This is a genomic window from Georhizobium profundi (genome assembly GCF_003952725.1).
Taxonomy (GTDB): Bacteria; Pseudomonadota; Alphaproteobacteria; order Rhizobiales; family Rhizobiaceae; genus Georhizobium; species Georhizobium profundi.
The window spans coordinates 2,359,130-2,416,286 of the sequence record NZ_CP032509.1; the positions used below are offsets into that span (position 1 = coordinate 2,359,130).

The 57,157-nt window shown below is 62.6% G+C and carries 53 protein-coding genes (2 of these 53 cut by a window edge); 37 read left to right on the forward strand and 16 right to left on the reverse strand.

The genetic code is table 11. The features are described from left to right. Positions 1-707: the 5' portion of an ABC transporter substrate-binding protein gene (locus tag D5400_RS11165; RefSeq protein ID WP_164527863.1), read on the reverse strand. The gene continues 433 nt to the left of window position 1, outside the view; only the first 707 of its 1,140 coding nucleotides appear in the window; its start codon is at positions 705-707; its stop codon lies beyond the left edge, outside the window. A gap of 236 nt (positions 708-943) precedes the next feature. Between D5400_RS11165 and D5400_RS11170 the strand changes: the two genes are divergently transcribed. From D5400_RS11170 to D5400_RS11195, 6 genes are read left to right on the forward strand one after another with little or no spacing between them, the layout of a single operon-like run. Continuing rightward, entirely contained in the window at positions 944-1,438 is a 495-nt protein-coding gene (locus D5400_RS11170) for a flavin reductase (RefSeq protein WP_126010091.1), read from the forward strand. A 17-nt stretch (positions 1,439-1,455) separates the two neighbouring features. Further along, positions 1,456-2,379, forward strand: coding sequence for an AAA family ATPase (locus D5400_RS11175; protein ID WP_126010092.1), 924 nt, complete (start codon positions 1,456-1,458; stop codon positions 2,377-2,379). Between the two features lie 5 nt (positions 2,380-2,384). After that, entirely contained in the window at positions 2,385-3,644 is a 1,260-nt protein-coding gene (locus tag D5400_RS11180; protein WP_245451266.1) for a vWA domain-containing protein, read from the forward strand. A 16-nt stretch (positions 3,645-3,660) separates the two neighbouring features. Beyond that, a complete protein-coding gene (locus D5400_RS11185; protein ID WP_245451267.1) occupies positions 3,661-4,008 on the forward strand; it encodes an XdhC family protein in 348 nt (115 codons plus the stop codon). A 6-nt stretch (positions 4,009-4,014) separates the two neighbouring features. Continuing rightward, positions 4,015-4,725, forward strand: coding sequence for an XdhC family protein (locus D5400_RS11190; RefSeq protein WP_126010093.1), 711 nt, complete (start codon positions 4,015-4,017; stop codon positions 4,723-4,725). A gap of 3 nt (positions 4,726-4,728) precedes the next feature. Beyond that, entirely contained in the window at positions 4,729-6,345 is a 1,617-nt protein-coding gene (locus D5400_RS11195; RefSeq protein ID WP_126010094.1) for an NTP transferase domain-containing protein, read from the forward strand. Here D5400_RS11195 and D5400_RS11200 read toward each other — a convergent pair. Continuing rightward, entirely contained in the window at positions 6,335-6,505 is a 171-nt protein-coding gene (locus tag D5400_RS11200) for a DUF2256 domain-containing protein (RefSeq protein WP_126010095.1), read from the reverse strand. The genes D5400_RS11195 and D5400_RS11200 overlap by 11 nt on opposite strands. Before the next feature lie 47 nt (positions 6,506-6,552). Here D5400_RS11200 and D5400_RS11205 point away from each other — a divergent pair, with 47 nt between their 5' ends. Then, complete coding sequence (locus D5400_RS11205; protein ID WP_126010096.1) at positions 6,553-6,903, forward strand: TfoX/Sxy family protein; 351 nt, start codon at positions 6,553-6,555, stop codon at positions 6,901-6,903. Positions 6,904-7,324: 421 nt separating this feature from the next. Then, a complete protein-coding gene (gene dnaE / locus D5400_RS11210; protein ID WP_126010097.1) occupies positions 7,325-10,798 on the forward strand; it encodes a DNA polymerase III subunit alpha in 3,474 nt (1,157 codons plus the stop codon). 112 nt (positions 10,799-10,910) lie between these two features. Here the strand turns inward: dnaE and D5400_RS11215 are convergent, their stop codons facing one another. Then, a complete protein-coding gene (locus D5400_RS11215; protein ID WP_126010098.1) occupies positions 10,911-11,351 on the reverse strand; it encodes a hypothetical protein in 441 nt (146 codons plus the stop codon). A 448-nt stretch (positions 11,352-11,799) separates the two neighbouring features. Between D5400_RS11215 and D5400_RS11220 the strand changes: the two genes are divergently transcribed. The 7 genes from D5400_RS11220 (at position 11,800) to D5400_RS11250 (ending at position 20,119) form a co-directional block, all read left to right on the forward strand. After that, positions 11,800-13,086, forward strand: a complete 1,287-nt coding sequence (locus D5400_RS11220; protein WP_245451549.1) for a DegQ family serine endoprotease — start codon at positions 11,800-11,802, stop codon at positions 13,084-13,086. Between the two features lie 11 nt (positions 13,087-13,097). Beyond that, on the forward strand, positions 13,098-14,411 hold the full coding sequence (locus D5400_RS11225; RefSeq protein WP_126010099.1) for a replication-associated recombination protein A: 1,314 nt from the start codon (positions 13,098-13,100) through the stop codon (positions 14,409-14,411). 180 nt (positions 14,412-14,591) lie between these two features. Further along, positions 14,592-15,665 (forward strand): 2OG-Fe(II) oxygenase, encoded by a 1,074-nt coding sequence (locus tag D5400_RS11230; RefSeq protein WP_245451268.1) that lies wholly within the window; start codon positions 14,592-14,594, stop codon positions 15,663-15,665. A 156-nt stretch (positions 15,666-15,821) separates the two neighbouring features. After that, the gene (locus tag D5400_RS11235) at positions 15,822-16,424 is read left to right on the forward strand and encodes a biliverdin-producing heme oxygenase (RefSeq protein ID WP_126010101.1); all 603 of its coding nucleotides are present in this window, start codon (positions 15,822-15,824) and stop codon (positions 16,422-16,424) included. Beyond that, positions 16,421-18,631 (forward strand): ATP-binding protein, encoded by a 2,211-nt coding sequence (locus D5400_RS11240; RefSeq protein ID WP_126010102.1) that lies wholly within the window; start codon positions 16,421-16,423, stop codon positions 18,629-18,631. The genes D5400_RS11235 and D5400_RS11240 overlap by 4 nt, the downstream gene beginning before the upstream one ends. Beyond that, a complete protein-coding gene (locus D5400_RS11245) occupies positions 18,624-19,079 on the forward strand; it encodes a response regulator (protein ID WP_126010103.1) in 456 nt (151 codons plus the stop codon). The genes D5400_RS11240 and D5400_RS11245 overlap by 8 nt, the downstream gene beginning before the upstream one ends. Then, positions 19,076-20,119: a sensor histidine kinase gene (locus tag D5400_RS11250; RefSeq protein ID WP_126010104.1), complete on the forward strand. Its 1,044-nt coding sequence runs from the start codon at positions 19,076-19,078 to the stop codon at positions 20,117-20,119. Before D5400_RS11245 ends, D5400_RS11250 begins: the two co-directional genes overlap by 4 nt. 25 nt (positions 20,120-20,144) lie before the next feature. Here D5400_RS11250 and D5400_RS11255 read toward each other — a convergent pair whose 3' ends face one another. Continuing rightward, positions 20,145-20,549: a hypothetical protein gene (locus D5400_RS11255; protein ID WP_245451269.1), complete on the reverse strand. Its 405-nt coding sequence runs from the start codon at positions 20,547-20,549 to the stop codon at positions 20,145-20,147. Between the two features lie 198 nt (positions 20,550-20,747). On the opposite strand from D5400_RS11255, the gene crcB reads away from it, so the two are divergent. The 7 genes from crcB (at position 20,748) to D5400_RS11290 (ending at position 28,721) form a co-directional block, all read left to right on the forward strand. Further along, a complete protein-coding gene (crcB, locus tag D5400_RS11260; protein WP_126010105.1) occupies positions 20,748-21,125 on the forward strand; it encodes a fluoride efflux transporter CrcB in 378 nt (125 codons plus the stop codon). A gap of 17 nt (positions 21,126-21,142) precedes the next feature. Further along, complete coding sequence (locus D5400_RS11265; protein ID WP_126010106.1) at positions 21,143-22,126, forward strand: RluA family pseudouridine synthase; 984 nt, start codon at positions 21,143-21,145, stop codon at positions 22,124-22,126. 53 nt (positions 22,127-22,179) lie between these two features. Then, a complete protein-coding gene (locus D5400_RS11270) occupies positions 22,180-22,974 on the forward strand; it encodes an ATP12 family chaperone protein (RefSeq protein WP_126013137.1) in 795 nt (264 codons plus the stop codon). A 72-nt stretch (positions 22,975-23,046) separates the two neighbouring features. Then, positions 23,047-24,579 (forward strand): acyl-CoA carboxylase subunit beta, encoded by a 1,533-nt coding sequence (locus D5400_RS11275; protein WP_126010107.1) that lies wholly within the window; start codon positions 23,047-23,049, stop codon positions 24,577-24,579. A 108-nt stretch (positions 24,580-24,687) separates the two neighbouring features. Further along, on the forward strand, positions 24,688-25,338 hold the full coding sequence (locus D5400_RS11280; protein ID WP_126010108.1) for a hypothetical protein: 651 nt from the start codon (positions 24,688-24,690) through the stop codon (positions 25,336-25,338). Further along, a complete protein-coding gene (locus D5400_RS11285) occupies positions 25,338-26,420 on the forward strand; it encodes an ImmA/IrrE family metallo-endopeptidase (RefSeq protein ID WP_245451270.1) in 1,083 nt (360 codons plus the stop codon). The genes D5400_RS11280 and D5400_RS11285 overlap by 1 nt, the downstream gene beginning before the upstream one ends. A gap of 123 nt (positions 26,421-26,543) precedes the next feature. Further along, a complete protein-coding gene (locus tag D5400_RS11290; RefSeq protein WP_126010109.1) occupies positions 26,544-28,721 on the forward strand; it encodes a DUF1217 domain-containing protein in 2,178 nt (725 codons plus the stop codon). Positions 28,722-28,758: 37 nt separating this feature from the next. On the opposite strand, the gene D5400_RS11295 is transcribed toward D5400_RS11290, so the two are convergent. The 3 genes from D5400_RS11295 to D5400_RS11305 all read right to left on the reverse strand — a co-directional run bounded on the left by D5400_RS11295 (position 28,759) and on the right by D5400_RS11305 (position 31,212). Continuing rightward, positions 28,759-29,490 carry a cobalamin B12-binding domain-containing protein gene (locus D5400_RS11295; RefSeq protein ID WP_164527864.1) on the reverse strand — a complete coding sequence of 244 codons (732 nt, stop codon included), beginning with the start codon at positions 29,488-29,490 and terminating at the stop codon, positions 28,759-28,761. Between the two features lie 375 nt (positions 29,491-29,865). After that, positions 29,866-30,699 carry an S-formylglutathione hydrolase gene (gene fghA / locus D5400_RS11300; protein WP_126010111.1) on the reverse strand — a complete coding sequence of 278 codons (834 nt, stop codon included), beginning with the start codon at positions 30,697-30,699 and terminating at the stop codon, positions 29,866-29,868. Positions 30,700-30,741: 42 nt separating this feature from the next. Then, positions 30,742-31,212: a YaiI/YqxD family protein gene (locus D5400_RS11305; RefSeq protein WP_126010112.1), complete on the reverse strand. Its 471-nt coding sequence runs from the start codon at positions 31,210-31,212 to the stop codon at positions 30,742-30,744. Positions 31,213-31,424: 212 nt separating this feature from the next. Here D5400_RS11305 and rpiA point away from each other — a divergent pair, with 212 nt between their 5' ends. The 6 genes from rpiA (at position 31,425) to D5400_RS11335 (ending at position 37,612) form a co-directional block, all read left to right on the forward strand. After that, positions 31,425-32,135, forward strand: a complete 711-nt coding sequence (gene rpiA / locus D5400_RS11310) for a ribose-5-phosphate isomerase RpiA (RefSeq protein WP_126010113.1) — start codon at positions 31,425-31,427, stop codon at positions 32,133-32,135. Between the two features lie 7 nt (positions 32,136-32,142). Further along, positions 32,143-32,730, forward strand: coding sequence for a DUF2059 domain-containing protein (locus D5400_RS11315; RefSeq protein WP_126010114.1), 588 nt, complete (start codon positions 32,143-32,145; stop codon positions 32,728-32,730). A gap of 113 nt (positions 32,731-32,843) precedes the next feature. Beyond that, a complete protein-coding gene (gene gor, locus D5400_RS11320; protein ID WP_126010115.1) occupies positions 32,844-34,232 on the forward strand; it encodes a glutathione-disulfide reductase in 1,389 nt (462 codons plus the stop codon). A 98-nt stretch (positions 34,233-34,330) separates the two neighbouring features. Further along, complete coding sequence (locus D5400_RS11325) at positions 34,331-35,383, forward strand: TadE/TadG family type IV pilus assembly protein (protein WP_126010116.1); 1,053 nt, start codon at positions 34,331-34,333, stop codon at positions 35,381-35,383. Between the two features lie 86 nt (positions 35,384-35,469). Next, positions 35,470-36,120, forward strand: a complete 651-nt coding sequence (locus D5400_RS11330) for a gamma-glutamylcyclotransferase family protein (protein WP_126010117.1) — start codon at positions 35,470-35,472, stop codon at positions 36,118-36,120. Between the two features lie 112 nt (positions 36,121-36,232). Continuing rightward, positions 36,233-37,612 (forward strand): class II 3-deoxy-7-phosphoheptulonate synthase, encoded by a 1,380-nt coding sequence (locus D5400_RS11335; protein ID WP_126010118.1) that lies wholly within the window; start codon positions 36,233-36,235, stop codon positions 37,610-37,612. Positions 37,613-37,628: 16 nt separating this feature from the next. Here the strand turns inward: D5400_RS11335 and D5400_RS11340 are convergent, their stop codons facing one another. The 4 genes from D5400_RS11340 to D5400_RS11355 all read right to left on the reverse strand — a co-directional run bounded on the left by D5400_RS11340 (position 37,629) and on the right by D5400_RS11355 (position 41,027). After that, a complete protein-coding gene (locus D5400_RS11340; RefSeq protein ID WP_126010119.1) occupies positions 37,629-37,898 on the reverse strand; it encodes a hypothetical protein in 270 nt (89 codons plus the stop codon). Positions 37,899-38,205: 307 nt separating this feature from the next. After that, positions 38,206-38,442, reverse strand: a complete 237-nt coding sequence (locus D5400_RS11345; protein WP_126010120.1) for a hypothetical protein — start codon at positions 38,440-38,442, stop codon at positions 38,206-38,208. A 59-nt stretch (positions 38,443-38,501) separates the two neighbouring features. Beyond that, positions 38,502-39,158 (reverse strand): DsbA family oxidoreductase, encoded by a 657-nt coding sequence (locus tag D5400_RS11350; protein WP_126010121.1) that lies wholly within the window; start codon positions 39,156-39,158, stop codon positions 38,502-38,504. A gap of 39 nt (positions 39,159-39,197) precedes the next feature. Beyond that, positions 39,198-41,027, reverse strand: a complete 1,830-nt coding sequence (locus D5400_RS11355) for an extracellular solute-binding protein (protein WP_126010122.1) — start codon at positions 41,025-41,027, stop codon at positions 39,198-39,200. A 403-nt stretch (positions 41,028-41,430) separates the two neighbouring features. On the opposite strand from D5400_RS11355, the gene D5400_RS11360 reads away from it, so the two are divergent. Next, a complete protein-coding gene (locus D5400_RS11360; protein ID WP_404864509.1) occupies positions 41,431-42,012 on the forward strand; it encodes an invasion associated locus B family protein in 582 nt (193 codons plus the stop codon). Positions 42,013-42,090: 78 nt separating this feature from the next. Here the strand turns inward: D5400_RS11360 and hspQ are convergent, their stop codons facing one another. Next, complete coding sequence (gene hspQ / locus D5400_RS11365) at positions 42,091-42,420, reverse strand: heat shock protein HspQ (RefSeq protein WP_245451271.1); 330 nt, start codon at positions 42,418-42,420, stop codon at positions 42,091-42,093. Between the two features lie 126 nt (positions 42,421-42,546). On the opposite strand from hspQ, the gene D5400_RS11370 reads away from it, so the two are divergent. Next, positions 42,547-43,509, forward strand: a complete 963-nt coding sequence (locus D5400_RS11370) for an AEC family transporter (protein ID WP_126010125.1) — start codon at positions 42,547-42,549, stop codon at positions 43,507-43,509. Here the strand turns inward: D5400_RS11370 and D5400_RS11375 are convergent. Then, positions 43,453-44,691, reverse strand: coding sequence for a UbiH/UbiF family hydroxylase (locus D5400_RS11375; RefSeq protein WP_126010126.1), 1,239 nt, complete (start codon positions 44,689-44,691; stop codon positions 43,453-43,455). The genes D5400_RS11370 and D5400_RS11375 overlap by 57 nt on opposite strands. A gap of 217 nt (positions 44,692-44,908) precedes the next feature. Here D5400_RS11375 and pcsA point away from each other — a divergent pair, with 217 nt between their 5' ends. The 6 genes from pcsA (at position 44,909) to D5400_RS11405 (ending at position 51,519) form a co-directional block, all read left to right on the forward strand. Beyond that, a complete protein-coding gene (gene pcsA, locus D5400_RS11380; RefSeq protein ID WP_126010127.1) occupies positions 44,909-45,664 on the forward strand; it encodes a phosphatidylcholine synthase in 756 nt (251 codons plus the stop codon). Between the two features lie 30 nt (positions 45,665-45,694). Further along, complete coding sequence (locus D5400_RS11385) at positions 45,695-46,672, forward strand: quinone oxidoreductase family protein (protein ID WP_126010128.1); 978 nt, start codon at positions 45,695-45,697, stop codon at positions 46,670-46,672. Positions 46,673-46,767: 95 nt separating this feature from the next. Further along, positions 46,768-48,342 carry an ABC transporter ATP-binding protein gene (locus D5400_RS11390; protein WP_126010129.1) on the forward strand — a complete coding sequence of 525 codons (1,575 nt, stop codon included), beginning with the start codon at positions 46,768-46,770 and terminating at the stop codon, positions 48,340-48,342. Beyond that, positions 48,332-49,453, forward strand: a complete 1,122-nt coding sequence (locus D5400_RS11395) for an ABC transporter permease (RefSeq protein WP_126010130.1) — start codon at positions 48,332-48,334, stop codon at positions 49,451-49,453. The genes D5400_RS11390 and D5400_RS11395 overlap by 11 nt, the downstream gene beginning before the upstream one ends. Continuing rightward, positions 49,453-50,373 (forward strand): ABC transporter permease, encoded by a 921-nt coding sequence (locus tag D5400_RS11400; protein WP_126010131.1) that lies wholly within the window; start codon positions 49,453-49,455, stop codon positions 50,371-50,373. The genes D5400_RS11395 and D5400_RS11400 overlap by 1 nt, the downstream gene beginning before the upstream one ends. Positions 50,374-50,442: 69 nt before the next feature. After that, entirely contained in the window at positions 50,443-51,519 is a 1,077-nt protein-coding gene (locus D5400_RS11405) for a BMP family ABC transporter substrate-binding protein (protein WP_126010132.1), read from the forward strand. Between the two features lie 108 nt (positions 51,520-51,627). Here D5400_RS11405 and D5400_RS11410 read toward each other — a convergent pair whose 3' ends face one another. Continuing rightward, positions 51,628-54,720, reverse strand: a complete 3,093-nt coding sequence (locus D5400_RS11410) for an efflux RND transporter permease subunit (RefSeq protein WP_126010133.1) — start codon at positions 54,718-54,720, stop codon at positions 51,628-51,630. Further along, positions 54,717-55,931: an efflux RND transporter periplasmic adaptor subunit gene (locus D5400_RS11415; protein WP_126010134.1), complete on the reverse strand. Its 1,215-nt coding sequence runs from the start codon at positions 55,929-55,931 to the stop codon at positions 54,717-54,719. The genes D5400_RS11410 and D5400_RS11415 overlap by 4 nt, the downstream gene beginning before the upstream one ends. Positions 55,932-56,126: 195 nt before the next feature. On the opposite strand from D5400_RS11415, the gene D5400_RS11420 reads away from it, so the two are divergent. After that, entirely contained in the window at positions 56,127-56,690 is a 564-nt protein-coding gene (locus D5400_RS11420; protein ID WP_245451272.1) for a TetR/AcrR family transcriptional regulator, read from the forward strand. A 7-nt stretch (positions 56,691-56,697) separates the two neighbouring features. Here the strand turns inward: D5400_RS11420 and D5400_RS11425 are convergent, their stop codons facing one another. Beyond that, a protein-coding gene (locus tag D5400_RS11425; protein WP_126010135.1) for a patatin-like phospholipase family protein crosses the window boundary here: on the reverse strand, positions 56,698-57,157 show its end. It continues 560 nt past the right edge of the window; only the last 460 of its 1,020 coding nucleotides appear in the window; the start codon falls outside the window, past its right edge — the gene reads right to left on this strand; it ends in the stop codon at positions 56,698-56,700.

Consider the following 57,157-nt stretch of genomic DNA (forward strand, 5'->3'; position numbering starts at 1 on the left):
CGCGCCATGATTGCGACATCGGCCCGGTCGCCACCGACGAAGACGTGGCTGACGCCGGCGGCGGCGAGCCGTCGGACGAGGCCGAATTGCAGCTCCTCGGCGGGACGGTAATTGTCGATGAAGCTTGGCGTGATGCCGCCTTGCTCCAGTTCAAGCCGCACGGTTTCGGCGAGATCTCGGCCATAGATCGTGCCGTCTTCGATCAGCGCGAAGGGCTGGTCGGACCAGCGCGCGGCAATGGCTTGCGCGATCGCCGTCGCTTCCGCTTCGGCGGAAGGTGCAATGCGGAAGAGCGGCCAACCGCCCGCCAGCGCATCTTCCATGACGATGCCGGCTCGCAGGCTGACGCTGATTGCCGGAATGTCGGCATCGGCCAGGATCGGCATCACCTGGTTGACCGTCTCGGCACAGAAGAGACCGATGACGGCATCGACATCGGAATCAACCATGAGTTCGGCCGCACCTGCCGCGTTCGCATCGCTGCAGGGCTCGACCGCGTCAATGATGGTGACCGACAGATCGGTGTGGGAGGTTGCAAAGGCATCGAGCGCGATGCCTGCCTGTTCGCCGATGATCGCGAGCGTGCCATCCGTCGGCGCGATGAGGCCGAGACGCAGTTCCTCAGCGCTTGCGGCCGCAGGCAGCATCGCGACCGCCGCGGCAAGCGCGACTGCCTGACCAGAGCTTTTGGCAACGGCTTTCACCACGAGGTTCGTCCCTTCGAAATTCCAGCCTGATGTGTAGACGCAAGGCGCCGCCGTTCCAACATCAAATAGCGTCCTGACATGCTTAGCTTGAGCCCGCATGTGCGATGCGCGGATTGACGACGGCGCCGTCAAAGGCGCAAGAGCGCTCCTGTAATTGCGTCATTCACCGCCTATGTAAAAGGAGCGGGCGCGCGCGGCTCGTGCCTGCCTGCCACAAACGTTTCTCGAGGTTCCTGGTGCTTCACAAGCAGTCGATCACGCCCGAAGACTATCGCGAAGCCATGAGCCGGTTCGCCGGGCATGTGCATGTGGTGACGGCGGAATTCGACGGCGTCAAACGCGGCATGACGGCGACGGCGTGCTGCTCGGTGTCCGATGCGCCGCCAACGGTGCTGGTCTGCATCAACCGCACGAACCCGCGCAACGAAACGTTCTTCAACGCGGGTTCCTTCGCGATCAACACGCTGGCGATCGATCACGTGCCGGTCGCCAATGCCTTTTCCGGCTTCGCGGATATGACGGATGAGGAACGGTTTTCGGTTGGCGCGTGGGACACGATCACGACCGGCGCGCCCACGCTTGCCGATGCGCGCGCGGTTTTCGACTGTCGCGTGCTCGAACTAAAGCCCATGTCGACGCATATGGTGGTGTTCGGGCAGGTTGTCGGACTGAGGCTGGGCGAACACCGACCGGCTCTCATCTATCTCGACCGGAAGTACCGGGACCTCTGAGGAGCCTTGGAGACGCCATGTCCGACGCACACGCCATTCCCGCCTCGATCGACGAGACGCTGACGCTGCTCAATGCCAATGACTACGTTGCCGGGCGCGATCTGGCGACGGTGGTGTTTCTGGCGCTGAAGATGAAGCGGCCGCTGTTCCTGGAAGGCGAGGCGGGCGTCGGCAAGACCGAAATCGCCAAGGTGCTGGCCAAGGGCCTCGACCGGCCACTGATCCGGCTCCAATGCTACGAAGGCCTCGATGTCGCCTCGGCCGTCTACGAGTGGAACTATCCGGCGCAGATGCTCGAAATCCGCATGGCGGAAGCGACGGGCGGCACAGATCGGAATGCGATCGAGAAGGGCATCTTTTCCGACAAGTATCTGATCCGTCGCCCTGTTTTGCAGGCACTGGAGGCCAAGGACGGCCGTGCGCCGGTGTTCCTCATCGACGAGCTCGACCGGACCGACGAGGCCTTCGAGGCGTTTCTGCTCGAAGTGCTGTCCGACTATCAGGTGACGATCCCGGAGATCGGAACGATCAAGGCGGATGAGCCGCCGATCGTGATCATCACGACGAACCGGACACGCGAGATCCACGACGCACTGAAGCGCCGCTGTCTCTATCATTGGGTGGATTATCCCAATGCCGAGCGCGAGCTCGAGATCGTGCGGCGCAAGGTGCCGAACTGCAATGCGGATCTATCGCGCCAGGTGGTGGCCTATGTGCAGAAGCTGCGCACCATCGATCTTTTCAAGAACCCGGGTGTGGCCGAGACGATCGATTGGGCGAGCGCGCTGACCGAGCTCGACCGCATGGCGCTCGATCCGCAGACTGTGTCGGATACGCTGGGCACGCTGTTGAAGTACCAGGAAGACATTGCGCGGATCGGCACCGGCGAAGGCCGCAAGATCCTCGACGAGGTGAAGGCGGGCCTGGCCGCGGCGGAGTGAGCGCGATGGTCACCGATCTTGAGATCATGAAGCCGGCCACGACGGACGCCTTTGACGGGCGGCTTGCCGACAACATCGTCTATTTCGCGCGCACGCTGCGCAAGGCCGGCATGCGTGTCGGCCCAGCCGCGGTGACCGATGCGATCGAGGCGGTGAAGACGGCCGGCGTCGGCGATCGCGACGATTTCTACTGGGTTCTGCATTCGGTGCTGGTCAACCGGCACGAGGACCATGTGATCTTCGACGAGGCCTTCCGGCTCTATTGGCGGTCGCGCGACCTCGTCGAGAAGATGATCGCGATGTTCTCGCCGGTCGCGCCCGACATGCGCGAACGCCAGAAGCTGAAGGCCGGTGAAACCCGCGTTTCGCAGGCGCTGTTCGAGGGGCACGAGAAGGCCCGCCCGCCGGAAGAAAAGCCTGAGATCGAGGTGGATGCGCGCTTTTCGTCATCCGGCAACGAGGTTTTGCGCAAGACGGATTTCGCGCAGATGACGGCGCCGGAGATCGCGCGCGCCAAGAAGGCGCTTGCCGATCTGGTGCTGCCGGACGACCGGGTGGTGACGCGGCGGTTTCGACAGACGCACCGGCCGGGGCGGATCGATCCGCGTGCCACGATGCGCGGCGCGCTGCGCAGTGGCGGCGAACTGATCCTGCCGGCCTTTCGCACGCAGCGCGAGGTGCATCCGCCGCTGGTGGTGCTGGCCGATATTTCCGGATCGATGAGCCAGTACACGCGGATATTCCTGCATTTTCTTCATGTGCTGACGGAGCGGCGCCGACGGGTCCACACCTTTCTCTTCGGCACGCGGCTGACGAATGTGACGCGGCAGATGCGGCACAAGGACCCCGACGAGGCGCTGGCGGAATGCGCGGACGCCGTGAAGGACTGGCAGGGCGGGACGCGGATCGCGACGACGCTCGCAGAATTCAACCGGCTCTGGGGCCGGCGCGTGCTCGGCCAGGGTGCGGTGGTGCTGATCATCACCGACGGGCTGGAGCGCGACGGCACCGACGATCTGTCCCGCGAGATGGACCGGCTTCACCGATCCTGCCGGCGGCTGATCTGGCTGAACCCGCTCTTGCGCTTCGACGGGTTCGAACCGCGCGCCCGCGGCGTGCAGGCGATGCTGCCGCATGTGGACGAATTCCGCGCGGTGCATAATCTGGACGCGATCAGCGGGCTGGTGGCAGCGCTTGGCGCCGGCAAGAGCCGCGATGCGGACCCGAGGCGCTTCATGACCGCAAGGCGTCTTGCTGCGGCCTGAACAAGGAGATGTGACGATGATGACGCAATCCACCATGCTATCTGCCGTGCTCGCCGACGATCCGCTGGTGATCGCCGAGGGCTGGGCGAAAGAGGGGCGTTCGGTCGCCGTTGCGACGGTTGTCGAGACCTGGGGCTCGGCGCCACGCCCCGTCGGCAGCCATCTGGTGATCGATGGCGAAGGCAACTTCGAAGGGTCGGTGTCCGGCGGCTGCGTCGAGGGTGCGGTCGTCTCCGAAGCGATGGATGTGATTGCTGCGGGAGCGCCGCGGATGCTGGAATTCGGGGTCGCCGACGAGACCGCTTGGCGGGTCGGGCTTTCCTGCGGCGGGCGCATTCGCGTCTATGTCGAGAAACTGGGCTGAACGGCCGTGGAACAGACACTTCTGCAGGCGTTGAACGCGGAACGGCAGGCGCGGCGCGCCGTAATCCGCCTGACGGCACTCGATGGTACCGACGACCGGCTCGTGCGCGAAGGCGAGACGATCGACGGGCCGCTGGCACCGATCGTGGAGGCGGCGTTTCGGCGCGGAACGTCCCGCATGGAGGAGGTGGAGGGAGGAAGCTACTTCCTCAACGTGCATGTGCCGCCGCCGCGGATTGTGGTGATCGGCGCGGTCCATATCAGCCAGGCCCTGGCGCCGATGGCTGCGCTTGCCGGTTACGATCTGACGATCATCGACCCGCGCACGGCCTTTGCGACGCAGGAGCGCTTTGCCGGCACGCAGCTTTTCGCCGACTGGCCGGAAGACGTGCTGAAGGATATGCCGCTCGATCGCTACACGGCGCTCGTCGCCGTCACGCACGATCCGAAGATCGACGATGATCCGATCAAGGCGGCGCTTGAGGCGGGCTGCTTTTATGTGGGTGCGCTGGGGAGCCGGAAAACGCATGGCAAGCGGCTGGAACGGCTGGGTGAGGCGGGTGTGAGCGAGGACGCGGCTTCCCGCATCAAGGCGCCGATCGGGCTCGACATCGGCGCGGCGAGCCCCGGCGAGATTGCCGTCGCGATCCTTGCCGAGATCATCGAGAGCCTGCGTCGGCGGCCGCTTGTCGCGCCCTCCGGATCAGCGGGCGGATGAGCCATGCGGTTTGCTGAACTGCCCATTGGCGAGGCCGAAGATGCGCTTCTTGCCCATTCGGTGAAAGCGGCTGCGGTGCGGTTGCGCAAGGGCCACCGGCTGACGGCGCAGGATATTGCAGACCTCGATGCGGCCGGCGTTGCGACGGTCTTTGCGGTGGCGCTCGATGCTGGCGACGAGCCGGAGGACCCGGCTGCCGCCCGGCTTGCAGCCGCGCTTCATTCCGACCACGTGACGATCGGCGAGGCGGCGACGGGACGCGTCAACATCTTCGCTGCGGCTTCCGGGCTCTTCCGGGTCGATGCAGCGGGCGTCGACGCGCTGAACCGGGTGGATCCTGCCATCACCTTCGCCTGCTTGAAAGATCGAAGCCCCGTGAATGCCGGGGACATAGTCTCGACGATCAAGATCATTCCACTTGCCGTCGCCGGCCCGGCGCTTGCAGAAGCCACGATGGCGATCGCCCAAACGGGATTGATCGGTGTCACGCCGTTTCGCTCTGCCAAGGTCGCGCTCATCGCGACCACGCTGCCAAGCCTGAAACCGAGCGTGATGGACAAGACCAGGGCGCTGCTGGAAGTGCGGCTTGCGCCTTCCGGCAGCACGCTTTTGAGTGAAACACGCGTGGCGCATGAAACCGGTGTGCTTGCTGAGGCGCTGCGCAACACGGTGAATGGTGCCGATATTCTCATCGTGTTCGGTGCTTCGGCCGTCGCGGACCCTTACGATGTGATCCCCGAGGCGATCCGGCAGGCGGGCGGTCAGGTCGAGGCTGTCGGCATGCCGGTCGATCCCGGCAATCTGCTGGTCCTGGGTGCGATCGACGGCAAGCCGGTGATCGGTGCGCCGGGCTGCGCGCGCAGCCCCAAGGAAAATGGGTTTGACTGGGTGCTGGCGCGCATTCTTGCCGGTGAAACCGTGACGCGCGCGGACATTGCCGGGATGGGCGTCGGCGGGCTCCTGACGGAGATCGCGAGCCGGCCGCAGCCGCGCATCGTCCGGCAGTATGTGTCGCAGCCAACGGTTGGTGGCGTGCTGCTTGCAGCCGGCAAGGCAAGCCGCATGGGCATCGATGGTGCGCACAAACTTCTGGCGGAGTTCGATGGCGAAGCGCTGGTGTGGCGAACGGCCCGGGCGGGACTGGACGCCGGCCTGACGCCGCTGATCGCCGTGACCGGCCACCGCACAGATGAGGTGACGGCGGCGCTTGCCGGGCTCGATCTGGTGACGCTCACCAACCCGGCTTATGCCAGCGGCATGGCATCCTCGCTGAAGGCCGGGATCGCCGCGCTCGACGCCGATATCGACGGGGCGATCATCCTCCTCGCCGACATGCCGGGTATAGGCCCGGGCGAGATCGGTAAGCTCATTAATGCTTTCCAGCGCGCCGGCGGCGAGGCGATCGTGCGGGCGGCGAGCGGCGAGAAGCGGGGAAACCCGGTTATCCTTCCGCGGTCGACCTTCGATGCGGTGCTGGCACTGGAGGGAGACGTCGGCGCGCGCCAGATCGTGGAGACGAGCGGGCTTCGGATCATCGATGTCGATATCGGGCAGGCGGCGCAGCTCGACGTGGACACGCCAGAAGCGGTGGCCGCCGCCGGCGGCGTGCTCAGGGCCTGAGGGTCGGCTTGACGTCCGTTGGGCGGTTGCGTCGGCAGCGCTCGGAACAGTAGCGCACCTCGTCCCAGGTCTTTGCCCAGCTCTTGCGCCAGACCATGGGCCGTCCGCAGGCCTGGCAGGGCTTTTCCGGCAGGTCGGATTTCTTGCGCATCTTCGCCATCGCGTGGAAGATAAACGCCGCATGACGCACTTCAAGCGAGGCACGAGATGGACCAGGTCGATATCGAGGAATTCTTCGCGCCGATCGGCCCGGTGCGGGTTAGATCGATGTTCGGCGGCAAGGGCATCTATGCCGATGGCCGTATCATCGCGCTCGAAGTGAGTGGCGACCTGTTGCTGAAAGCCGATGCCGACAGCGCACCCCGGTTCGCGGAGGCGGGCGCCACGCAATGGGTCTATGCAGGCCGCCCGGGTCGTAAGGCCATCGCCATGCCCTACTGGTCGGTGCCCGAAGATGCGCTCGACGACATCGATGCCCGGGCCGAATGGCTGAGCCTTGCGATCGAGGCGGCTGAGCGATCGGAGCGGGCAAAGCGGCGTCGCCCACCGCGGCGCTAGTTTCCACGAGAGCGGTATTCACTTTTTGTTCACTATCGCCGGGATCGGCCGCGCGGTTCGTTGAAATGCGATTTACAACAGAACAAAAACAGAACATAGTGAGATCAGATAAGGAAAAGGAGATATCCAGATGATCATGCTTCGTGATGTTGCCGCGCTAGCCTCCATGTCTGTCTTCATTGCCGGTTTCTCCGTCGTCCTCATGGCGATGTGATCAGCGAACCCCACTGCCGACCCTCTCTAGGCCGCTGATGCCTGTGGATGGTGGGGACAAGTTTCTCGGAAGGCGGTTTCCGCCCTCCGTGGGTGGACAGGCCCCGACCGCATGCCGACTATCGCACAGGCGATTCTGTTCAGACGCATGGCTAACCCATGGGTACGAACGCGCCTCGAAATTTTCTGATCGAGCGGGTGTGGCGGTATGGCGGAGCACGGGCCTTCGGGCGAACTGAAGTTCATCCATCTCAGGGTGCATTCGTCCTACTCGCTGCTTGAGGGCGCGTTGCCGCTCAAGAAGATCATCGGCCAGGCCGTATCCGACAACCAGCCCGCCATCGCGGTCACCGACACGAACAATCTTTTCGGCGCGCTTGAATTCTCGGTGAAGGCGCAGGAATCGGGCGTTCAGCCGATCATCGGTTGCCAGATGGACCTCGAAATGGAGGACGAGGCGACCGTCGAGCGGCGGAACCCGCGCGAGCAGCTCGCCCGGCGTCCGGCCATCGTGCTTCTGGCATCGAGCGAGGGCGGCTATGCGCGGCTCGTCGATCTCGTCAGCCGCGCCTATTTGGACGGGACGGGTTCGGAGCGGCCGCATCTGAAGCTTTCCTGGCTGCAGGACGATGCCGACGGGCTGATTGCGCTGACCGGCGGGCCCGGCGGGCCGGTGGAACGGGCGCTCGGTGAAGGCGATGGCCCGAGGGCGGTCGCGCGGCTCGTTTCACTAAAGGCGATCTTCGGCGACCGGCTCTACGTGGAACTACAGCGGCCGCGCAATTACGATCGCGCCCGCGAGGCCCGGATGATTGGGCTTGCCTATGAATATGACCTGCCGCTCGTCGCCACCAACGAGGCGTTCTTCCTGAAGCCTGCGGATTTCGAGGCGCATGACGCGCTGATGGCGGTGGCGCACAACGCCATGGTTTCCGACGACAACCGGTTCCGTCTGACGGAGGACCACTGCCTCAAGAGTCAGAAGGAGATGGCGGCGCTGTTTTCCGATCTGCCGGAAGCGCTGGACAACACGATCGAGATTTCGATGCGCTGCTCGTTCCTGCTTGGAACGGTCAAGCCCATCCTACCGCGTTTCACCGGAGCGACGGACGATCCGGACGCAGACAATCTGGCCGAAAGTGCCGAGTTGCGGCGCCAGGCGGAGCTTGGGCTTGCCGAGCGGATCGCCAAGCTCGGGATCAGCGCTGGCTACAGCGAGACCGATTATCATGACCGATTGAAGGTCGAGCTCGACATCATCGAGAACATGAAGTTCCCGGGCTACTTCCTGATCGTTGCCGACTTCATCAAATGGGCGAAAGCGCACGGCATTCCGGTAGGGCCCGGCCGTGGTTCTGGTGCCGGCTCGCTCGTCGCCTATGCGCTGACGATCACCGACGTCGATCCGTTGCGCTTCTCGCTGCTTTTCGAGCGCTTTCTCAATCCCGCCCGCGTTTCGATGCCCGACTTCGACATCGACTTCTGCCAGGACCGGCGCGAGGAGGTGATCCGCTACGTTCAGGAGAAATACGGCCGCGAGCAAGTGGGACAGATCATCACCTTCGGCTCGCTGCAGGCGCGTGCTGCGCTGCGCGACGTCGGTCGCGTGCTCGAAATGCCCTATGGCCAGGTCGACAAGATCTGCAAGCTCGTGCCGAACAATCCCGCCAACCCGACGCCGCTCGGCAAGGCGATCGAGGAGGAGCCGCGCCTGCAGGAAGCGGCCGATGCCGAACCTGTGGTCGCCAAGCTGCTCGCCATCGCGCAGAAGCTCGAAGGGCTCTACCGCCACGCCTCGACGCATGCCGCCGGCATCGTGATCGGGGACCGGCCGCTCTCGAAGCTCGTCCCGATGTACCGCGATCCGCGCTCGGACATGGGCGTGACGCAGTTCAACATGAAATGGGTGGAGCAGGCCGGGCTCGTGAAGTTCGACTTTCTGGGCCTGAAGACCCTGACGGTTTTGAAGACCGCGGTCGATTTCGTCGCCAAGCGCGGCATTCAGCTCGATCTCGCGGCATTGCCGCTCGATGACCAGCCGACCTACGAGATGATGTCGCGCGGCGAGACGGTCGGCGTGTTCCAGGTGGAATCGGCCGGCATGCGCAAGGCGCTGATCGGCATGCGGCCGGACCGAATCGAGGATATCATTGCGCTCGTGGCGCTCTATCGGCCGGGCCCGATGGAGAACATCCCGGTCTATAACGCGCGCAAGCATGGCGAGGAGGAACTCGCGTCGATCCACCCGAAGATCGACTACATCCTGGAAGAGACGCAGGGCGTCATCGTCTACCAGGAGCAGGTGATGCAGATCGCCCAGGTTCTGGCCGGATACTCGCTCGGTGAAGCCGATCTTCTGCGCCGCGCCATGGGCAAGAAGATCAAGGAGGAGATGGACCAGCAGCGCGAGCGCTTCGTCTCCGGTGCGGTCGAGCGCGGCGTATCGAAGCCGCAGGCCGACATGATCTTCGACCTTTTGGCGAAGTTCGCGAATTACGGCTTCAACAAATCCCACGCCGCCGCCTATGGCATCGTGTCGTATCAGACGGCCTATCTGAAGGCGCATTACCCAGTCGAGTTCCTGGCCGCGTCGATGACCTACGATATGGCCAACACGGACAAGATCAACGACTTCAGGCAGGATGCGCGCCGGCTCGGCATTGAGATCGTGCCGCCATCGGTGCAGACCTCGTTCCGGCTGTTCGAGACGGGCGAAAACCGCATTTATTATTCGCTGGCGGCCATCAAGGGCGTGGGCGAGGGGGCGGTGGAGCATATCGTGTCCGTGCGCGGCGACCGGCCCTTTGCTTCGATCGAGGATTTCTGCCTGCGGATCGATCCGAAGGTGGTCAACCGCCGCACGCTGGAGCAGCTGATCGCGGCAGGCGCGCTCGATTGTTTCGGCATCGACCGGGCGCGGCTGGTCGCGGGTATCGACCGGATGGTCGGCTTTGCGCAGCGCGCGGCGGAAGAGCGGACATCGGGCCAGCACGACATGTTCGGCGCGGGGGCCGCGACCGGTCCGGAGCGCATCCATTTTCCGGAGGTCGATGCCTGGCTCGCATCGGACAAGCTGCACCGGGAATATGTGGCACTCGGCTTCTATCTCTCGGCGCATCCGCTCGACAATTATAACGACATCCTCAAGCGCCTGCGCGTTCAGACCTACCAGGATTTCGCGGTCGCGGTGAAAAGCGGAGCGACGGCGGGCCGGCTGGCCGGCACGGTGACGGGCAGGCAGGAGCGCAAGACGCGTACCGGCAATCGCATGGGGATCGTGACGTTTTCGGATTCCTCCGGCCAGTTTGAGGCGGTGCTCTTCTCCGAAGCGCTCGCGCAATATCGCGACCTTCTGGAGCCGGGCCAGTCGCTGGTGATCACAGTGGGTGCCGACGAGCGGCCCGAGGGGATCGGGCTTCGCATCCAGACGGTCCAGTCGCTCGAGGAGCGTTCGGTGCAGATGCAAAAGGCGCTGCGCGTCTATGTGCGCGACAGCGGGCCGCTTAAATCCATCGCGACGCATCTGAACGCCAAGGGCGAAGGCCTCGTGTCCTTCGTGGTGCTGAAGGACAACGGAAAGCGCCAGATCGAGGTCGAGCTTCCGGATCGCTACCGTCTGTCACCGCAGATCGCCTCGGCGATGAAGGCGGCGCCGGGGGTCATCGACGTCGAACTGGTCTGAGCGCTGCGCGGCGAACCAGCATCCGCTTCACCTGGAGACGCTTCAGGCGCGGAGGCAGCTTTCGCGCTGCCGCCGCATTCTTTCCGCCGTCACAAGTCAATGACGCTGCGCGTCAGGCGCGACCGGAGAGCACGTTTTGCGCGCGTTGCCAGAGCGTGCCGGCTTCGCGTCTGCCGGCGAACTGGCGCAGCCGGCCGGCGAGGCCGGGGCCCGTCATGGTGCCGTGGTAGTGGCAGTCGCAAAGCAGGCGGTGCGTGTCCTCGTGCGTCATGTCGAAGAAGTCCATGACGTCGCCGAGCGTATCGCCGGCCAATCCTTCCTGCCGCAGCACCGGATCGTTGAAGGCGACGGTGAGCGGCGAGGCCGGGTCGCGATAGGCCCGGCGCAGCTCCGGTGCCATGAATTCGATCCGCCGCAGTGCCGCGAGCGGACCTTCATGCGCTTCGAGGCAGGCCGCCCAGCGGGCAATGCGCGCACGCCGATCCATCGGCGGCGCTTCGGGGGCAAGCGGCCTGGCTTCCAGTTCCATGATGTCGGGGTTTTCATGCTTCATAGGATCCTCCATCGAAGAAGACGCTACTTCACGGCCGAAATCCTACCACCGAACCCGCTTCGGGGCACGCGCAAGTGCGGCTTTCGCGATCACATTTTGAAGCGCCCGCCGAACGGTGCGTGGGCTTGAAATCGGGATACGTGGAGAGACCGCTTTCCTTGTTTCAGCCATCCATGCCACCTATCACTCGAACGATTCCTCCATGAGAGTTGCGACGATGCAGAAGCTGGCCCGATTGTTCTCCATTCTGAGCATGGCCGTGATCGTGGGGCTGAGCCCGGTCATGGCCCAGGAGGCCCAGGACGATGCGGGTACCCGGCGTCCGCTGGAGGGACTTTTGGACAATCTGCTCGGGGGTGCGCCGCGGGGCGACGCGGCCCAAAGCAACGCGGACCAAGGCAATTCTTCCGCGCAGGAGACCACGCGCTTGCCGGAAAGCCGCGAGGAGATGCAGCTTTCCTTCGCGCCGCTCGTGCGTCAGACGGCACCTGCGGTCGTGAACGTTTATGCCGAGCGGGAAGTGCGGCAGCGCTCGCCGTTCCAGGGCGATCCGTTCTTCGAACGCTTCTTCGGCCAGCAGATGCCCCATCGTTCGCAGCGCCAATCGTCGCTTGGCTCTGGCGTGGTCATAGATGCGTCCGGCGTCGTGATCACCAACAACCATGTGATCGATGGCGCGGACCAGGTGCGCGTGGCGTTTTCCGACGGACGCGAATATGCGAGCGAGATCATCCTGAGGGACGAGACGATCGACCTGGCGATCCTGAAAATCGATGCGAATGTGGCGTTCGAGACGTTGCCGCTCGGCGATTCCGATGCGGTGGAGGTCGGCGATCTGGTGCTCGCGATCGGCAATCCGTTCGGCGTGGGGCAGACGGTGACGAGCGGGATCGTCTCGGCGTTGGCACGCAACCAGGTCGGCATCTCCGATTTCGGTTTCTTCATCCAGACCGATGCGGCGATCAACCCGGGCAATTCCGGTGGCGCGCTGATCGACATGAACGGCAACCTCATCGGCATCAACACGGCGATCTATTCGCGCTCGGGCGGTTCGAACGGCATCGGTTTCGCCATCCCGGCCAATATGGTGCGTGCCGTGGCTGCTGCGGCCGAGACCGGCAGCGATACCTTCGTGCGGCCTTTCATCGGGGCGACCTTCGAGCCGGTGACGGCCGACATTGCCGAAGCGCTGGGCGCGCCGCGCATCTCCGGTGCGCTCGTCAACGACGTTCAGGACGACGGACCCGCGGCTGCGGCCGGGCTTTTGCCTGGCGACATCGTGACGGCCGTCAATGGCCGGGCGGTGGAGCACCCGGACGCGGTCGGTTACCGGTTGGCGACGGCCGGTATCGGCGGCACGGCTCAGCTGGAGGTGCTGTCGCGCGGAGAAACGAAGACGATCGAGGTTGCGCTGGAGGCGCCGCCGGAGACGATCGAATTGCTGCTGACCGGCAGCAACCCGCTCGCCGGCGCCGTCGTGGCAGACATCACCCCCGATGTGGTCCAGCGCCTGCGGTTGCGCTCCAGACCAGAAAGCGGCGTCGTCGTGCTGGAGGTGGACGGACGCTCGCCGGCTGCGCGCTATGGGCTTCGACCCGGCGATATCGTGATGGCCGTCAACGGCACGGACATCACCGGCCCCGATCAGTTGGCGGAGATCCTGGCGGCAGGTGCGGGGCTCTGGCGCTTCGATATCGACCGCGGTGGGAATCTGATGCGCCAGTTCATTCGCTAGGCAATTTCGCGATGGCCGATCTCTTCACCCATGGCCTCGATCCGACAGGCGGCACGCCGAGGCCGCTGGCGGATCGGCTGCGGCCGAAATCGCTGAGCGAGGTGACCGGCCAGGCGCATCTCACCGGACCCGATGGCGCGCTGACCCGCATGATCCGCTCGGGCTCGCTGGGTTCCATGATCTTCTGGGGGCCGCCAGGGACCGGCAAGACGACCGTCGCGCGGTTGCTCGCGGGTGAAACGGAACTCGCTTTCGAGCAGATATCGGCGATTTTCTCGGGCGTGGCGGACCTCAAGAAGGTGTTCGAAACGGCGCGCGCACGGCGCATGTCCGGCCGGCAGACGCTGCTTTTCGTCGACGAGATCCACCGCTTCAACCGGGCGCAGCAGGACAGCTTCCTTCCAGTCATGGAAGACGGAACGGTGGTTCTGATCGGCGCGACGACGGAAAACCCGTCCTTCGAGCTCAACGCGGCTCTCCTGTCGCGTGCCCGGGTTCTTTCCTTCCGCTCCCATGACGCCGACAGCCTTTCCCAGCTTCTGACGCGTGCTGAGGAAGCGGAAGGCCGTCCGTTGCCGGTGACGGCCGAGGCGCGCGCGATCATGCTGCGGATGGCGGATGGCGACGGGCGCGCGATCCTGACGCTTGCCGAAGAGGTGTGGCGTGCTGCCAGCCCCAGCGAGGAAGTGGATGCGGAGACGCTGCAGCGGATCGTCCAGCGGCGCGCGCCGGTTTATGACAAAGGCCAGGACGGGCACTACAATCTGATCTCCGCTTTGCACAAATCCGTGCGGGGATCGGATCCGGATGCGGCGCTCTACTATCTGGCCCGCATGTTCGATGCGGGGGAAGACCCGCTCTATATTGGCCGCCGGCTCGTGCGCATGGCGGCAGAGGATGTAGGGCTTGCCGATCCGCAGGCGCTTGTCGTCGCCAATGCGGCCAAGGACGCCTACGATTATCTCGGCTCGCCGGAAGGCGAGCTGGCGCTGGCGGAGGCCTGCGTCTACATCGCGACCGCGCCGAAATCGAACGGTGTCTATGTGGCTTTCAAGGCGGCGATGCGGGCTGCGAAAGAACACGGGTCGCTGCTGCCGCCGAAGCACATCCTGAATGCGCCAACGAAGCTGATGAAGGAGGAGGGCTATGGCAGCGGTTACGAATACGACCACGACGCGCCTGACGCCTTCTCGGGACAGACCTATTTGCCGGATGCGCTGAGCGGCACGCGCTTTTACGACCCGCCGGAGCGCGGGTTCGAACGCGAAATCCGCAAACGGCTCGATTTCTGGGCTTCGAAGCGCCGCGAGCGGCAGGTTCGCTAGTTGGAGTAGAACCGAGCCGTCCGATAAGTCCCGGAGGTTGATCGGACTTCGGTCCGATGCACCGTCTGTTCTGCCGCGGTTACACTACTGCCTCGATCATGTTCGGCAGGCCGGGGGGCGCGAACCATGAATGGCAGGCACTTCACATCGACAGGTGTTCGGTTCGAGCCAGGCGACCGCATGCCACCATTCAAGGCCCGGACACGGAGCAACCCGCAGTTCAGCTTCGACACGATGGGCGGCTGCTGGCTGGTCCTGGGGCTCGTTGCCAGCAGCACGGACGACGATTGCCGGCGCGCGGTCGCGACCATGATGGCAGCAGACGATGTTTTCGACGATCGGCACGCCCGGCTGTTCATCGCCACGCGTGACCCCGATGACGAAACGCAAGAAACGCTTGTCGACCAGCTGCCTGGACGGCGGATTTTTCGGGATCATGACGGGGCCGTGGCGCGGCTTGCGGGCGCTACGACGGGTGCATCGGGTGTGCGCCGTCTGCCTCGATCGGTGTGGCTCTTCATCGATCCTGCATTCACCATCCGGCGTGTCGTGCCGATGCGGGAAGACGGGCGGTGCGCGGAAGAACTGCTGGAAGCGGTCGCGGCGGCCCCGCCGGTAGACCGTTTCGCCGGATTTGCCGTGCCGCCGCCGATCCTTGTCCTGCCGGACATCTTCGAACCTGATTTCTGCGAGCGGCTGATCGGCATGCATCGTCAATTGGGCGGCGCGTCTTCCGGCTTCATGCGCGAGCGCGACGGCAAGACCGTGATGATCAAGGATGCAAGCTTCAAGGTCCGGCGCGATCTCATCATCGATGACCCGGCCGTGATCTCGGAGGTCCAGAGCCGGATCATCCGCAAGGTGGTGCCGCAGATCGAGCGGGTCCATTTCTTCAGGTGCACGCGGATGGAGCGCTATCTGGTCGGTTGCTACCCGGCTGAAGAGGGCGGGCATTTTCAGCCTCACCGGGACAATACGACGCCTGCCACGATGCACCGGCGCTTCGCCGTATCGATCAATTTGAACGAGGATTTCGAAGGCGGGGAGGTGTCGTTTCCGGAATATGCTCCGCGCGGCTTCAAGGCGCCACGCGGGGCGGCGATCGTTTTTTCCTGTTCGTTGCTTCATGCCGTTTCGCGCGTCACCGTCGGCGCGCGCTATGCATTCCTGCCGTTTCTCTATGACGATGCAGCCGCCGAGATCCGGCGCCGGAATTCCGCGTCGCTCGAGACGCAGGACGCCGCTGCTTTATAAGCGACTTTGAATGTAAAGCGGTCCGGGTTGCGTCTCCCGGATGAAAACCTGTATCGATTGTCGACGGGTGATCCATGACATCACCTGGAATGTTCCGCCGTGCATTGATGCCGGTCCGGTCGCAATGCTCTCGAAACACGGCGGTGACTGCCTACAATGACGCTGCTGGCAATTCTTTCAGCCAATGCCACGCCCTCTAGTGCAGACGTGGCGCCGGAAAGTCTTTCGCGTAAGCTTCGGCACCATACGGCGCGCGCCCACAAGCAGACTGAGCGCGCCGCCGGCCTGGATCCCCGATCGATCGACCGCCGAAGCCTCACAGCTTTCCTTACGGACATGCACGGGTTTCAGCAGGCGCATGAGTGCTGGCTGCGCGGCTGCGGGATCGACCGATCGTTTCTCGCGGCGCGGGAACGGGCGGATCTGATGGAGGCCGATCTGATCCGCCTCGGTGGCAAGCGGGGCGGCGCCTATGACAGGACGATGCCGGCACCGTCGCCGGAGGAGGCCTATGGCGTGCTCTACGTGCTGGAAGGTTCGCGGGCCGGTGGGCGCTACATCGATCAGTGGGCCCGCGATAAAGACTGGTATCCAACTGAAGGGTTGAGTTCCTTGCGAAGCGACGACGGCGAAGCCATCTGGCGGGAAACTCAGGCCGCGCTGGATGCGCTGCCGGCGTCAATGACGCCTCAAGTGCTGGATGCGGCAGAGCGGACGTTTCAGCGGCTCCAGGACTGGTTCTCGAGGAGCCGCCCATGAGCGACGCGCGCGATCTCGAGATCTGCGCCAGCGAACCGATCCGCATCCCGGGCAGCATTCAGCCGCATGGGTCAATGATCGTCCTGGACGCTGGCACACTCATCGTCACGCAGGCGAGCGCAAATGTCGGCACTTTCGTCGGCCTCGATCTGCGGGTTGGGGAAGGCTTGCCTGAAGAGCTTCGTTCGCTGCGGGATGCGATCGAGAGGAAAGCAGCGGATGCCGACGAAGAGCGCTTCCAGGAAGCGCTGGAAATCGGTGGCAGGACGTTGACCGTGCTGATGCATGCCAATGCGCAGGGTCGCCTGATCATCGAATTCGAACAACGTGGCGAGCGGGAAGAGCAGGCGATTGAAGCGCTTTTCGTGCGCCTGCAGGCCTTTTCCCAGTCATTGCTCGACCATTCGATGGACGACCTGACGGCGGCGGCCCGGCAGACGGCTGTTTTCGTGCAGGCCATTACCGGGTTCGACCGGGCACTGGTCTACCGGTTCGATCCGGAGTGGAACGGCCACGTCATCGCCCAGGCCAACAATGGCGAGCTGCCGAATTATCTTGGCCTTCGCTTTCCGAGCAAGGATATTCCCCCGCAGGCGCGCGAGCTTTACCGGACCAACCGGCTGCGGCTCATACCCTCCGCATCCTACGAGCCCGTGCCACTCGTGCCTGCGGTGGATTCCGAGCTGAACGCGCCGCTGGATCTCAGTCTGGCGGCGCTCAGAAGCGTATCGCCCATCCATCTCGAGTATATGCGCAACATGGGGACCGGCTCGTCCATGTCGGTCTCGATCCTCGTCGACGGAGCGCTGTGGGGTCTCGTGGCCTGCCACAGCCGCAACGCCCATAGCGTTTCCGCCAATGTGCGCGCGGCAGCCGATTTCGCAGTTCAAGCTTTTTCCGCGCGGGTTTCGGCGCATGCCCGACTGGAAGATGCCAGCCTGCGCGTTGCCCTGAGTGCGCTTCAAGGGCGATTGCTGGCAGTGATGGCCGAGGAAAACGAACTGAGTGCTGCGCTCGCGCGAGGGGAAAGCGAGCTGCTCTCCTATGCGGACGCCACCGGCGCGGCGCTGGCCATGGACGACGAGGTCATTGTTTTCGGCGCTGCGCCCCACGCCGCTGAAGTCGAGACGATGGTCGAATTTCTGGAATCGACCGGCCGGCAGGAATTCTACACGGACCATCTCGGAGCGCAGATGCCGGGTGCGGAGCGTTTTGCCGAGCAGGCGAGCGGTTTGCTGGCCGTGCGCATTTCGGAACTCTATCCTCACTGGCTGATCTGGTTTCGACCGGAGGTGATACGGACCGTGACCTGGGGCGGAGATCCGCACATGGTGGTGCGCGAATCCGGCCGTATTCATCCGCGCCAGTCGTTTCAGTCCTGGCAGGATCAGGAGCGGGGCAAATCGACACCCTGGCGAGAAGCCGAGCTCGATGCCGCGCGCAATCTGCGCAACGCCATCGTTGGCATCGTGCTTCGCAAGGCCGAGGTGCTTGCCAATCTCTCCGAAAGCTTGCAACGCTCCAACAAGGAACTCGAGGCGTTTTCCTATTCCGTTTCGCACGATCTACGCGCGCCGTTCCGTCACATCGTCGGATATTCGGAACTGTTGAAGGGGCGGTCGAACAATCTCGACGCGAAATCGCGCCACTACCTCGACAGTATTTCGGAGTCGGCGCTCGCGGCCGGGCGCCTCGTGGACGATCTGTTGAACTTTTCCCATCTCGGACGCACGCAGCTCGCGCTGAAGAACGTAGATATGGACAAAATCGTCTCGGAGGTGCGTCATTCGACGACGCGGCTGATCGAGCAGCGGCAGATCGAATGGGACGTGGCGGCGCTGCCCATTGCGAGAGGCGATCCGACACTGATCCGGCAGGTCTGGCAAAACCTCATCGACAATGCTGTCAAGTATACTGCTCGCGAAGAAGTGTCACGGATTGCAATTCGAGGGTGGCGCGATGGCGACGAGATTTGCTATCAGATTTCCGACAATGGTGTCGGCTTTGACATGGCTTACCTTGGCAAGCTGTTCGGCGTGTTTCAGCGCCTGCAGCGAACCGAGGACTTCCAGGGGACGGGAATTGGCCTTGCACTGGTTCGGCGCATCATAGACCGGCACAAGGGCCGAGTCTGGGCAGAAGGGAGCGTGGGCGAGGGTGCCACGTTCGGTTTCAGCCTCCCTCTAAAGGTTAGGATTGATGACTGATTACCGTCCCATTCTGCTTGTCGAAGACAACCCCAAAGACCTCGAACTGACGCTAGAGGCACTGCGCCGCTGCAACATCGTCAACGAAATCGCCGTTGCCCGCGATGGTGAAGAAGCGCTCGATTATCTGTTCCGGCGCGGCAAGTTCGAAGGCCGCAACGAGGGCGAGCCGACCGTCGTTCTGCTGGACCTGAAGCTGCCCAAGATCGATGGGCTGGAAGTGCTTGAAAAGATCAAGTCCCACGCCTTCCTGCAGCGCGTTCCGGTGGTGATGCTGACATCGTCGCGCGAAGAGCAGGATCTGATTGCCAGCTACGAGCTTGGCGTGAACGCCTTCGTGGTCAAGCCAGTGGAATTCGGCCAGTTCATGGAAGCCATCAGCAATCTCGGCGTGTTCTGGGCGCTCCTCAACGAACCTGCTCCGCTGCGGGATCTCGAATGGAAATGAGCGTTCAACCCGTACGCGCCGATCAGCGCGTCACCCGGATCGTTCTCCTTGAAGACAGTGATTTCGACGCGGATCTGATCCAGGAGCATCTGGGCGATCTGGGGGATTCCGTCGAGATCCTGCGCGCAGTCGGGCGCAGCGACTACGAGCAAGCGCTGAGGACCCATTCGGTCGATGTGATCCTATGCGACTACTCGCTGCCCGGTTTCGATGGCCTGGCCGCACTCGAAATGGCGATTGAACTGGCGCCGGCAGCCCCGTTCATCTTCGTGTCCGGTGTGCTCGGGGAAGAGATCGCGATCGAATCCTTCCGCAAGGGCGCGACCGACTACGTGCTGAAGCAGCGCCTGATCCGGCTGGCCCCGGCGGTGAAGCGCGCGCTCGCCGAAGCGCGCCTGCGCGAAGAGCAGCGCCGCGCCCGCCAGCAGCAGGATTTGCTGGTTCACGAACTCAGCCACCGCGTGAAGAACACGCTGGCCGTGGTTGCCTCGATCATTCGCAACACGGCGCGCCACAGCGTGTCCAAGCAGGATCTGGAAGAGCGGCTGCTCGGCCGGATCCACGCGATGTCGGATGCCCATGCGCTCTTGTTCGAGGCGAACTGGACGAGCACCGGGCTGCGCGACGTCCTCGAGCGCATTCTGGCGCCTTACCAGCGCAAGCATGCCCGCCAGATCGTCATGGACGGAGGCCGGGTGGATTTGCAGCCGAATTCGGCATTGGTGCTCGGCCTGATCATCCACGAACTCGGAACGAACGCTGCGAAATACGGCGCGCTGTCCACGCCGACGGGCCGTGTCGACGTGACCTGGACTGCACCGCTCGATCGCCATGGCGAGCGCCGGGTCGAAATGACCTGGAAGGAAAGCGGCGGTCCGCCGGTCGTCGAGCCGGAAGCGGCGGGCTTCGGCACGACGCTCATTCGCCGCAGCGCCGGGCCGGAACTTGGCGGGCAGGCAGCTCTCACTTTTCCGCCGGACGGCGTTCAGTTCAAGCTGAGCTTCGTGGTGGACGAAAACGGCCACAGCCGCAGCCTCTGAGAGGCTGCGTCCATAGCGCCGCAGACTATTCGTAGGTGAAAGACGCGCACATCTCCTCATCGGAGCCCGGCACGTCCTGCGTGTCGAACATCGCGACGATCGTCAGGTCGTCCATGCCCGCCCATGTCGCGACATAGGTGACGAACCCGTCGCCGCAGAGCGTGTTGCCGTTCAGAAGCTCCAGCACCTGCGGTTCGCTAACGCTGTAGACCGAGGCTGCCACCTTCTCACCATCGACGACGAAGACATCCTGGACCAGTTCGTCGAACACCAGCGACTGTCCATCCGAGAAGACGATCTCGCTGTCATCGAGGCTGACGTCGCCGGTGATCGACATGGCGGTCGTGCTGATGGCGGTGAGATCTTCGGCTAAGGCGGGACTGAAGGCGAGGGCGCCGGCAATGAGTGCGGTCGGGAAGAAGAGACGCATGAAAGGCCTTTCGAAAGCGGGACGGGCAAGACGGTGACGCTGCAGCCGAATTTCACAACGACATATCGCAGGATCGGCGCGGTCAAACAGCAAAATATGTACGGGCGTCGCGGGCGGTTTCCAACGGTCGACAAATCGCTTTAGTGTCGACTGAAGGCGCGTCTTGCGCCCAGACAGTGTCGAAAGCTGGACGGCTTGATGGTTCACACGCTTCTCGTTGCGCTCGGTGGCGGGCTTGGCGCCGCGCTTCGCCACCTCACCAATCTCGCCGCGTTCAGGCTGCTCGGGCCGAACTTTCCCTTCGGCACGCTTGCGGTCAACGTCATCGGCTCGTTTCTGATGGGCGTGCTGGTGGAAGTGGTGGCGCGGCGCTTCGGCGCATCGGTCGAATTGCGGCTCTTCCTTGCCACGGGCGTGCTCGGCGGCTACACGACCTTTTCCGCCTTCTCGCTGGACACGATCGTTCTCTGGGAGCGCGGCGCCCCGGGCCTCGCCGTCGCCTATGTGGGATTGAGTGTCTTGCTCTCGCTTGCCGCGATCATCGGCGGGCTGTGGCTGGCGCGGACGGTTTTCTGAACGGGATTGTGAACGATATGGCAAGCGTCGAGCAACGCAAGGTGGACGGCGACGAAGCGGGCATGCGGCTCGACCGCTGGTTCAAGCAGCATTATCCGGGGCTCGGCTTCGGGCAGTTGCAGAAGCTTTTGCGCTCCGGGCAGATCCGGGTCGATGGCGGGCGGGTGAAATCCGACACGCGGGTGCAGCCGGGCCAGATGGTGCGCGTGCCGCCGCTTGGCGTGGACGAGAAGAAGACCGGGCCGATCTCGCCGCGCGCGGTGCGTTCAGCACCCGACCACGAACTGCTCAGCCAGATGCTGATCTACGAGGACCCCAAGGTCTACGTTTTCAACAAGCCGGCCGGCCTTGCGGTGCAGGGCGGATCGGGCCTGTCGCGCCATGTGGATGGCATGCTGGAAGTGTGGCGCAACAAGAAGGGCGAGAAGCCGCGGCTCGTCCACCGGCTCGACCGCGAGACCTCCGGCGTGCTGGTCGTTGCCCGCACGCGCGGCGCGGCGCAGGCGCTGACGGCAGCGTTTCGCGAGCGGACGACCAAGAAGACCTATTGGGCGCTGGTGCGCGGCGTGCCGAAGAAGCGCGAAGACAAGATCTCGACCTGGCTGGTGAAGGAAGCGACGCCGGATGGCGACCGGATGCGCGTTGCCAAGCATGGCGAGCCCGATGCCGACCACGCCGTTTCCTATTACCGGATCATCGAGCAGGCGGCGCAGAACCTCGCCTGGCTGGAGATGGAACCCTATACGGGCCGCACGCACCAGCTGCGCGTCCACGCCGCCCACATCGGCCATCCGATTCTCGGCGATCCGAAATATTTCGACGCGGACGAGAACTGGACGCTGCCGGGCGGCATGCAGAACCGGCTGCATCTGCACGCGCGGCGGATCATCATTCCAAATCCCGCGGGTGGATCGATCGACGTGACGGCGGAGCTGCCGCCGCACATGGTACAGAGCTTCAACCTCATCGGTTTCGACGAGGCGGAAGGTGCGACGGACTGACGGACATGGCTGAAAACGACGACAAGCACTCCGGCAGCCGCGACGACGGGTCGATGCGCGATATCTTTGCGGAGCTTTCCGAAGCGGCGATGAGCGATCCGGACCCGGTGCGGCGCGCGCAGAAGCAGATGCAGAAGCCGCTGCCGAAGCGCTTCTACAAGCAGGCCGGGTTCGCCGAGCACGACGAGGGCGGCTTCCTGGTGACCCTCGACGGGCGGCCGGTTCGCACGCCGGCGCGGCTTTTGCTGACGCTGCCGAGCGCCGTGACGGCGGAAAAGACGGCCGCCGAATGGGACGCGCAGGCCGAAACGATCGATCCGGCGACGATGCCGCTGACACGGCTCGCCAATACGGCGATCGACGGCATTGCGCAGGACACGCAGGCCGTGGCCGAGGACGTGCTGCGCTTTGCCGGCACGGACCTCATCTGCTACCGCGCGGGCGGGCCCGAGCGGCTGGTGGAGCGCCAGAGCGAGGAATGGGACCCGGTGCTCGACTGGGCGCAGGCGGAGCTTGCGGCACGCTTCGTGCTGGCCGAAGGCGTGATGCATGTGGCGCAGCCGCGCGAGACGCTGGCCGCCTTCGGTGCGGCGCTCAAGGCTTTTACCCAGCCGCTCGATCTTGCGGCGTTGCATCTGGCGACGAGCCTGACGGGCTCGGCGCTGATCGCCATGGCGCTGGCCAAAGGCGCTCTTGCGCCCGACGAGGCGTGGGAGAAGGCGCATCTCGACGAGAACTGGAACGCCGAGCTGTGGGGCGAGGATTACGAAGCGGCCAAGCGCCGGGAAAGCCGTCGGCGTGATTTCGATGCCGCTGCTTTCGTCCTGCTTGCCAGACGGAACGGTTGAGGCATTCTGCCGCCCGGCCATCAACGATCACGACCATAAAGACCGACACTGAGATCTGCGGGAGGAACGCGCTTGAAACACGTGCTGGTGGAGCTTGAGGAGCGGCGGGCGAAAGCCAGGCTCGGCGGCGGCGAGGCGCGGATCGCGGCCCAGCACGCCAAGGGCAAGCTGACGGCGCGCGAGCGCATCGAGTGCTTCCTCGACGAGGGCAGTTTCGAAGAGTTCGACATGTTCGTCGAGCACCGCTCCACCGATTTCGGCATGCAGGACACCAAGATCTCCGGCGACGGCGTCGTGACCGGCTGGGGCACGGTGAACGGCCGAACGGTCTTCATTTTCGCCAAGGATTTCACGGTGTTCGGCGGGTCTCTTTCTGAGGCGCATGCGGAAAAGGTGATCAAGCTTCAGGACATGGCACTGAAGAACCGGGCGCCGATCATCGGGCTCTACGACGCGGGCGGCGCGCGGATCCAGGAAGGCGTGGCGGCGCTTGGCGGCTATGCGGAGATTTTCCAGCGCAACGTGCTCGCCTCCGGCGTCATCCCGCAGATTTCGGTGATCATGGGACCGTGCGCGGGCGGCGACGTCTATTCGCCGGCGATGACCGACTTCATCTTCATGGTACGCGACACGTCCTACATGTTCGTGACCGGGCCGGATGTGGTGAAGACCGTGACGAACGAGACGGTGAGCGCCGAGGAACTCGGCGGCGCCTCGATCCACACGACGAAATCCTCGATCGCCGACGGGGCCTATGACAACGATGTCGAGGCGCTGTTGCAAATGCGCCGGCTGATCGACCTTCTGCCGCAATCCAACACATCCGACGTGCCGGAGATCGACAATTACCAGAGCGTCGACGAGATGGACGCGTCGCTCGACACGCTGGTGCCCGACAACGCCAACAAGCCCTATGATGTGAAAGAATTGATCGTCAAAGTGATCGACGAGGGCGATTTCTTCGAGATCCAGGCGGCGTTCGCCAAGAACATCGTCTGCGGCTTCGGCCGCGTGGAGGGCCGCACGGTGGGCCTCGTCGCCAACCAGCCGATGGTGCTGGCCGGCGTGCTCGACAGCGACGCCTCGCGGAAGGCCGCGCGGTTCGTGCGCTTCTGCGACTGCTTCAACATCCCGATCGTCACCTTTGTCGATGTGCCGGGCTTCCTGCCGGGCACGGCGCAGGAATATGGCGGGCTGATCAAGCATGGCGCCAAGCTGCTCTTCGCCTATGGCGAGGCGACGGTGCCGAAGGTGACCGTGATCACCCGCAAGGCCTATGGCGGCGCCTATGACGTGATGGCATCGAAGCACCTGCGCGGCGACATCAACTATGCCTGGCCATCCGCCCAGATCGCCGTGATGGGCGCCAAAGGCGCCGTCGAGATCATCTTCCGCAAGGACATCGCCGACCCGGAAAAGATCGCCGCGCACACGAAGATGTACGAAGACCGCTTCCTCTCTCCCTTCGTCGCCGCCGAGCGCGGCTATATCGACGAGGTGATCATGCCGCACTCGACCCGCAAGCGGATCGCGCGGGGGCTAAGGATGCTCAGGAACAAGAGTTTGAGCAATCCGTGGAAGAAGCACGATAATATTCCGTTGTGAGAGCTTTTCTCCTGCACGCCAAAATAGCTGTGGTAGTGCGCCGAATGTTGCGTGCGTTTAATTTATTTCCCCTCTAATGATGGATAAATTCTTAAACGCGAGGTTCGCATGTCGCCGTTTAACACTGCCATCATCGACAATCCTATCGACGTGAGCCGTCGTCTTGCGGATTTCGAGCTGACGATTGACCAAATTCTAGCAATTCGCGATTCCGCGCGCGCCGCTTCAGACGATGCAAGCCCGTTAATGCCTCAGAATGCGCCTGGGACGCTGGCCTATATCCATGGTGTCGGAGCGTTGCGTTCACAGATCATAGATATGGATTGGTCGATCGACAGGACACTTGGCGTCGAGGCCGTAATCAATACGAAGCTTGGCTTTCGTATAGGATTCCAAAACGTGGATCGCTCATGCGACTCCACTTTTCCGCCGATGCCTCGCTCTGAAAAGGGTAACGGAGCAGCGCAATTGTGCCGGCTACCTCTATTCGATTTTTTCGGCGTGGTGTTGGAGACCGATGCTGATCGCGTACCAGTTGATAACCGGCATGATAGTGGAGCTGAAATAGTCACTTATTTCGTTATGGTGGGCGAAGACGGAAGCGTCGAACTGTCCTGTCCAATCATCGCGAATAAAAGGTATGCGCAGTTTGTGGAGCGCATTTTCATAGATCGTCCTGATGATGACTGGCTGGCGCGTCTCGATCCCGAAACCGCACCAATCGACGATTTCGACGTTACAGTCACTTTTAAGAATTGATGAGTGTGATGTTTTGTGCGGACCGACTAAAGGTTGCTCGCTACCGGAGAAAACTAACTGGTAAGCAGCTTGCCGCTTTGGCTGATTTAACGGATGTAACAGTGTCGAAAGTTGAGAATGGCCATCAACCGGACGACTTCACTGCACAAAAGTTGGCGAAAGCACTAAATTTTCCGATTCAATTCTTTTTTATGGACCGGCCTGAAATTCTTGAGCCCCAAGCAGTTTCATTCCGTAGCTTAAAGAAAATGAAGGCAGCAGAGCGTAATGCTTCGCTAGCGGCCGGTTCGATGGGCATCGCTCTTTTTGATTGGATAAATTCCCGATTTGATTTGCCCGCGCCAGATCTGATTGATTTGAGCCGTGAACAAAGTAGGCCTGATGTCGCAGCTCGTTTGTTGCGCCAACATTGGGGACTTGGAGACAGGCCAGTAGGAAATATTCTTCGATTATTTGAATCGAAGGGAATACGCGTCTTGTCTCTATCTGAGAATACTCTGAATGTTGATGCGTATTCATTTTGGCATGCAGATAATCCCTATATATTTTTAAACCAAATGAAGACGGCAGAAAGGTCAAATTTCGACGCCGCCCACGAGTTGGGGCATTTGGTGCTACATTTTCACGCTCAGGCTGAATCACTGCCAGATGAGGACGCTGAAAGGCAAGCCAACAACTTTGCATCAGCATTTTTAATGCCGGATGCTGATCTTAAGAGCACCTTATCAAACGTTTATAGTTCCTCACAGATCATCCGCGCAAAGGTGCGGTGGAAGGTCTCTGCGATGGCTCTTGCTACTCGGCTCCACCAACTTGGTATGCTTTCCGATTGGAACTACCGGTCAATCATTATCGACTTGGGGCAGCGGGGATACAGAAAAAGTGAGCCTTTAGGCGTGGAACGCGAAATCTCCACGTTACTTGCAAAAATACTTTCTGCGCTTTGGTCGAAGGGCATTACGAAGAACGAGATTGCCGAGGAATTGAACATGCCTCGTGAAGAGATCGAGTCCTTATTGTTCGGATTAGCGGGACCAATACGCTCACGACCTAACCGTTCAGATTTAACTCTTGTGAGATAGTAGCTCGTGCGATGTTCAATATGGGGATTGGAATCGAGACCTATGGCCACACCACACCCCCCACCAGCCCCACGCAAGCCCAGTCCCTGACACTCCGCGCACCTCACGTCGCGGAGTCGCTGCATGCTTTCGACCTATCTCAGTTACAACCTCATCGATCGCGACATGTCGCGCAGCATCGGGCGGGTGGCGGATGATGCGGTGGTGGCGCGGGAGGCGCAGTATTATCGCGAGACGATCGGCAAGATTTCCACGGTCGAGGAGTTTCTCGACGATTACCGCGTCTACTCCTATGCGATGAAGGCCTACGGGCTGGAAGAGATGACCTATGCGCGCGCCTTCATGCGGCAGGTGCTGGAAAGCGATCTCTCCGACAGCGACAGTTTCGCCAACAAGCTCGAGGACGAGCGCTATCGGAACTTCGCGAAGGCGTTTTCCTTTGCCGGCAATGCAGAAGCGCAGGTGAAGCCGGACATCCAGTCTGACCGGCAGACCGAGGATCTGATCGGGCTTTACGATGTGAGCGTGCAGAATGCCGGCCGTGCCTATGCGGCGGAATTCGAAAACTACAAGGCGCGCATCGGCCAGATCACCAATGTCGACGAGTTCCTGGCCGACCGGCGGCTGGTCGAGGTTGCGCTAAAGGCCAATGTGATCGACACGCGCTATTATTCGGCCGATTTTCTGCGGGAGATTCTCACGAGCGATCTCTCCGATCCGACCAGTTTCGCCAACCGGCCGGAGAACCGGAACTATCTTTCGCTGGCTCAGCAGTTCAATTTCCAGGCAGACGGGTCGCTGGCCAGCGGCGTTCCTGCGCAAACGGCGGAGCAGGTTCGAAAGACGACGGAGGACTATCTGTTCGACGTGCCGGACCGGATCGTGCCGCTGGCCGCCGATCTGATGACCAGCTATTTCAACGAGAAGATCGGCACGATCACCAATGTCGACGATCTGCTGGCCGATCCGAAGCTCGTCAACTATCTCTGGACCGCCTACGACCAGCCGGCTTCGCTGACGCGGCGTGCCGATATTCGTGCTGCGCTGACGAGCGATCTCTCCGACCCGACGAGCTTTGCCCGCACGACACCGAACAGCGCGCTTCGGGAGATGGCCCGCCTGTTCAACTTCGGCACGGATGGTGAGGCGATCGGCCCTGCGCAGACGACCGAGCAGCGGACGACGCTCAACCGGGCATTCATGTCGAATTACGACAATGCCGGCGAACGCCGCGACGCGACACGCGAAAGCGTGTTCCGCTCGGCCATGGCGACGGTTAATTCCGTCGATGCGCTGATGCGCGATGCCGCGCTCTACAATTACGTCATGCAGGCCTATGGGCTTGATCCTCTTACGGAAACGAAGGATGCCGTGAAGCGTGCGCTGACCAGCGACCTCAACGATCCGAACAGCTTTGCCAACCAGCCGCGCAATGCGCGCTTCCGTGGCCTTGCCGAGGCGTTCAATTTCGGCGCGGATGGGCTTGCGACCACGGCGCGGCGCGCGCAATCGGAAGCGCAGGTCAATGCCTTCACCGCCGACTATCTCGAACGGGCCGAGCTTCTGGGGCTGACGGAGGATCAGGCGGAAACCGAGGTGCGCTACTATCGCGAGCAGATCGCCAAGGTCTCATCGATCGACCAGCTTCTGGCGGATCGGCGCGTGGTTGCCGTGCTTCTGCAGAGCCAGGGTTATGATCCCGAGGTGATCGACACCCGCACGCTGCGCGACGTGCTGACGAGCGACGTGGACGATCCGGACAGCTTCGTGAACACGCAATCCGATCGCAGCCTGCGGCTTCTGGCGGCGAGCTTCAATTTCAACACCGACGGGACGATCGACCGGGAAGTGACCGGCAAGGTGCAGTCGGAAGCCGACATAATCCAGACGGAAGAATTCTATTTGCGCCAGACGCTGGAAGAAGAGGCGGGCCTGGAAAACGAGGGCGTGCGGCTTGCGCTTTATTTCAAGCGCATGGCGGGCGAGATCAAAAGCCCGTTCGACATCCTGGCGGATCCTGCGCTGCAGCAGGTGGTGCGCGTGGCGCTCGGCCTGCCGCAGGAGATCGCCCAGTCCGACATCGACGCGCAGGCGCGCATGATCGAGGACCGGTTGGATCTTTCATCCTTCTCCGATCCGCGCGAGCTCGACAAGTTCCTCGTGCAGTTCGCCGCGCTCTTCGACATGGAAAACAACAATTTCCAGGATCCGGCGCTGGCACTCTTTTCGTCCAATGCCGGTGCGGCGCTCGGCGCGGACATGCTGAGCAGTCTCGCGCAGATCAATCGTCGCGGGTTCTAGAGTGAGGCGTTGATCTCAGAGTGTTGATCTCAGGCGGTCAGGCGCAGGCGGAACGCAGCGCCTCTGCCTTGGCGACGGCCTCACGGCCGTCGCGGGCAAGCGCATCGGCGCCCATGCGCTCGGCGTGGGACGGGTCGCGCGAGAAGGCGGCGCCCCCGGTGAGGATGCCTACCTTGGGGTTGCGCGAGCGGGCGCGCACCTTGCCGATATCGGCACGGGTCGCGTCCACATGTTCCTCGAAGCCGACGGACAGGCCGACGACCGCATACCATTCCTGGCCGACCATGCGGATGAGCGGCGCGCCGCTTTCCACGTCGGGCCCACCATCCACTTCCCAGCCGGCAAGCCGCAGGAATTCGGCAACGATGAGCAGCCCGAAGGCGTGCTGTTCGTTGCGGGCGGTGGCCAGCACGATGCGACGCGTGGCATCCTGGTTGAGTGCGCCGTAGCAGCTGTCGCTGGTCAGCTCATGAACGAGCGATTGCAGGCGCGCGAGCCCGACCGTCACGTCGATGAAGCTCAGTTCGTCGCGCTCCCACATGAGGCCGAGACGGTGCGCGACGGGTGCGAGAAGGCCGAGATAGACCGTTTCGAGCTGCATGCCCCGGCTGCGGCGGCTTTGCAGATATTCCACGCATGCGGCGGTATCTGCCTCGACGACGATGTGCAGAAGCTCGTTGACGTCGCGGGCCGAGGGCCGTGAGACGTCGCTCGCGATTTCGTGCGGCTGACGCAGGGCGGCGCTTTCGGCAATGAGAAGGCGCGGCACGACCTGGTTTTCAATGACTGATCTTAGGAATGTCCGATCGGAATCTGTCTGCGCCGATCCGCAATCGACATGTCCCACAACTGCATCCGATGCGGCGCCTGCCGATTGATCGACAGGTCCACGGCGGCTATGCCCCTCCGGCATATGCTACCCCTTGGTATGTCGCATCCTCCCGAAGGTGCGACATATTGGATGCTATGCCTGTAGAATTGCGTTGACGACGGTGGAAATCGCCACCGATTTTTTCCGATATTTTGAATATATCGCCAACTGCTAATTAATGCGCATGCGGCCTAACACAGCCGCATTTGACCAATCGTTCGAATTTACGAGACTTTAGCCGGTTTTTTTAAAGCACATGCTTACGATGCCGGACTAGAGGCGCGCGCGGTGCCAGCGCAGATGATCGTCCATGAAGGTGGAGATGAAGAAGTAGGAGTGGTCGTAGCCGGGCTGCATGCGAAGCTTCAACGGAATGTTCGCGGCATTGCAGGCTTCCTCGAGAAGCCAGGGTCGCAGACCGTTTTCTAGAAAGCCATCGGCATCGCCCTGATCCACGAGAAACTCGGCGAAGCGGTGGCCGTTCTCGATCAGCCGCGTGGCGTCATAGTCTCGCCATGCCGACGACTCGGCACCCAAATATTTCTCAAAGGCACCTTTCGACCAGTCAGCCGTGCTCGGCTGCACGATCGGCGCGAAGGCCGAGCAGGACTTGAAGCGATCGGGATTGCGCAATGCCATCACCAGCGCGCCATGCCCGCCCATCGAGTGGCCGAAGATGCCCTGGCGATTCATGTCCGCTGCAGGAAACTCGGTGGCGATGAGGCCCGACAGTTCGTCCAGGATGTAGCTGTACATGCGGTAATGCTGGGAATAGGGCGCCTCGGTCGCATCGACATAGAAGCCGGCGCCCTTGCCGAATTGCCAGTTGTCGGGCTCGTCGGCCACGTCGTCGCCGCGAGGGCTGGTATCCGGGCACACGATGATCAGGCCGAGTTCGGCCGCAAGCCGGCGATACTCGCCCTTGTCCATGACGTTCTGATGGGTGCAGGTGAGGCCGGAGAGGTACCAGAGAACCGGAGCCTTGGCGCCTTCAGCCAGCGGCGGCACGAAGACGGCGAAGGTCATTTCGCAATTGGTGACGGCGGAGGGATGGGAATAGACGCCCTGGATGCCGCCATGGGCCTTGGTCTGCGAAACTGTCTTCATGGGCTGTTACCTCGAATGCTGTTGGCGGCTGTCGCAACCATATCATCTCGACCGATCGGACATAGCCCGACGAAGGAGCCGGTCGAGCGTTTCCAGAAAGGCGGATCGGTCGCGCTGGGAAAACGATGGGTTGTAGCCCTTGATCGCACCCGATTCGCGCAGGTGCTGGCCGAGATCGCGCATCGCGGTCGCCATGCCGATGGATGTCTGGTCGAAGATGCGACCTGTCGGGCCGGTCACATGGGCGCCAGCCTCCACGCAGCGCCCGGCAAGCGGCACGTCGGCGGTCACGACGATATCCCCCGGTTTGACGGCATCGGCGATCCAGTCGTCGGCCGCATCGAAACTTGCCGACACGACGACGTTGACGATCATCGGATCACGCGAGGGCCGCAGGCCAGAATTGGCGACGAACACCGTTTTGACCCCATGACGCTCGGCGACCTTGAGGATCTCGGGCTTCACCGGGCAGGCATCGGCGTCCACATAGATGACGGGGTTCTCAGCGCCCATGGTCCTCGGTAAGTCCTTCCATGCAGGGATCGCCCACGGCAATCCTAATTCAGGCCTGTTCCGGCCTCTTCCGGCGTGATCAGGGCCTTGGGTATCCGCCGTTGGGGCTCGGTTCAAGCCTTGGCTTGATCCTGCTCGTCATGGTAACAGCGGCGCACGCATCAAAGCGGCCGGTAGCGGCCCGTTCATCGAGGCAAAGGCGAAAGACACGCATGGATCCACGTGACAGCAAGATCGAAGCCGCACGCGCGGCGCTCGGCTATGTGGAAGACGGCATGCGTCTCGGCATCGGCACCGGATCCACCGCGGAAGAGTTCGTGCGGCTTCTGGCCGAAAAGGTCGAGGGCGGGCTTTCCATCAAGGGCGTGCCGACATCGGAGCGCACCGCACGGCTGTGCATGGATCTTGGCGTGCCGCTCTTCTCGCTCGACGAGGAACCGGAACTCGACCTGACGATCGATGGTGCCGACGAAGTCGACCATGCACTGCGCCTGATCAAGGGCGGTGGCGGGGCGCTGCTGCGCGAGAAGATCGTGGCGGCGGCTTCCAAGCGCATGATCGTCATCGCCGATGCGTCGAAACTGGTCGACACGCTGGGTGCCTATGCGCTGCCGATCGAGATCAACCCGTTCGGCATGACATCCACCCGGATTGCAGTGGAAAAGGCGGCTGCGAAGCTCGATCTTTCCGGTGGCTTCACGATCCGCCCCGGCAATGACGGCGCCTATGAAACCGACGGCGGACACCACATTCTCGACGCATCATTTGGCCGTATTCCCGATCCAGAAGCGCTGTCCGCCGCGCTGCATGCCATCCCCGGGGTTGTCGAGCACGGTCTTTTCATAAATCTGGCCTCGGTGGCGATTATCGCCGGCGAAAACGGCGTTGAAACGCTGACGGCTGAGCAGGAACACAGGAGCTGATCCTCACATGGCAATCTCGAACGGTCTCTTTCGCGGTGCAGGTGCCGCCGCTCTCATCGCCTTCGCCCTGGCGGGCGGGACTGCGCATGCGCAGGAACAGCTGAGCGACAGCCACCGGGCCGCGGCACGTGCAGCCATCGCGGCGCTTGGTGCCACCGACCAGTTCGACCAGATCCTGCCCGGTACGGCCGAGCAGCTGAAGGCGGCGCTCATCCAGAGCACGCCGAACTTCGAAGCAGAAATCTCCTCCACGATCGACGACGTTGCAGTTTCGCTGGCATCGCGGCGTGGCGACCTCGAGCGTGAGGCTGCCGAGATCTACGCGCGTACCTTCACGGAAGAAGAACTGAACGCTATCACGGAGTTCTATACGTCGCCGGCCGGTCTCAAGCTCCTGGAAAATGGCATCACCGTCACGCAGGAGCTGATGCGTTCGGCCGAAATCTGGGCGACGGGTATCTCGCGCGATCTCGCCGTCGAGGCCGATGCCGCGCTCGAGCAGCGTCTGGGCGACCAGGCGCCGACTGCGGAAGACGCCGGCATCGATCCCGAGACCGGCACAGTGGCCGATCCGGCTGCCACCCCTGCACAATAAGCTCAAAGCGCACTAGATAAGATCTCAAAAGCCCGGCCAAGCGCCGGGCTTTCATTTCACCGTCTCGGCGTCGGATACGCGGCGTCGACAAGACCACGCGCAGGATCGATCCCATGGCTGAGTACGACTACGACCTTTTCGTCATCGGTGGTGGCTCGGGTGGTGTTCGGGCAGCGCGGGTGACGGGTGCGCTCGGCCGCAAGGTGGCGATTGCGGAAGAGTATCGCTATGGCGGCACCTGCGTGATCCGCGGCTGCGTGCCGAAGAAGCTCTTCGTCTATGCCTCGCATTTTTCCGAAGCATTCGAGGACGCCGCCGGATATGGCTGGTCTGTCGGGGAATCGTCGTTCGACTGGCCGACGCTGATTGCCAACAAGGACCGCGAGATCGAGCGTCTGGAAGGGCTCTATCGCAAGGGGCTGACCAGCGCGAATGTGACGCTATTCGACAGCCGCGCCGTGCTCGTGGACGCCCACACGATCGAGCTCAAGGCCACGGGCGAGCGCGTCACGGCAGACAAGATCCTCATCGCCGTCGGCGGGTATGCCAATCCGCACGCTTCGCTGCCGGGGCATGAGCTCTGCATCACCTCGAACGAGGCGTTCCACTTGGAGACGCTGCCAAAGGCGATCGTCATCGCCGGCGGCGGCTATATCGCGGTCGAGTTCGCCAACATCTTCCACGGGCTCGGTGTCGACACGACGATCATCTATCGCGGCAAGGAAATTCTCGGCCGCTTCGATGGCGACATGCGCCGCGGGCTTCATGCGGCGATGGAAAAGAAGGGCATCCGCATTCTTTGCCAGGATGTTTTCGCGAAGATCGAAAAGGGCGACGACGGCCGGCTCGTGGCGCATACCAAGAACGGCGAGGTGCTGGAGGCCGACCAGGTGATGCTGGCGCTTGGACGCGACCCGAACACGGAAGGTCTCGGGCTCGAGGCTGCGGGCGTTGCGGTCGATCACAAGGGCGCGGTCACCGTCGACGATTATTCCCGCACCAATGTCGAGAATATCTACGCTGTCGGTGACGTGACCGATCGCGTGCAGCTGACGCCGGTCGCCATCCATGAGGCCATGTGTTTCGTGGAAACCGCCTTCAAAAACAATCCGACCAAGCCGGATCACCACCTCATTGCGACGGCGGTTTTCTCCCAGCCGGAGATCGGCACGGTGGGACTGTCGGAGGAGGATGCCAGCAAGGATCACGAGGAGCTCGAGGTCTATCGCGCCGAATTCAGGCCGATGAAGCATGTGCTGGCCGGCCGGGATGAGCGGACCATCATGAAGATCGTCGTCAATGCGCTCGATCGGAAGGTGCTGGGCGTCCACATCCTCGGACCGGAGGCGGGCGAGATGGCGCAGCTTCTCGGCATCGCGCTCAAGGCGGGTGCGACCAAGGACGACTTCGACCGTACCATGGCGGTGCACCCGACGGCTGCGGAGGAACTGGTGACGATGTACAACCCGACCTATCGCATCAAGGACGGCAAGCGGGTCTAGGCGCCGGCAATCATTAAAATTCGACATAAAATGGAAGTCCGACCGTAAGGCGGCGTCGTTAAGGTCACCCCGAAACGTCCAAAAGACGGGGTTGGGTGATGCGTATTCTACGGAGATTTCGCCAGGAGAAGTCTGGCCAGTTCGGCATTCTGTTCGGGCTTCTGCTCGTTCCTGTCGCGGGAGCCGCAGGCCTTGCGGTGGATTATACCAAGGCGTCGAACATTCGCTTTCAGATGAAACACGAGGCCGACAAGATCGCGCTCGCAGTTGCCGCCAACGGCGTCAATGCCGACGACGCGGCGTTGCTGGACGGGTTCAGAAGCAATCTGAGCGACAGGTTCGCATTCAGAGGCGATCTCGCCGATGTGGTCCTGGATGGCGAATGGGTGTCGATCAGCGACTTCCAGGTGACGGCCGCGCTGACGATGCGCACTTCGATCGGCAGCATCCTGCAGACCGGGCCGGTCAGCATCGGCGCCACGAGCACGGCCCGTTACAAGGGCGCGGCTTACGTCTACACGGCTCCGAAGGTTGCACAGCTTGACCCCGAGGCATGGGATTATAACCGCGTCTCCGTCTATTGTTTCGATGCCCGCAAGGCCGCCGATGCCAAGGCCAATGCCGGTGGCGGCAGGGGCGGCTCTTCTGCTAACGGCGATAAGTCGCCCGGCCGCTCGCAGATGACACCGATCGCCGACAACAATGGTGGCCATTACAACGTCGAGATGCCCGTTTGCGGGGCAGGCGAGGCGTTGAGCCTGAAGCTCTGGAACGTCCGTGAGGCCAAGCATTATGGGGATGATCCCGATAAATCGACGCGGCGGCAATACACCTACTACACCGACACGGTGATCGAGAATGGCGTTGAAAGTTACGATCTAGGAGGGCTTCGTCTCGTGGAGACGGTGCTGTGCGATACGTTCGAGCAGTGCAAGCCGAAGAGCAGGGGCGGTGTCATTCCGGAAGGAAAGAACCGCAACCCGCAGATCTCGACCGCGGCATGCGCGCCGGGCAAGTTTCGCTATTATGGCTTCGAGGACCGTCCTCCGGAGAATGGCGGCAGCGACCGCGATTACGATGATATCCGCGTGATCATCGAGTGTCCCGTCGAGGTGCTCGTTGGACCGGAGACGGTGCGGCTCGTTCAGTAGAAGCTCCAAATCCAGCGCCTCGGGTTGAGCCGCGTACAACCGCATGGCATGAGCGCCCCGCTAACGTCGAACAGGAGCGGGGCAACATGCAGGATCGTCCGGTGGATGACGGAACGCTTTCGCGGCTGGCCGCGGAGGGCGCGCTGGTCGCCTATTTCGGCTACGGATCGCTTGTCAACCGCGAGACGCTGCGCACCCACATCGTCGGCGCGCGGCCTGCGCGCGTTTCAGGCTGGCGGCGCGAATGGCAGCCACGCCCCGACGCGGGGCTTGCCGCCGATCGCGCCGTGCATGCATCGCTTTTGACCGTGCGGCCTGCGCCGGAAAGCGAGATCGACGGGCTTCTGGTGTTCGACCATGTGGACAATCTCGCAGCGGTGGATCTGCGCGAAAGCGACTACCAGCGCCGGCACGTACCGCTCGAAACGCTGACGGTTATCGGTGACGGGGTGCCGGACGGGTGTCCGGTCTATATCTACGAGGCCGATCCGCCGGAGGAGAGCCCGGAGGAATGCCCGATCCTGCAATCCTATCTCGATGCAGTGCTGAAGGGCTTCCTGCGCGAGCACGGGTTGGAAGGGCTTCAACACTTCATTCGAGGAACTGCGCATTTCAATACGCCGATCCTCGGCGACCGGGATTGGCCGATCTATCCCAGGGCAGTGAGCCTCTCGTTAGAAGATCGCGCACTCTTCGATCGGCTGCTGCAAGAAAATGGCGCGCGCTACGTCGCCTGAAGTCTATTCGTTGCGCGGCCTTTGCTTGACGCGTGCTTTGGGTTTATAAGCCCGGCTTCGAACGGCGGGCAGGTCATGTCCGTCGTCAGGGAAGAGCCGACAGGTGAGCGTTATGGCACAGACATGGAACCCCGCAAGCTGGCGCGACAAGCCGATCCAGCAGGTCCCCTCCTATCCGGATATGGAGGCGCTGAAGACTGCCGAAGCGCGTCTGGCCAGCTTTCCGCCGCTCGTTTTTGCCGGCGAGGCCCGCAAGTTGAAGACGTCGCTTGCCCGCGTGGCCGAGGGCGAGGGCTTCCTGCTTCAGGGCGGCGATTGCGCCGAGAGCTTCGCCGAGCATGGCGCGGACAACATCCGCGACTTCTTCCGCGTGTTCCTGCAGATGGCCGTCGTCCTGACGTTCGGAGCGCAGCAGCCGGTCGTGAAAGTCGGTCGCATTGCCGGCCAGTTCGCCAAGCCGCGCTCGTCCGACAACGAGACGAAGGACGGCGTGACGCTGCCTTCCTACCGCGGCGACATCATCAACGGCATCGAGTTCGACGAAGCCTCGCGCATTCCGAGCCCGGAGCGCCAGATCATGGCCTACCGGCAGTCGGCGGCCACGCTGAACCTGTTGCGCGCCTTCGCGCAGGGTGGCTACGCCAACCTCGACAACGTGCACCAGTGGATGCTCGGCTTCGTCAAGGACAGCCCGCAGGCCGAGCGCTACCGCAAGCTCGCCGATCGGATTTCCGAGACGATGGACTTCATGAAGGCGATCGGGATCGATTCCGAGAGCAACCGCTCGCTCAACGAAACCGATTTCTTCACCAGCCATGAAGCGCTGCTGCTTGGCTATGAAGAGGCGATGACGCGCGTCGATTCCACTTCGGGCGACTGGTACGCCACTTCGGGTCACATGATCTGGATCGGCGACCGCACACGCCAAGCCGATCACGCCCATATCGAGTTCTGCCGCGGCATCAAGAACCCGATCGGCCTGAAATGCGGACCGAGCCTGCAGCCGGATGACCTGCTCAAGCTGATCGACATCCTCAATCCGGGCAACGAAGCCGGGCGGCTGACGCTGATCGCACGCTTCGGCCACGACAAGGTCGCCGAGCACCTGCCGAAGCTGATCCGCGCCGTCGAGCGCGAAGGCAAGAAGGTCGTCTGGTCCTGCGATCCGATGCACGGCAACACGATCACGCTGAACAGCTACAAGACGCGGCCATTCGAGCGGATCCTGTCGGAGGTCGAGAGCTTCTTCCAGATCCACCGGGCCGAAGGCTCGCATCCAGGCGGCATTCACATCGAGATGACCGGCAAGAACGTGACCGAGTGCACGGGCGGCGCGCGTGCCGTTTCCGCCGACGACCTATCGGACCGCTACCACACCCATTGCGATCCGCGGCTCAACGCCGACCAGGCGCTGGAACTCGCCTTCCTCGTGGCGGAACTGCTCAAGGGCGGCCGCGACGACCAGTCCCGCAAGGTGGCTGTGAACGGGTGAGGTTGGGGCTGAACGCCTACTTTTCTGAATAAAGCTGGGCCGCTTCGACGAACTTTGCGTCGAGCGGCCTTTCTTTTTCAGCGTTCGATTGGACGACGTGACCATCCTCGATCGCCAGGACCACGCGTGCCCCAAAACCACTATTGTCGATCAGCGTGATCTGGTCTGCAATTTCGAACGCTTCGGTAAGGCGTTGAAACGACGTGTCGTAGCGGCGCCGGATCGCATCCTCAGGGATGGCATGTCCTCCACGGCCCACGCGTTCCTGTACGCGCCGGATGTGCAAGTCGGCGTTTTCAAGCGCCGCAAATATCAGGCGTATGCGGTAACCTAGAACTTTGCACCGTCACATCAGCCGTATGGATTGAGCGCTGGATAAGGTCGTTTCGTAAACAAAACTCGTTCCATGAGCAGACAGCTATTCGAGTCGGGACAGGGCCAAACGTCCAGCTTCCATAGCGGCACTCTCGGGTAAACCTGGCGAGAGGCGACGCGCGATATCGTCGGCATTCACAAAAGGCAGGTCGAGTGCAAGCGCCTGATGGATGGTGGATTTGCCACCACCGTTCGGTCCAGCAAGGATAATGCAGACCTTACTCTGCCGCTGCATGGTTCGGCAGACGCGGTCCAAGGTGTGCCAGCAGACGTTCCTCGCCGAGCTTTCGATCGATCAGGTCTCGCGATCCGTCAGGGTATTCCTTGATAATACCCTCAGGATGCGCGGGATCGGTGTAGAAGATCGGTTTGCCGGCAGCGCGTCCCAGCTCGGCCGCGACTTCCCCGGTTCGCCTAATGGCCTCTTCCAAGTGTCGCAAATGCTTATCGGTCATGGGGCTGCTCCGACTGCTCAAAGTCCCATTCTACGCTCGGTCCACGGCTTTCGCCAATCTCACGCTGCAGCCGCTTCGGCGGCGACCTGGCGGATGGCGTCGGCGAGCGTTGCGGCGGGCTGGGCGCCGCTGATGGCGTATTTGTTGTTCAGGATGAAGCAGGGCACGCCCTGGACGCCCATGCGGCCGGCGTTTTCGATTTCGGCGGAGACGGTGGCGCGGTCGAGATCGCCGGCGAGCATGGTGGCGACGACGGCGCGGTCGAGGCCTGCTTCCTCGGCGCAATCGAGCAGGGTCTGGTCGTCGCCGATATGCGCGCCTTCGGTGAAGTACTTGCGAAACAGGCTTTCGACGACCCGGTCCTGAACCATGCGGCCTTTTTCACCGGCCCAGCGGATCACGCGGTGGGCGTCAAGCGTGTTGGCAGAGACGGGTATCGCGTCGAAGTCGAAGGGAATCCCTTCTTCGCGGCCCGCCTCGCGCACCCGCTCGTAGATGGCTGCGGCGCGCTCCGGCCCGCCGAACTTCTCTTCGAGATAGCGCGCGCGGTCCTTGCCCTCTTTGGGCAGCGTCGGATCGAGCTGATAGGGGCGCCAGTTGATCTCGACTGCGACATCGCCATCAAGCGCTGCGACGGCGCCTTCAAGCCGGCGCTTTCCGATATAGCACCAAGGGCACATGACATCCGAGATCACGTCGATGCGGATTGTCTTCATGGTGATCGTCTCCTCGGATGCGCTTTTTGGGTTCGGCGCCTATTCGCCGGCCACGCGGCCGTCCCACCATGTGGGCAGCGTGTATCCATATATGGGTGTTGTTTCCGGCCGTTCGATATGGGCCCAACGTGCGACCCATTGTTCTTCGACGTGGTAGAGCGGCACCATGTACCAGCCCGACAGCAGCACCCGATCGAAAGCGCGAACAGCAGCGGTGAATTCTTCGTCGCTGCGAGCGTTGAGCATCGCGTCGATCATCGCATCGATCGCCGGGTCGGCGGCACCGGCGAAGTTGAAGGTGCCTTGCGGATCGCGCGAGCTGGAGTGCCAGCGCCAGTTCTGCTCAGCGCCGGGAGAAAGGGTCGACGGGTAGGACTTGACGATCATGTCGTAGTCGTAAGCGAGGCTTCGCTGCTGGTACTGCGCGTCGTCGACCGTGCGGATGCGCATGGCGATGCCGAGAGAGGTGAGGGTGCGCTGGTAGGCGAGCGCGAGTTTTTCCTGGCCTTCGTTTTGTGTCATCACCTCGAAGGACAACTGCCGGCCGTTCTCATCGACCATGCGGCCGCCCTCGATACGATAGCCGGCCTCTCGCAGCAGATCATAGGCGGCACGCTGGCTTTCGCGGTCGCGGCCGGCGCCACTGGTGCGTGGCATGGTGAAGCTGCCGTCCATGATCGCAGGCATCACGGCATCGGGGAACGGTGCGAGTAGGTCCTTCTCCAGCGCATTGGCGGGCGTTCCCAGGCTCGAGAAGTCCGAACCCTGCCAATAGCTCTGCGTGCGCGTGTAGGCCCCGTCGAAGAGCGTACGGTTCGCCCATTCGAAATCGAAGAGCATGGCAAGCGCCCGGCGCACCCGTCGATCGGCGAAGATGTCGCGTCGCGTGTTGAAGACGAAGCCCAGCATGCCGGAGGGAAGCTGCGGGCGGAACTCGTCCTTGACGATCCGGCCATCGGTAACGGCCGGGAAATTGTAGGACCGCGCCCAGGCGGTGGGGCTGCCCTCGGGAAAGACGTCGAACAGGCCGCGCTTGAACGCCTCGAACTGAGAGCTCGCCGAGAGGAAATACTCCACCGTTACGGTGTCGAAATTGTCCTGGCCGCGTTTGACCGGCAGGTCGCGGGCCCAGTAATCGGGGTCGCGTTCGAAGGTGATGCGCTGGCCCGGCTCGACCCTGGCGACCAGATAGGGGCCGGAGCCGATCGGGGGGCGAAGGGAAGAGCGGTCGAACGTTTCCGGATCGATCGCGTGCTTCGGCAGGATCGGGCTCATGGCGATCAGCAATGGCAATTCGCGGCTCGCATCTTCGCCGAAAGTGAAGCGTACGCCGCGCTCGCCGATTTTTTCGAGCTTGTCGACGAAATTCAGCCGGGTCGAATAGGGCGGGCGACCTTTTTCGGTGAGCAGTTCGAAGGAGAAGATCACGTCTTCCGGCTTGATGGGCTCGCCATCGGAAAAGCGCGCTTCCGGGTGGAGCTGAAACTCGATGAAGCTGCGCTCCTCATCCCATTCGGCGGTCTCGGCGATCAGGCCATAGAGCGTGAAGGGTTCGTCGCGGCTGCGAAACATCAGCGATTCGTAGACGAGGTTGCCGTATTCCTGGTCGATGACGCCACGCGCCGTGGTGCGCATGGACTGCAGGATGAACGGGTTGAGGCTGTCGAACGTGCCGACCACGCCATAGGCGATGCTGCCGCCCTTCGGCGCATCGGGATCGACATAGGGCAGGTGCTCGAAATCCGGGCCAAGGGCCGGTTCGCCGTGCATGGCGATGGCATGAACCGGTTCGGCGGAGGCAGGCGACAGAAGTGCCGGCAGGAAGGCGGCGGCAATGGCGAGCGCCACGGTCGGAGAAAAGCGACCCATGAATGAAACTCCGGCGGCGTATCAATGCTGATATGATTCGCGAAACCCTAACACGATCGCCACTGGTCTCGCATGAGGTCATGCCTGAGCTTGTGTTGGGGCGATATGATGGTAGTTGCTGCAATCGCTATCGCCGATCGGGTTCTAGTGGATATTGGCGTCAAACGGGTGTAACGAGGCCGATGACGTATCGCCGAGGCGATCCTGCGAGCCATTGTAATGCCGTATTTGGCCAACAGGACGGAGCGATATTCGGGGGCGTGCGAGACGGGATTCGTCGTCGCGGGGCCGGATCGAACACACTCTTGAAGAGACGATTGAGGAGACGAAGAAGCCAATGAGCGTCAGGAACGCGATCAGCACCAAGACGGCCGCCGCGGGCAGTGCCGTCTTTGCAGCGGCCATGGGTTTCGCCGTGATGGCTTCGCCCGCCATGGCACAGGCGCAGGCACCGGCTTCCGGGCAGGCGCCCCAGGGCTGGTACAAGGCATGCACCCAGCAGGCTGAAAACGACGTCTGCGTCGTCCAGAACATCGTCGCCGCCGGCAATGGCCAGCTTCTGACCGCCGTCGGCCTGATTTCGGTCGAGGGCCAGGTCAATCAGCGCGTCATGCAGGTTTCCGTGCCTTCGGCGCGCCTCGTCCAGCCGGGCATCAACATGCAGATCGATGGCGGACAGGCCACCAAGCTCGACTTCGCCGTCTGCATGCCCGACAAATGCGTGGCGGAAGTTCCGTTGAGCGATGCTGTCGTGGCGGAATTCAAGCGCGGCCGCGAGGTCGTCTTCACGTCCGTCAACTTCCAGCGTGCGCCGAACCCGATCAGCATCTCGCTGTCGGGCTTCACCCAAGCATTCGATGGGGAAGCCATGGCGCAGTCGGAACTGGAAGAGCGCCAGCGAGTGCTTCAGGAAGAGATGCAGCGCAAGGCTGCCGAAGCGCGCCAGCGCCTCGAAGAAGCCCAGGAAGCCGCCAAGTCGAACTGACCGGCGCGGTCTTCGTATGGACATTAAAGGCCCGGGTCGCAGGTGCAACCCGGGCCTTTCGATTCATGGCGATGGAAATTAGTGACCGATGGGGCCGCGGGGCCGATAGCTGCCGTCAGTCGGCCCTTCGAACACCTCCAGAACTTGAGGATGCCTCACGGGCTGGGCGTTCTCATCGGGCACGAGGTTCTGCTCCGAAACATAGGCAATATATGAGGTTTCGGCATTCTCGGCGAAAAGGTGATAGAAGGGCTGGTCCTTGCGGGGGCGCACTTCAGCGGGGATGGCGTTCCACCATTCCTCCGTGTTCGAGAATGTGGGGTCGACATCAAAGATCACGCCGCGAAACGGGTAGACCCGGTGCCGCACGATCTGGCCGATATGGAATTTGGCTTGTCTCTCTTGCATCGATTTCACGTCCATTTCTAAACGCTTAAATGGGCGGCGGGCAGGGCGATGGCAAGAGGTGCGACTTGACGCACACGCGTGACGCCGCCTAGTCAGGACTTTCCTGTCACGTGGCGATCCCCCTCCATGGCCGAAGTTTTCGCACTCGTTCTGCCATTCTTCGGCATGATCCTGATCGGCTACATTGCTGCGCGCATTGTGCGGCTGCCGGAAGAGGCGCTTGGCTGGTTCAACGTCTTCATCATCTATGTGGCGCTGCCGGCGCTCTTCTTCCGGCTTCTGGCCGATACGCCGATCGAGGACCTGGCGCGGTTCGATTTCATCGCAGTCAACATCGCTGTCACCTTCGCGATCTTTCTGGCGGTATTCTTTGTGGGCCGGCGCCTGCGGGGGGCGCCGATCGAGGATGCGACAATTCAGGGTCTGGCGGGCGCCTATGGCAATATCGGCTATATGGGTCCGGCGCTGGCGATCCTTGCGTTCGGTGAACGCGCGGCCGTGCCGGTGGCGCTTATCGTCTGCTTCGAAAACATCCTGCATTTCTCGGTGACGCCGATGCTGATGGCGGCCGGGCGCGGTCGGGACAGGCGGCCGCTGCAGCTGGTGGTGAGGATTGCGAAGCGGATCGCATTCCATCCTTTCATCATTTCCATGGTGCTCGGCATAGCTGTCGCCGCTTCCGGGCTGACGCTGCCGGGCTCCGTCTCACGCCTCGTCGAATATTTGTCGCAGGCAGCCGCACCGTCGGCGCTCTTCGTCATGGGCGTGACGCTTGCATTGCGGCCGCTGAAGCAGCGGCCGGTCGAGCTTGGCTATATCGTTCCGGTAAAACTGATCCTTCACCCGCTTGCCATGTACGTCGCATTGTCGGCGGCCGGCGATTTTCCGGCGATCTGGGTTTTCACGGCAGTTCTTCTGGCAGCCTTGCCGACGGCGACGAATGTCTTCGTGCTGGCGCAGCAATATGGCGTCTGGATCGAAAGGGCGTCGGCGACCGTGCTGATCACCACGGCCGGATCGGTCGTGACCGTGTCAGCGCTGCTGCTCGCGATCACGTCCGGCACGCTGCCGCCGGATCTGTTCCCGTAAGCGACCGCCGAAGCCCGAGAATGCGCTGCCGGGCTTCATGCCTTCCTTCAGCGCCAATTGTCGTACGGGACCGGTGCCGGCGAGCAGGGTGAGGCCAGCGGCGCGGGCAAACTGCACCGGGAGCAAACCATTGAGCAGCGACCGGTTGAGAAGATCGACCGCCTGGGTGCGGCTGACGATATCCGGTCGGCGCGCGCGATCAAATTTGGCGATCGCGGCCTCGACGCTCGCCCGGTCTTCCAGATGAGCCGGCAGATTGCGCAGCTCCGCCACATCGCGCATGCCGAGATTAAGGCCCTGCGCGCCGATCGGCGGAAAGAGGTGGGCTGCTTCGCCGACAAGCGCGATGGCGCCACGACCGAAGTTTTCCGCGACCATGCCGGACAGTGGAAAGCGCTGTAGTTCGCTGTCGACGGTGACAGCGCCAAGGATCGACTGCAGGCGGTCTTCGATCTCGCGGTTCAGCGCGTCCGGCGAGAGCGCCATGATGCGCTCTGCGTGCTCGGGTTTCACCACCCAGACGAGGCTCGATCGGTTGCCGGAAAGCGGGACCTGGGTGAATGGACCTTCTTCCGTGTGGAATTCGGTCGAGACATCCCGGTGGGGCAGCTTGTGCGAAAATGTCAGAACGATCGCCGATTGCGGGTAGGACCAGACACGTGTCTTGATGCCCGCAGCCTCACGCGCCACGGAATTGCGGCCATCGGCAGCGATGATTAGCCGGCCTTCGATTTCCATGCCGTCCGCGAGCGTGACGATGGGTGCTGCGGCTTCCGGCGAAACGGAGCGCGCCGGCTGGTCGAAGCGGGTGATAGACGGCGTCTCGGCGATCCGGTCGTCGAGTGCAGCGAGCAGATCGGCATTGGCGACGTTGTGGCCGAAGGCATCCTCGTCGATCTCCGAGGAATTGAACGAGACGGTCGGGGCGCGCAGCAGCCTGCGGCTCGCATCGGCGATCCTCATGGTGCGCAGAGGGGCCGTTTTGCCGTTGAGGTGCGACCATACGTCGAGTTCGTCCAGAAGCGCGATCGACGGCATCAACAGGGCGGTGGTGCGGCCATCCTTGACCGGTGCCTTCGGTGCTACGAAGCCAACCGAGCGGCCGCCCTGGGCGAGCAAGAGCGCCGCGGCACAGCCGGCAAGGCCTCCACCGATCACGACCGCATCGAATGTCTTCGTCATGGTGTCACGCTCCAGCCTTTTGCTGCTTCAGCTTCAACGCTGAAAATGGGATCGTCGATCCCGGCTGCAATGGGCAGGGATCAAAGGCCGCAGCGGCAACATAATTGTGTATGTTGTCAATAGGTTCTAGTCATCGACGCACCTATCGCGCATTGGTCTTGGGGCGTCGGTGATCGTCGGCGTTGCCTGTCCGCTCCGACATGGATAGCCTCATCGCATGACCCTTTTGCGCCGCATCGGCACCAAACTCTACAGCTACCGGCGTCTGCCTTATGCCGAGATCCGCGCCTTTTCGGTGCATATTCTCACGGCATCAGGTGCCTATCTGGCATTCCTTGCAGTCGTTGCAGCGGCTGAACTGCGCTTCGTCGACATGTTCTGGTGGCTCGGCTTCGCCTTGCTCGTCGATGGCATTGATGGTCCGATCGCGCGGCGGCTGAACGTCAAGGAAGTTCTGCCTGGCTGGTCGGGCGAGCAACTCGACAATGTGATCGATTACGTGACCTACGTGCTGATCCCGGCATTCGCGCTCTATCAGAGCGGGATGATCGGCGAGATCATGTCGTTCGTGTGCGCGGCGCTGATCGTGATTTCGAGCGCGATCTATTATGCCAATATGGGCATGAAGACGTCCGAGAACTTCTTTTCCGGCTTTCCGGTCGTCTGGAACATGCTGGTCTTTACCCTCTTCGCCATCGAGGCGAGCGAGTGGACGGCGATGATCGTCGTGTTCGTGGCGGTGATCCTGACCTTCCTGCCGATCTATTTCCTGCATCCCGTGCGCGTCATCCGCTTGCGGGCGCTCAATCTTCCGATCTTTCTGATCTGGTGCGTGCTGTCCGGCTGGGCGCTGCTGTTGCATTTCGACAGCCCTCTGTGGCTGCAATGGGCGGTGAGCCTCAGCGCGCTCTACCTGTCGGTGATCGGTGGCATCATGCAATGGTTTCCAAAGCTCGGCGCGCGCGCGGCCTGAGCATATCTGACAGCTTTCGAGGAGGACAAAATGACCAAGGCGATCGTGGTGCACGCGCATGGCGGACCGGAGGCTCTTGCCTATGAGGATGTGACTGTAGGCGCGCCCGGCAAGGGCGAAGCACTGATCCGCCAGGCGGCCATCGGCCTCAATTTCATCGACGTCTATTTCCGCACCGGTCTGTACCCGGCACCGAACGGCCTGCCCGTAATTCCGGGTGGCGAAGGCGCCGGTGAGGTGGTGGCGCTGGGCGAAGGCGTGGATTACCTGCAGGTCGGTGATCGCGTTGCCTATGTCAGCGCCGTTGGTGCCTACGCGGAAGAGCGGCTGATCGCGGCCGACAAGCTCGTCAAGGTGCCGGACGCCATCGATCTCGAAACCGCCGCGGCCATGATGCTGAAGGGCATGACGGTGGAATATCTCTTCTGCCGGACGCATGAGCTGAAAGCCGGCGAAACGGTTCTCTTCCACGCCGCGGCCGGGGGCGTCGGCCTCATTGCCGGCCAGTGGGCTCGCGCGATCGGCGCGACCATCATCGGCACAGTGAGCTCGCCAGCCAAGGCGGATCTGGCACGTGCGGCCGGTTACGACCATGTCATCGACTATTCCAGCGAGGATTTCGTCGCGCGCGTGAAGGAAATCACCGGGGGACGCGGCTGCGACGTCGTCTACGATTCTGTTGGCAAGGACACATTCCCGGGTTCGCTGGATTGCCTTCGCCCGCGCGGTCTCTTCGTCAGCTTCGGCCAGTCATCCGGCCCGATCGAGAATTTCGACGTGGGTCTTCTGTCGCGCAAGGGCTCGCTCTACATGACGCGACCGACGCTTTTCACCTACAACGCGACGCGGCCTGAACTGGAGGCGTCTGCCAAGGCGCTGTTCGACATGGTCGAAAGCGGCAAGGTGAAAATCGACGTGAACCAGCGCTACAAGCTGGCCGATGCCGCTCAGGCACATCGTGATCTGGAAGCACGGAAAACAACGGGTACGACGCTGCTGATCCCTTGAAATCGCCGGTGGAATGGTGAAGCATTGTGCAGTTGCGTTCATTGCACAATCGGTGGCCTAGAGTGGTAACCATCGTGCTGTCAGGATCTTGAAGCGTGCAGGCAAGCGATAACCGATCTTCAGCGCCATTGCTCGCGCTTGCCGGCCTGACGAAGATTTTCGGCACGCTCAAGGCCTGTGACGCGATCAGCCTCGAAATCGCGCCCGGCGAGATCCATGCGCTGCTCGGCGAAAACGGTGCGGGCAAGTCGACGCTCGTCAAGATGCTGTTCGGGGTGCTGGCGCCCGATGCCGGCCAGATCGTCTGGAAGGGCGAGCCCGTTTCGATCAATAGTCCTTTTGCGGCGCGCCATCTCGGCATCGGCATGGTATTCCAGCACTTCTCGCTGTTCGAAGCGCTGACGGTCGCCGAAAATATCGCGCTTTCGCTCGATGACAGCGTGCCGATCGGCCAGATCGCAGAACGGGCGCGGGCCTTGTCGGAAGGGTATGGCCTGCCGCTCGATCCGGACGCGCTCGTGGCGGACCTTTCCGTAGGCGAACGCCAGCGCATCGAGATCGTGCGGACACTCCTGCAGGATCCGCAGCTGATCATTCTCGACGAACCGACATCGGTGCTGACACCGCAGGAGGCGGATCGGCTGTTCGAGACGCTGGAGAAGCTGCGCAGCGAAGGCCGTTCGATCCTCTATATCAGTCACCGTCTGGAAGAGGTGCGGCGCATCTGCGACCGCGCGACCGTCTTGCGTCACGGCAAGGTCGTGGGCGCCTGCGATCCGCGCCAGGAGACGGTCGCTTCGCTGGCACGGATGATGGTCGGCGGGGATGTGGCCGACGTGACGATCGGGGCGAATGCCGGCGACGGCAGGGTGCTGATCGAAACGCGTAGACTGAGCCTTCCGGCGCGCACGCCGTTTGCGGTGTCGCTGAAGGACATCGATCTTACCGTCCATAGCGGTGAAGTGGTCGCGATCGCGGGCGTGGCCGGCAACGGGCAGAGCGAGCTTTTCGATGCGCTGTCAGGCGAGGTGACCACCAGCCGCGCCGATGCCGTGCGGCTCTCCGGTCAGGATGTCGGCCGCAAGGGCATCACCGAGCGGCGCCTGCTCGGCTGCGGATTCGTGCCGGAAGAGCGCCACGGGCACGGCGCCGTCTCGCAGATGAAGCTGTCCGACAACATGGTGCTGGCGCGTCATGCATCGGATGCGAAGACCTTTCTCGGCGGCGGGCTTGGCCTGTTGAAGCGCGATGCCGTGTGGGCCGCGACCGAACGGGTGATCAAGGCGATGGATGTCCGGAAATCCGGCGTCGATCCGCATGCATCGGCGCTGTCGGGCGGAAATCTGCAGAAATTCATCATGGGGCGTGAGCTCGATCGCAATCTCTCGGTGCTGATCGTCAACCAGCCCACCTGGGGCGTGGATGCCGGCGCCGCGAGCCGCATTCGCCAAGCAATCGTCGATCTGGCAAAATCCGGTGCGGCGGTGGTGGTGATCAGCCAGGATTTGGACGAAGTGTTCGAAATCGCCCATTCGATCGCCGTCATCCATCACGGGCGGCTGAGCGCTTCGGAACCGGCCCGGACATTGACGCGCGAGCGGATCGGGCTGCTGATGGGCGGCGCGGCGCCCGAGGCCGATACGGTGCCGGAGGCTGCCCATGCGCGTTGAACTGGAAAAGCGTCCGGAGCGATCCAAGCTCTTTTCGATCCTGTCGCCCTTCATCGCGCTTGGCCTGACGCTGATTGTCGGGGCGATCCTATTTCTGGCGCTCGGCAAGAACCCAGCCGAGGCGATGTTCTATTTCTTCATCGATCCGCTGCTCGTCGGCTGGTCGCTGCATGAGCTTGCCATCAAGGCGACGCCGCTGATCCTGATCGCGGTCGGGCTTTCGGTGTGTTTTCGCTCCAACAACTGGAATATCGGCGCAGAAGGCCAGTTCGTGATGGGCGCCATCGCAGGTTCGATCATCCCGGTCATGTTCCACGGGTGGGAATCGCCGCTCGTGCTGCCGCTGATGATGATTTCCGGAGCCATCGGCGGCGCGCTTTACGCCACGATCCCGGCGCTTCTCAAGGCAAAGTTCAACACGAACGAGATCCTGACGAGCCTGATGCTCGTCTATGTGGCGCAGCTCTTTCTCGACTGGCTGGTGCGCGGGCCTTGGCGCAACCCTGAAGGCTTCAACTTTCCCGAGACGCGGAATTTCAACGCCTCCGCGATCCTGCCGGAGATCCTCGATGGCGGGCGTGCGCATTGGGGCCTGATCTTCGCGATCGTCGCGGCACTTGCGACCTGGTTCATGATGCGCAGCACGCTCAAGGGCTTCGAGATATCGGTACTGGGGCAATCGGCGCGGGCAGGGCGCTTCGCCGGCTTTTCGGCAACCAAGATGGTGTTCTTCGCCTTTATCTTCTCCGGTGCGATGGCCGGGCTTGCAGGCATCGCAGAGGTATCCGGCGCCATTGGGCAGCTGCGGCCGGTCATCTCGCCTGGCTACGGGTTCACGGCGATCATCGTCGCGTTCCTCGGTCGCCTAAACCCGCTCGGTATCGTCGCCGCCGGCCTCGTGCTCGCGCTCACCTATCTCGGCGGCGAAGCTGCGCAGATTTCGATCGGCGTCTCCGACAAGGTCGCGCGGCTTTTCCAGGGCGCGCTTCTGTTCTTCGTGCTCGCCTGCGACACGCTGATCCACTACCGCATCCGCCTGCGCTCCAACGCCAAGGTGGCGAGCGTTGCGGCGGGCCCTGTTCAGTCGCCCGCACCGGTGGAGGCACGCTGATGGGCTTTTATGAAGCCGTTCTGATCTCGGTGATGACAGCTGCGACACCCCTGGTGCTTGCAGCCATCGGCGAACTGGTGGTCGAGCGGTCAGGCGTCCTCAATCTCGGCGTCGAAGGCATGATGATCATGGGCGCGGTGTGCGCCTTTGCCGGCGCGCAGATGTCCGGATCAGCGCTGGTCGGTGTGGTTTGCGGCATGATCGCAGGTGGTGCGTTTTCGCTGCTCTTCGGTTTTCTCACGCTGACGCTTGTTGCCAACCAGGTGGCGACCGGTCTTGCGCTCACGATCCTGGGGCTCGGGCTTTCCGGCATGATCGGGGAGAGCTTCATCGGGCTTCCGGGCGTGCGCCTGCCGGTTCTCGACATTCCCGTCCTTAGCGACATCCCGGTGATCGGCCGGATCGTGTTCGGGCAGGATCTTCTGTTCTACGCGTCGATCGGTCTGGTCATCGGTGTCGCCTGGTTCCTGTTCAGGACGCGCGCCGGCCTCAGGCTGCGTGCGATCGGCGACAATCACGGTTCCGCCCATGCGCTCGGTGTTTCAGTCATCCGCGTGCGGTATCTCGCGGTGCTCTTCGGTGGCATGTGCTCAGGCCTTGCGGGCGCGCATCTGTCGCTTGTCTACACGCCGCAATGGGTGGAGAACATGTCGGCCGGGCGCGGCTGGATCGCGCTGGCGCTGGTGGTCTTTGCTTCCTGGCGGCCGCTTCGTCTTCTTGCCGGTGCCTATCTCTTCGGCGCTGTCTCCATCGGTGGATTGCATGCCCAGGCACTTGGTGTCGGCATTCCCTCGCAGTTCGTATCGATGCTTCCCTATCTCGCAACGATCGTCGTTCTCGTCCTCATTTCGATGGATCGCCGCCTGACGCTCATCAACCGTCCCGCCTCGCTCGGCCAGCCTTTCGTTCCGGAAAGATAGGTTGAGGCGATGTCACAGAAGGACGGATAGGGATTCCAGTTCAACCTCCAAACAACCAAGGGCAACAACATGAAAAAAACGCTCCTCGCTCTCGCCGCTTCGGCCAGCGCGATCATGCTCGCCGGTCCCGCAGCCGCACAGATGGACCAGGTCAAGGCCTGCTTCATCTATGTCGGCCCCGTCGGCGATTTCGGCTGGTCCTACCAGCACGACCAAGGCCGCCTCTTCGCCGAAGAGCATTTCGGTGACCGCCTGGAAACGGCGTTCCTCGAAAGCGTGCCGGAAGGCGCCGATGCCGAGCGCGCCATCGAGCGCTTCGCACGGTCGGGCTGCAACATCATCTTCACGACGTCGTTCGGTTACATGGACGCCACCAATGCCGTCGCCGAGCGCTACCCGGACATCAAGTTCGAGCACGCGACCGGTTACAAGCGCGACCATCCGAACGTCGCCACCTACGATTCGCGCTTCTATCAGGGCCGCTACATCATCGGCCAGATCGCGGCCGAGATGTCGGAAACCGGTTCGGCGGGCTACATCGGCTCGTTCCCGATCCCGGAAGTGGTTCAGGGCATCAACGCCTTCATGCTCGGCGCACAGTCGATCAATCCGGACTTCGAGCTGAAGGTCGTGTGGGTCAACACCTGGTTCGACCCAGGCCGTGAAGCCGATGCCGCCCGTGCGCTGATCGACCAGGGCGTCGACATCCTGACGCAGCACACCGATTCGACCGGTCCGATGCAGGTGGCAGCCGAGCGCGGCATCTTCGCTTTCGGCCAGGCATCGGACATGATCGAGTTCGGTCCCGAGACACAGCTGACCTCGATCATCGACGATTGGGGCCCGTATTATGTCGAGCGCATCGAAGCTGTCATGGACGGCACCTGGGAGCAGCAGGCAACCTGGGACGGTCTTGCCGAAGGTCACGTCGTGATGGCGGAATATGCCAACATGCCGGACGACGTGAAGGCACAGGCCGAGGCGACCGAGGAGTCGATCCGTTCTGGCGCGTTCCACCCATTCACCGGTCCGATCAACAAGCAGGACGGCACCGAGTGGCTCGCCGAAGGCGCGGTTGCTGACGATGCGGCTCTGTCGAGCATGAACTTCTACGTCGAAGGCATCGACGACCAGCTGCCGCAGTAAGCGCCGCTCGCTCATTGCACTGAAATGCAAGAAACCCGCCGGAGCGATCCGGCGGGTTTCTTTTGGTCTTGCTCGGGAGGTCAGACCGAACGGGCTATCGCCCGTTCCTCACTCGGCCGGAGCCGGTGAAGGGGAGTGGCCGGTGGCCACATCTTTCTTGTCATGCCGCTTCATCGCCGATTCAGGCTTGGCGATGTAGGTGTAGAACATCGGCACGACGAAGAGCGTGAACAGCGTTCCGATGCAAAGGCCGGAGAAGATCACGAGACCCATGGCCTGGCGGGCGGCTGCACCAGCGCCGGACGCGATCATCAGAGGCACGACGGCGAGCGCCAGAGCAGCGGTGGTCATCAGGATCGGACGAAGGCGGACCTTGGCCGATTCCACGATCGCCTCGCGGATCGGGTATCCTTCCTCGCGCCGCTGATTGGCGAATTCCACCAGAAGAATGCCGTGCTTGGTGATGATGCCGATCAGCGTGATCAAGCCGACCTGAGTGTAGATGTTGATCGTGCCGAGCCCGAGATTGAGCGGGAGGATCGCACCGAAGATCGACAGCGGAACCGACATCATGATGATGAACGGGTCACGGAAGCTTTCGAACTGCGCCGCGAGCACGAGATAGATGACCACGATGGCGAGCGCGAATGCGATCAGGATCGTGTTGCCCTGCTGGACTTCCAGACGCGACTGGCCGGAATATTCCAGGAAGAAGCTGTCCGGCAGAAGCGGATTGGCGATATCGACGATCGTCTGCAAGCCCTGGCCAGTGGTGACGCCAGGCAGCGGCAGGGCCGAGATGGTGGCTGCATTCAGCTGGTTGAACTGCTCGATGGAGGCAGGTGCAGAGCCTGTCTCGACGCTGACGACCGAGGACAGCGGGATCATCGTGCCCGTGGTCGAGCGGATGAAGAAGTCCGTCAACGCCTGGGGGTTGTCGCGATATTCCTGCGGCACCTGGGTGATGATGTCGTAGCTGTTTGAATCGCGATCGAACTGCGCAACGGCACCGCCGCCGACGAGAACGTTCAGCGTGTTGCCGATGTCGCTGATCGGGACATTGAGGGCCGCCGCCCGGTCGCGGTCGATCGTCATCGTGATCTGCGGACTGTCGTAGGACAGCGAGTTCTGCACGATGATGAACTGGCCGGAGGCCTGGGCTTCCTGACGGATCTGCTCGGCCACTTCGTAGACCTGGCTCGGATCGCCGGTCGACTGGACAACCATGGAGATCGGCAGACCGCCGCCGGCGCCCGGGAGGGAGGGCGGTGCAAAGACGAGCGCCTGCACGCCGTTGACCGGTGCGATGCGGCCCTGAATGTCCTGCTGGATTTCGGCCTGGGAACGCTCGCGGCTGCCCCAGTCCTTCAGGCCCCAGACCGCGAAGCCGCTGTTGGTTTCGCCACCCATGCCGACGATGGAGAACTGCGCACGCACTTCGTCGATGTCGCTGGTGGCATCGGCCAGCTGGTCGACGAAAGCACTGGTGTATTCGCTCGTGGCATAACGGGGAGCAGTCACCAGCGAGAAGAGGGCGCCTTCGTCTTCTTCCGGCGCGAGTTCACTTGACGTCTGCATGAAAAGAAAGCCGGTCAGCGCCATCAGGCTGATGGTGACCATCATCGTGATCGGCCGATAGTTGAGCGATCCGGAGACCATGCGCTCGTACCAGTTCGCGAGCCGTTCGAAGGTGCGGTCGATGAAGCGCTGGAAGCGGCTGTGATTGCCGGCTTTCAGAATACGGGCGCTCATCATCGGGGTGATGGTCAGTGCGATGATGCCCGAGATGATGACGGCGCCTGCGAGCGTGAACGCGAACTCGCGGAAGAGCGAGCCGGTCAGACCGCCGGTGAAGCCGATGGGTGCGAAGACGGCAGCGAGCGTGATCGTCATGGCCACGATGGCGAGCGAGATCTCCTCCATGCTCTTCTTGGAGGCCGCCATCGGATCCATGCCTTCCTCAATGTGGCGATGGATGTTCTCGACCACGATGATGGCGTCGTCGACGACGAGGCCGATCGCGAGAACCATTGCCAATAGCGACAGGAGGTTGATGGAGTACCCAAGCACGAGAAGGAAGAAGCAGACGCCGATGAGCGACAGCGGGATCGTCACGATCGGCATCAGCGTGGAACGGAACGATCCGAGGAACAGCAGGATGACGACGATCACGATGACGACGGCTTCGGCGATCGTCTTGAACACTTCCTCGATCGAGGAACTGATGGTCTCGGTGGCGTTGTAGACCATCTCGATGGACATGCCGTCCGGCAGCGTGTCGCTGATGGCTGGCAGTTCTGCGAGCACGGCATCGGCGGTATCGAGCGGGTTCGCCGAGGGGGTCGGGAAGATGCCGATGAAGATGCCAGGCTCGCCGTTGAAGTTGACGACCGTGTCGGTGCTTTCGGCAGCCAGTTCGACCTCGGCGACATCCGTCAGCCGCACGACGCTGTCGCCATTGGACGTGATCGGAAGTTGGCCGAACGCCTCCGGCGTCTGCAGTGTGGACTGCAGGGTGATCGCCTGGGCGACAAACTCGTTTTCAGTGCGGCCCGGCGCCGACAGGAAGTTGGAGGCGTTGATGGCCTGGGTGACTTCGGATGCCGTCACTCCACGCGCAGCGAGCCGGATCGGGTCGATCCAGACGCGCATAGCGTAGTTTGCAGCACCGAGGATCTGAATTTCGGCCACACCTTCGATGGTGGACATGCGGGGACGAACCACGCGCTCCAGATATTCGGTGAGCTGCTCGGCGGTCATGTTGGGGTTCTGGACCGCCAGGTACATGATCGCGAATTGCTGACCCGTGCCCTTGGTGATGATCGGGTCTTCGGACTGCGACGGCAGCTGGCCGCGGACCTGCTGCACCTTCGACATCACTTCCGTGAGCGCGATATCGGGATCGGCACCGAGTTCCATTTGCACGGTCACGGTGCTGCTCGACGCACGGCTTTGCGAGGTGACGTAGTCGATGTTCTCGGTGGTCGAGACGGCGGCGGCGATCGGGGCCGTGATGAAGCCCTGGATCAGCTCTGCGTTGGCGCCGGGATAGACCGTGTTGATGGTGACGACGGTTTCCTCGACCTCGGGGTACTGACGCACCGAGAGACTGAAGAGACCTTGGAAGCCGAGCAGGAGGATCAGGCAGCCGAGAACGGTGGACAGGACCGGGCGCTGAATGAAGGTGTTGGAAATATTCATTGCGCTACCTGCTCGGCTGTCTGCGGATTGCCGCGGTTCAAGGGGCTCTCGCTCTCATCGATGGTGACGAGTGCGCCGTTGGACAGGCGGTTCTGGCCCGCCGAAACGACGATGTCTCCTGCCGAGAGACCTTCGGCAATTTCGACCAGCGAACCGTTGCGGCGACCAGTCGTCACGAAGACCTGACGCGCCTCCATCGTCGGGCCCGCATCTTCTGCCGGGGCAGGCGCAGCGGCTGCTGCCTCGGGCATTTCCTCGGCCTGTTCCGCTGCCTGTTCGGCAGCCTGCTCCTGCTCTTCCGACGCTTCGCGCACGACATAGACGAAGTCGCCGTAAAGGCTCGAGACAATCGCTGTCTGCGGCAGCGCGATGACGTCTGATTCCTCGGGAAGCTCGACACGTACGCGGGCGAACTGGCCGGGATTGAGTGCTTCCTCGGTGTTTTCCACCTCGGCGCGGATGGAAACGAGACGGGTCGCCGGATCGATGCGCGGCTCGATGCCGACGATTGTGCCGCTATAATCGAAGCTGCCGTTTTCCGTGCCCACGCGAATGGTCTGGCCGATCTGCAACTGGCTGCGCTGCTGCTCAGGAACCGAGAAATCGACGCGCATGCGCGACAGGTCCTGAAGCGTGGCGACGACCGTGCCTGTGGTGACATACTGGCCGGCTTCCACCTGCGGAATGCCGATTGTGCCCGAGAACGGTGCTTCCAGCGCCTTCTGGCTCAGGGTTGCGTTCAGCGAGGCGATTTCAGACTGTGCTGCCTGAGCGTTCGCTTCCGCTTCTTCCAGGCTCGATTCGGCGCTGACGCCGCGCGTGCGCAACTGCTGGGCACGGGCAAGCGTCTGTTCGGCCAAGGTAAGGTTGGCGCGTGCCGCGATCAGGTTCGACTGCTCAATCTGGTCGTCGATCTGGACGAGCACGGTTCCTTCCTCGATCGCGTCGTTCGACGTGAAGTTCACCTCGCGAACGACACCGCCGGCTTCAACGGCGAGGTCAACACCGCGGACAGCGCTGACGGTGCCGATCGCCTCGATGCCGGGCTGCCAGCTCGCCGGTTCTGCCGTAACGGTCTGCACCGGCAGGGCGGGCTGCTGCATCGTAGCGAAGAAGTTCTCGATCGCCTGATTGCGGAAGATGTTGAAATAGACCAAGCCCCCGCAGACCACCGCGAGCAAGACGAAGGCGATCAGGAATCTTTTTATCATGGCTCGAAATGCTCCGGGGGAGTGTCGCTGAAAATCACAGAAAAAGCGGCGCGCAAAATCGATGCTGCACCGCACTATGTCTTATGTTGTGCTTAACTGTACCGGCTGGACGGTATTGTCAAGCCGTGATAGGCAGCGTCGGCACGATATCTTTTGGAGATTGGCATCATCACCCGGAATTCAAGACAACGCATATTGGAAGCCGCCAATGAGCTTGCCCGCGACGTCGGTCCCGGCAATCTGTCGCTGGATGCGGTTGCCCAGCGGGCAGGTCTGTCGAAAGGCGGGCTTCTCTATAACTTCCCGACGAAGGCGAAGCTGATGGAGGCGCTGGTCGAGATGCACATCTCACAGCATCGCCAAGCGCTCGAAGCCGCCCAGCTGCGGCACCGCGGGAAGCCGAATGCGCTGTCTCTCGCCGTCGTGGATACGTTTCTAGCGGAATGCGGGTCCAAGCAAAAGCCAGCAAGCGGCGTTCTCGCAGCGATTGCCGAAGATCCGAGCTTCATCGAGCCCATGCGGCTTTATCAGCGAGAGCTCGTGGCGCGGTTGAAGGCCGAGTCCGACGATCCGGACCTTGCCCATCTCGCATTTCTTGCGATCGAAGGCTTGAGATGCCTGCAGCTCTTCGAAGTCGATGCCTTTTCGGCGGACGACAGCCGGCGGCTTCTTTTGCGGATGGTGCAGATGGTGGCGCGGGAACTGGGGCTCGAAGCGCCGCTGGAGCCTGCGACAGCCACGGTCGAGGCATCTCGCTGACAGTCGCCTAGCGCACGAGCACGCGCTGGAGCCGATCGATTTCCCGGATGTGCGCTCGCGCGTCCTCGTAGCCACGCGCGATGGCTTCGTCCGCGCGATGGAATTCCGAAAGACCGATGTCGGACAACTTCGGCAGGATCGAGAGATCGGGCGGGTCGCCAGCAAGACGCGCGCGCGAAATGCGATCCTGAATGATGTTGTAGGCCTCCACCATCACGCCGGTCATGCCGAAACGGCGTTCGGCGCGGTCCGTGAATGTCGTGCGGTTCTCTGCCTGGCGGCGGCTGAGGGACACTTCGTCGGGCGAGGGCGCCGAGGCGCTGTGCTTGATGACCGCGGAGCGACCGTAAAGATCGTAATGCAGGTTGACCGCGACGACCAGCGGCTCCTCGTAAGCGCGGCAGATGGAGACCGGAACGGGATTGACGAGCGCACCATCGACGAGCGTGCGGCCATTGCATTTGACC

What these genes read in the sequence shown, in the direction of transcription:
- D5400_RS11175 (WP_126010092.1), top strand. Translation starts at nt 1,456, where the DNA reads ATGTCCGACGCACACGCCATTCCCGCCTCGATCGACGAGACGCTGACG.
- D5400_RS11180 (WP_245451266.1), top strand. Translation starts at nt 2,385, where the DNA reads ATGGTCACCGATCTTGAGATCATGAAGCCGGCCACGACGGACGCCTTT.
- D5400_RS11185 (WP_245451267.1), top strand. Translation starts at nt 3,661, where the DNA reads ATGATGACGCAATCCACCATGCTATCTGCCGTGCTCGCCGACGATCCG.
- D5400_RS11195 (WP_126010094.1), top strand. Translation starts at nt 4,729, where the DNA reads ATGCGGTTTGCTGAACTGCCCATTGGCGAGGCCGAAGATGCGCTTCTT.
- D5400_RS11200 (WP_126010095.1), bottom strand. Translation starts at nt 6,505, where the DNA reads ATGGCGAAGATGCGCAAGAAATCCGACCTGCCGGAAAAGCCCTGCCAG.
- D5400_RS11205 (WP_126010096.1), top strand. Translation starts at nt 6,553, where the DNA reads ATGGACCAGGTCGATATCGAGGAATTCTTCGCGCCGATCGGCCCGGTG.
- dnaE (WP_126010097.1), top strand. Translation starts at nt 7,325, where the DNA reads ATGGCGGAGCACGGGCCTTCGGGCGAACTGAAGTTCATCCATCTCAGG.
- D5400_RS11215 (WP_126010098.1), bottom strand. Translation starts at nt 11,351, where the DNA reads ATGAAGCATGAAAACCCCGACATCATGGAACTGGAAGCCAGGCCGCTT.
- D5400_RS11220 (WP_245451549.1), top strand. Translation starts at nt 11,800, where the DNA reads ATGCAGCTTTCCTTCGCGCCGCTCGTGCGTCAGACGGCACCTGCGGTC.
- D5400_RS11225 (WP_126010099.1), top strand. Translation starts at nt 13,098, where the DNA reads ATGGCCGATCTCTTCACCCATGGCCTCGATCCGACAGGCGGCACGCCG.
- D5400_RS11230 (WP_245451268.1), top strand. Translation starts at nt 14,592, where the DNA reads ATGCCACCATTCAAGGCCCGGACACGGAGCAACCCGCAGTTCAGCTTC.
- D5400_RS11235 (WP_126010101.1), top strand. Translation starts at nt 15,822, where the DNA reads ATGACGCTGCTGGCAATTCTTTCAGCCAATGCCACGCCCTCTAGTGCA.
- D5400_RS11240 (WP_126010102.1), top strand. Translation starts at nt 16,421, where the DNA reads ATGAGCGACGCGCGCGATCTCGAGATCTGCGCCAGCGAACCGATCCGC.
- D5400_RS11245 (WP_126010103.1), top strand. Translation starts at nt 18,624, where the DNA reads ATGACTGATTACCGTCCCATTCTGCTTGTCGAAGACAACCCCAAAGAC.
- D5400_RS11250 (WP_126010104.1), top strand. Translation starts at nt 19,076, where the DNA reads ATGAGCGTTCAACCCGTACGCGCCGATCAGCGCGTCACCCGGATCGTT.
- D5400_RS11255 (WP_245451269.1), bottom strand. Translation starts at nt 20,549, where the DNA reads ATGCGTCTCTTCTTCCCGACCGCACTCATTGCCGGCGCCCTCGCCTTC.
- crcB (WP_126010105.1), top strand. Translation starts at nt 20,748, where the DNA reads ATGGTTCACACGCTTCTCGTTGCGCTCGGTGGCGGGCTTGGCGCCGCG.
- D5400_RS11265 (WP_126010106.1), top strand. Translation starts at nt 21,143, where the DNA reads ATGGCAAGCGTCGAGCAACGCAAGGTGGACGGCGACGAAGCGGGCATG.
- D5400_RS11270 (WP_126013137.1), top strand. Translation starts at nt 22,180, where the DNA reads ATGCGCGATATCTTTGCGGAGCTTTCCGAAGCGGCGATGAGCGATCCG.
- D5400_RS11280 (WP_126010108.1), top strand. Translation starts at nt 24,688, where the DNA reads ATGTCGCCGTTTAACACTGCCATCATCGACAATCCTATCGACGTGAGC.
- D5400_RS11285 (WP_245451270.1), top strand. Translation starts at nt 25,338, where the DNA reads ATGAGTGTGATGTTTTGTGCGGACCGACTAAAGGTTGCTCGCTACCGG.
- D5400_RS11290 (WP_126010109.1), top strand. Translation starts at nt 26,544, where the DNA reads ATGCTTTCGACCTATCTCAGTTACAACCTCATCGATCGCGACATGTCG.
- fghA (WP_126010111.1), bottom strand. Translation starts at nt 30,699, where the DNA reads ATGAAGACAGTTTCGCAGACCAAGGCCCATGGCGGCATCCAGGGCGTC.
- D5400_RS11305 (WP_126010112.1), bottom strand. Translation starts at nt 31,212, where the DNA reads ATGGGCGCTGAGAACCCCGTCATCTATGTGGACGCCGATGCCTGCCCG.
- rpiA (WP_126010113.1), top strand. Translation starts at nt 31,425, where the DNA reads ATGGATCCACGTGACAGCAAGATCGAAGCCGCACGCGCGGCGCTCGGC.
- D5400_RS11315 (WP_126010114.1), top strand. Translation starts at nt 32,143, where the DNA reads ATGGCAATCTCGAACGGTCTCTTTCGCGGTGCAGGTGCCGCCGCTCTC.
- gor (WP_126010115.1), top strand. Translation starts at nt 32,844, where the DNA reads ATGGCTGAGTACGACTACGACCTTTTCGTCATCGGTGGTGGCTCGGGT.
- D5400_RS11325 (WP_126010116.1), top strand. Translation starts at nt 34,331, where the DNA reads ATGCGTATTCTACGGAGATTTCGCCAGGAGAAGTCTGGCCAGTTCGGC.
- D5400_RS11330 (WP_126010117.1), top strand. Translation starts at nt 35,470, where the DNA reads ATGCAGGATCGTCCGGTGGATGACGGAACGCTTTCGCGGCTGGCCGCG.
- D5400_RS11335 (WP_126010118.1), top strand. Translation starts at nt 36,233, where the DNA reads ATGGCACAGACATGGAACCCCGCAAGCTGGCGCGACAAGCCGATCCAG.
- D5400_RS11345 (WP_126010120.1), bottom strand. Translation starts at nt 38,442, where the DNA reads ATGACCGATAAGCATTTGCGACACTTGGAAGAGGCCATTAGGCGAACC.
- D5400_RS11350 (WP_126010121.1), bottom strand. Translation starts at nt 39,158, where the DNA reads ATGAAGACAATCCGCATCGACGTGATCTCGGATGTCATGTGCCCTTGG.
- D5400_RS11355 (WP_126010122.1), bottom strand. Translation starts at nt 41,027, where the DNA reads ATGGGTCGCTTTTCTCCGACCGTGGCGCTCGCCATTGCCGCCGCCTTC.
- D5400_RS11360 (WP_404864509.1), top strand. Translation starts at nt 41,431, where the DNA reads ATGGGTTTCGCCGTGATGGCTTCGCCCGCCATGGCACAGGCGCAGGCA.
- hspQ (WP_245451271.1), bottom strand. Translation starts at nt 42,420, where the DNA reads ATGCAAGAGAGACAAGCCAAATTCCATATCGGCCAGATCGTGCGGCAC.
- D5400_RS11370 (WP_126010125.1), top strand. Translation starts at nt 42,547, where the DNA reads ATGGCCGAAGTTTTCGCACTCGTTCTGCCATTCTTCGGCATGATCCTG.
- D5400_RS11375 (WP_126010126.1), bottom strand. Translation starts at nt 44,691, where the DNA reads ATGACGAAGACATTCGATGCGGTCGTGATCGGTGGAGGCCTTGCCGGC.
- pcsA (WP_126010127.1), top strand. Translation starts at nt 44,909, where the DNA reads ATGACCCTTTTGCGCCGCATCGGCACCAAACTCTACAGCTACCGGCGT.
- D5400_RS11385 (WP_126010128.1), top strand. Translation starts at nt 45,695, where the DNA reads ATGACCAAGGCGATCGTGGTGCACGCGCATGGCGGACCGGAGGCTCTT.
- D5400_RS11395 (WP_126010130.1), top strand. Translation starts at nt 48,332, where the DNA reads ATGCGCGTTGAACTGGAAAAGCGTCCGGAGCGATCCAAGCTCTTTTCG.
- D5400_RS11400 (WP_126010131.1), top strand. Translation starts at nt 49,453, where the DNA reads ATGGGCTTTTATGAAGCCGTTCTGATCTCGGTGATGACAGCTGCGACA.
- D5400_RS11405 (WP_126010132.1), top strand. Translation starts at nt 50,443, where the DNA reads ATGAAAAAAACGCTCCTCGCTCTCGCCGCTTCGGCCAGCGCGATCATG.
- D5400_RS11410 (WP_126010133.1), bottom strand. Translation starts at nt 54,720, where the DNA reads ATGAATATTTCCAACACCTTCATTCAGCGCCCGGTCCTGTCCACCGTT.
- D5400_RS11415 (WP_126010134.1), bottom strand. Translation starts at nt 55,931, where the DNA reads ATGATAAAAAGATTCCTGATCGCCTTCGTCTTGCTCGCGGTGGTCTGC.